50 protein-coding genes and 1 pseudogene are annotated in these 50360 nt (G+C 68.9%); 23 read left to right on the forward strand and 28 right to left on the reverse strand.

Annotated elements, in window-relative coordinates; all coding sequences use genetic code 11:
- Positions 1–111: 111 nt before the first annotated feature.
- Positions 112–1515 carry an NAD(P)H-quinone dehydrogenase gene (locus tag ACFU5V_RS21855; RefSeq protein WP_378701779.1) on the forward strand — a complete coding sequence of 468 codons (1404 nt, stop codon included), beginning with the start codon at positions 112–114 and terminating at the stop codon, positions 1513–1515.
- A gap of 167 nt (positions 1516–1682) precedes the next feature.
- On the forward strand, positions 1683–2867 hold the full coding sequence (locus ACFU5V_RS21860) for a PLP-dependent aminotransferase family protein (RefSeq protein WP_378701781.1): 1185 nt from the start codon (positions 1683–1685) through the stop codon (positions 2865–2867).
- On the opposite strand, the gene glpK is transcribed toward ACFU5V_RS21860, so the two are convergent.
- A complete protein-coding gene (gene glpK, locus ACFU5V_RS21865) occupies positions 2852–4345 on the reverse strand; it encodes a glycerol kinase GlpK (RefSeq protein ID WP_378701783.1) in 1494 nt (497 codons plus the stop codon). The genes ACFU5V_RS21860 and glpK overlap by 16 nt on opposite strands.
- Positions 4346–4395: 50 nt before the next feature.
- Between glpK and glpD the strand changes: the two genes are divergently transcribed.
- Complete coding sequence (glpD, locus tag ACFU5V_RS21870; RefSeq protein ID WP_378431595.1) at positions 4396–6138, forward strand: glycerol-3-phosphate dehydrogenase; 1743 nt, start codon at positions 4396–4398, stop codon at positions 6136–6138.
- Here glpD and ACFU5V_RS21875 read toward each other — a convergent pair.
- Positions 6116–6652: a hypothetical protein gene (locus ACFU5V_RS21875; protein ID WP_378431593.1), complete on the reverse strand. Its 537-nt coding sequence runs from the start codon at positions 6650–6652 to the stop codon at positions 6116–6118. The genes glpD and ACFU5V_RS21875 overlap by 23 nt on opposite strands.
- Positions 6653–6836: 184 nt before the next feature.
- Positions 6837–7796, reverse strand: coding sequence for an oxygenase MpaB family protein (locus tag ACFU5V_RS21880; protein ID WP_378701785.1), 960 nt, complete (start codon positions 7794–7796; stop codon positions 6837–6839).
- Between the two features lie 53 nt (positions 7797–7849).
- Here ACFU5V_RS21880 and ACFU5V_RS21885 point away from each other — a divergent pair, with 53 nt between their 5' ends.
- Both ACFU5V_RS21885 and ACFU5V_RS21890 read left to right on the forward strand, forming a co-directional pair.
- Positions 7850–8428: a TetR/AcrR family transcriptional regulator gene (locus tag ACFU5V_RS21885; protein WP_378701787.1), complete on the forward strand. Its 579-nt coding sequence runs from the start codon at positions 7850–7852 to the stop codon at positions 8426–8428.
- A gap of 7 nt (positions 8429–8435) precedes the next feature.
- The gene (locus ACFU5V_RS21890; RefSeq protein WP_378431587.1) at positions 8436–9167 is read left to right on the forward strand and encodes a DUF1353 domain-containing protein; all 732 of its coding nucleotides are present in this window, start codon (positions 8436–8438) and stop codon (positions 9165–9167) included.
- Here the strand turns inward: ACFU5V_RS21890 and ACFU5V_RS21895 are convergent.
- Positions 9164–9913 carry a DNA-formamidopyrimidine glycosylase family protein gene (locus ACFU5V_RS21895; protein ID WP_378431586.1) on the reverse strand — a complete coding sequence of 250 codons (750 nt, stop codon included), beginning with the start codon at positions 9911–9913 and terminating at the stop codon, positions 9164–9166. The genes ACFU5V_RS21890 and ACFU5V_RS21895 overlap by 4 nt on opposite strands.
- Before the next feature lies 1 nt (position 9914).
- Complete coding sequence (locus tag ACFU5V_RS21900; protein WP_378701789.1) at positions 9915–14423, reverse strand: ATP-dependent helicase; 4509 nt, start codon at positions 14421–14423, stop codon at positions 9915–9917.
- A gap of 227 nt (positions 14424–14650) precedes the next feature.
- On the opposite strand from ACFU5V_RS21900, the pseudogene ACFU5V_RS21905 reads away from it, so the two are divergent.
- Together ACFU5V_RS21905 and ACFU5V_RS21910 are read left to right on the forward strand one after the other, a co-directional pair.
- Positions 14651–15133 (forward strand): annotated as a pseudogene (locus ACFU5V_RS21905) (DUF222 domain-containing protein); the annotation flags it as partial.
- Positions 15134–15197: 64 nt separating this feature from the next.
- Positions 15198–15476: an HNH endonuclease gene (locus tag ACFU5V_RS21910; RefSeq protein ID WP_378701791.1), complete on the forward strand. Its 279-nt coding sequence runs from the start codon at positions 15198–15200 to the stop codon at positions 15474–15476.
- Positions 15477–15489: 13 nt separating this feature from the next.
- Here the strand turns inward: ACFU5V_RS21910 and ACFU5V_RS21915 are convergent, their stop codons facing one another.
- The 5 genes from ACFU5V_RS21915 to ACFU5V_RS21935 all read right to left on the reverse strand — a co-directional run bounded on the left by ACFU5V_RS21915 (position 15490) and on the right by ACFU5V_RS21935 (position 19903).
- A complete protein-coding gene (locus ACFU5V_RS21915; protein ID WP_378431580.1) occupies positions 15490–15630 on the reverse strand; it encodes a hypothetical protein in 141 nt (46 codons plus the stop codon).
- 151 nt (positions 15631–15781) lie between these two features.
- Complete coding sequence (locus tag ACFU5V_RS21920) at positions 15782–16162, reverse strand: VOC family protein (RefSeq protein WP_378701793.1); 381 nt, start codon at positions 16160–16162, stop codon at positions 15782–15784.
- A 52-nt stretch (positions 16163–16214) separates the two neighbouring features.
- The gene (locus ACFU5V_RS21925) at positions 16215–17219 is read right to left on the reverse strand and encodes an acyl-CoA dehydrogenase family protein (protein ID WP_378701795.1); all 1005 of its coding nucleotides are present in this window, start codon (positions 17217–17219) and stop codon (positions 16215–16217) included.
- Positions 17220–17249: 30 nt separating this feature from the next.
- Positions 17250–18767 carry an aldehyde dehydrogenase family protein gene (locus tag ACFU5V_RS21930; protein ID WP_378701797.1) on the reverse strand — a complete coding sequence of 506 codons (1518 nt, stop codon included), beginning with the start codon at positions 18765–18767 and terminating at the stop codon, positions 17250–17252.
- Positions 18764–19903, reverse strand: coding sequence for a 2-oxoadipate dioxygenase/decarboxylase family protein (locus ACFU5V_RS21935; protein ID WP_378701799.1), 1140 nt, complete (start codon positions 19901–19903; stop codon positions 18764–18766). Before ACFU5V_RS21935 ends, ACFU5V_RS21930 begins: the two co-directional genes overlap by 4 nt.
- A 30-nt stretch (positions 19904–19933) precedes the next feature.
- Between ACFU5V_RS21935 and ACFU5V_RS21940 the strand changes: the two genes are divergently transcribed.
- From ACFU5V_RS21940 to ACFU5V_RS21950, 3 genes are all read left to right on the forward strand, one after another.
- The gene (locus ACFU5V_RS21940; protein ID WP_378701801.1) at positions 19934–20398 is read left to right on the forward strand and encodes an Lrp/AsnC family transcriptional regulator; all 465 of its coding nucleotides are present in this window, start codon (positions 19934–19936) and stop codon (positions 20396–20398) included.
- 65 nt (positions 20399–20463) lie between these two features.
- Entirely contained in the window at positions 20464–21807 is a 1344-nt protein-coding gene (gene lat / locus ACFU5V_RS21945; protein ID WP_378701803.1) for an L-lysine 6-transaminase, read from the forward strand.
- Positions 21804–22592, forward strand: coding sequence for a tyrosine-protein phosphatase (locus ACFU5V_RS21950; RefSeq protein WP_378701805.1), 789 nt, complete (start codon positions 21804–21806; stop codon positions 22590–22592). The genes lat and ACFU5V_RS21950 overlap by 4 nt, the downstream gene beginning before the upstream one ends.
- Here the strand turns inward: ACFU5V_RS21950 and ACFU5V_RS21955 are convergent.
- The 7 genes from ACFU5V_RS21955 to ACFU5V_RS21985 form a co-directional block, all read right to left on the reverse strand.
- Positions 22556–22888: a VanZ family protein gene (locus ACFU5V_RS21955; RefSeq protein ID WP_378701857.1), complete on the reverse strand. Its 333-nt coding sequence runs from the start codon at positions 22886–22888 to the stop codon at positions 22556–22558. The two genes, ACFU5V_RS21950 and ACFU5V_RS21955, sit on opposite strands and share 37 nt — an antisense overlap.
- A gap of 2 nt (positions 22889–22890) precedes the next feature.
- The gene (locus tag ACFU5V_RS21960; protein WP_378701807.1) at positions 22891–23229 is read right to left on the reverse strand and encodes a hypothetical protein; all 339 of its coding nucleotides are present in this window, start codon (positions 23227–23229) and stop codon (positions 22891–22893) included.
- A 1-nt stretch (position 23230) separates the two neighbouring features.
- Entirely contained in the window at positions 23231–23641 is a 411-nt protein-coding gene (locus tag ACFU5V_RS21965; protein ID WP_378701809.1) for a DUF1707 domain-containing protein, read from the reverse strand.
- A 69-nt stretch (positions 23642–23710) separates the two neighbouring features.
- Entirely contained in the window at positions 23711–25501 is a 1791-nt protein-coding gene (locus ACFU5V_RS21970) for an acetyl/propionyl/methylcrotonyl-CoA carboxylase subunit alpha (protein WP_378701811.1), read from the reverse strand.
- Between the two features lie 132 nt (positions 25502–25633).
- Entirely contained in the window at positions 25634–27010 is a 1377-nt protein-coding gene (locus ACFU5V_RS21975; protein WP_378701813.1) for a condensation domain-containing protein, read from the reverse strand.
- A 21-nt stretch (positions 27011–27031) separates the two neighbouring features.
- Positions 27032–27448: a SufE family protein gene (locus ACFU5V_RS21980; RefSeq protein WP_124396532.1), complete on the reverse strand. Its 417-nt coding sequence runs from the start codon at positions 27446–27448 to the stop codon at positions 27032–27034.
- On the reverse strand, positions 27445–28344 hold the full coding sequence (locus ACFU5V_RS21985) for a sulfurtransferase (RefSeq protein WP_072951493.1): 900 nt from the start codon (positions 28342–28344) through the stop codon (positions 27445–27447). The genes ACFU5V_RS21980 and ACFU5V_RS21985 overlap by 4 nt, the downstream gene beginning before the upstream one ends.
- A gap of 147 nt (positions 28345–28491) precedes the next feature.
- Here ACFU5V_RS21985 and ACFU5V_RS21990 point away from each other — a divergent pair, with 147 nt between their 5' ends.
- Positions 28492–28908 (forward strand): group III truncated hemoglobin, encoded by a 417-nt coding sequence (locus ACFU5V_RS21990; protein ID WP_378701815.1) that lies wholly within the window; start codon positions 28492–28494, stop codon positions 28906–28908.
- Here the strand turns inward: ACFU5V_RS21990 and ACFU5V_RS21995 are convergent.
- A complete protein-coding gene (locus ACFU5V_RS21995; protein ID WP_378701817.1) occupies positions 28868–30310 on the reverse strand; it encodes a condensation domain-containing protein in 1443 nt (480 codons plus the stop codon). The two genes, ACFU5V_RS21990 and ACFU5V_RS21995, sit on opposite strands and share 41 nt — an antisense overlap.
- Positions 30310–31827 (reverse strand): condensation domain-containing protein, encoded by a 1518-nt coding sequence (locus tag ACFU5V_RS22000; protein ID WP_378701819.1) that lies wholly within the window; start codon positions 31825–31827, stop codon positions 30310–30312. The genes ACFU5V_RS21995 and ACFU5V_RS22000 overlap by 1 nt, the downstream gene beginning before the upstream one ends.
- Before the next feature lie 249 nt (positions 31828–32076).
- Between ACFU5V_RS22000 and ACFU5V_RS22005 the strand changes: the two genes are divergently transcribed.
- Entirely contained in the window at positions 32077–33795 is a 1719-nt protein-coding gene (locus tag ACFU5V_RS22005; protein WP_378701821.1) for an MFS transporter, read from the forward strand.
- Here ACFU5V_RS22005 and ACFU5V_RS22010 read toward each other — a convergent pair.
- From ACFU5V_RS22010 to ACFU5V_RS22020, 3 genes are read right to left on the reverse strand one after another with little or no spacing between them, the layout of a single operon-like run.
- Positions 33778–34422 carry a Maf family protein gene (locus tag ACFU5V_RS22010; protein ID WP_378701823.1) on the reverse strand — a complete coding sequence of 215 codons (645 nt, stop codon included), beginning with the start codon at positions 34420–34422 and terminating at the stop codon, positions 33778–33780. The genes ACFU5V_RS22005 and ACFU5V_RS22010 overlap by 18 nt on opposite strands.
- Positions 34423–34432: 10 nt before the next feature.
- Positions 34433–34789 carry an acyl-CoA carboxylase subunit epsilon gene (locus ACFU5V_RS22015; protein WP_378701825.1) on the reverse strand — a complete coding sequence of 119 codons (357 nt, stop codon included), beginning with the start codon at positions 34787–34789 and terminating at the stop codon, positions 34433–34435.
- A 23-nt stretch (positions 34790–34812) separates the two neighbouring features.
- Positions 34813–36453 carry an acyl-CoA carboxylase subunit beta gene (locus tag ACFU5V_RS22020; RefSeq protein WP_378701827.1) on the reverse strand — a complete coding sequence of 547 codons (1641 nt, stop codon included), beginning with the start codon at positions 36451–36453 and terminating at the stop codon, positions 34813–34815.
- A gap of 116 nt (positions 36454–36569) precedes the next feature.
- On the opposite strand from ACFU5V_RS22020, the gene ACFU5V_RS22025 reads away from it, so the two are divergent.
- The 5 genes from ACFU5V_RS22025 to ACFU5V_RS22045 are packed head-to-tail and all read left to right on the forward strand — an operon-like array spanning position 36570 to position 40628.
- Positions 36570–37418: a biotin--[acetyl-CoA-carboxylase] ligase gene (locus ACFU5V_RS22025; RefSeq protein WP_378437252.1), complete on the forward strand. Its 849-nt coding sequence runs from the start codon at positions 36570–36572 to the stop codon at positions 37416–37418.
- Between the two features lie 16 nt (positions 37419–37434).
- Complete coding sequence (locus ACFU5V_RS22030; RefSeq protein ID WP_378701829.1) at positions 37435–37992, forward strand: HdeD family acid-resistance protein; 558 nt, start codon at positions 37435–37437, stop codon at positions 37990–37992.
- A 15-nt stretch (positions 37993–38007) separates the two neighbouring features.
- Positions 38008–38565, forward strand: coding sequence for a PH domain-containing protein (locus ACFU5V_RS22035; RefSeq protein WP_378701831.1), 558 nt, complete (start codon positions 38008–38010; stop codon positions 38563–38565).
- Positions 38566–38604: 39 nt separating this feature from the next.
- On the forward strand, positions 38605–39285 hold the full coding sequence (locus ACFU5V_RS22040) for a response regulator transcription factor (RefSeq protein WP_025432276.1): 681 nt from the start codon (positions 38605–38607) through the stop codon (positions 39283–39285).
- 8 nt (positions 39286–39293) lie between these two features.
- A complete protein-coding gene (locus ACFU5V_RS22045) occupies positions 39294–40628 on the forward strand; it encodes an ATP-binding protein (RefSeq protein ID WP_378701833.1) in 1335 nt (444 codons plus the stop codon).
- 3 nt (positions 40629–40631) lie between these two features.
- On the opposite strand, the gene ACFU5V_RS22050 is transcribed toward ACFU5V_RS22045, so the two are convergent.
- Positions 40632–41177 carry a GtrA family protein gene (locus tag ACFU5V_RS22050; protein WP_378437260.1) on the reverse strand — a complete coding sequence of 182 codons (546 nt, stop codon included), beginning with the start codon at positions 41175–41177 and terminating at the stop codon, positions 40632–40634.
- Between the two features lie 131 nt (positions 41178–41308).
- Here ACFU5V_RS22050 and ACFU5V_RS22055 point away from each other — a divergent pair, with 131 nt between their 5' ends.
- Complete coding sequence (locus ACFU5V_RS22055) at positions 41309–42568, forward strand: 5-(carboxyamino)imidazole ribonucleotide synthase (protein ID WP_378437262.1); 1260 nt, start codon at positions 41309–41311, stop codon at positions 42566–42568.
- A complete protein-coding gene (gene purE, locus ACFU5V_RS22060) occupies positions 42552–43079 on the forward strand; it encodes a 5-(carboxyamino)imidazole ribonucleotide mutase (RefSeq protein WP_378437264.1) in 528 nt (175 codons plus the stop codon). The genes ACFU5V_RS22055 and purE overlap by 17 nt, the downstream gene beginning before the upstream one ends.
- A gap of 2 nt (positions 43080–43081) precedes the next feature.
- Here the strand turns inward: purE and ACFU5V_RS22065 are convergent, their stop codons facing one another.
- Entirely contained in the window at positions 43082–43219 is a 138-nt protein-coding gene (locus tag ACFU5V_RS22065; protein ID WP_378701835.1) for a DUF559 domain-containing protein, read from the reverse strand.
- A 125-nt stretch (positions 43220–43344) separates the two neighbouring features.
- Between ACFU5V_RS22065 and ACFU5V_RS22070 the strand changes: the two genes are divergently transcribed.
- A complete protein-coding gene (locus ACFU5V_RS22070; protein ID WP_378701837.1) occupies positions 43345–43725 on the forward strand; it encodes a hypothetical protein in 381 nt (126 codons plus the stop codon).
- On the opposite strand, the gene ACFU5V_RS22075 is transcribed toward ACFU5V_RS22070, so the two are convergent.
- Positions 43710–44429, reverse strand: a complete 720-nt coding sequence (locus tag ACFU5V_RS22075) for a TIGR03089 family protein (RefSeq protein WP_378701839.1) — start codon at positions 44427–44429, stop codon at positions 43710–43712. The genes ACFU5V_RS22070 and ACFU5V_RS22075 overlap by 16 nt on opposite strands.
- A 23-nt stretch (positions 44430–44452) precedes the next feature.
- On the reverse strand, positions 44453–45931 hold the full coding sequence (locus ACFU5V_RS22080; RefSeq protein WP_378701858.1) for an LCP family protein: 1479 nt from the start codon (positions 45929–45931) through the stop codon (positions 44453–44455).
- 122 nt (positions 45932–46053) lie between these two features.
- Here ACFU5V_RS22080 and rfbD point away from each other — a divergent pair, with 122 nt between their 5' ends.
- The 3 genes from rfbD to ACFU5V_RS22095 are packed head-to-tail and all read left to right on the forward strand — an operon-like array spanning position 46054 to position 48905.
- Positions 46054–46902 carry a dTDP-4-dehydrorhamnose reductase gene (rfbD, locus tag ACFU5V_RS22085; RefSeq protein ID WP_378701841.1) on the forward strand — a complete coding sequence of 283 codons (849 nt, stop codon included), beginning with the start codon at positions 46054–46056 and terminating at the stop codon, positions 46900–46902.
- A gap of 34 nt (positions 46903–46936) precedes the next feature.
- On the forward strand, positions 46937–47836 hold the full coding sequence (locus ACFU5V_RS22090) for a glycosyltransferase family 2 protein (protein ID WP_378437273.1): 900 nt from the start codon (positions 46937–46939) through the stop codon (positions 47834–47836).
- Complete coding sequence (locus tag ACFU5V_RS22095) at positions 47826–48905, forward strand: sugar phosphate nucleotidyltransferase (protein ID WP_378437275.1); 1080 nt, start codon at positions 47826–47828, stop codon at positions 48903–48905. Before ACFU5V_RS22090 ends, ACFU5V_RS22095 begins: the two co-directional genes overlap by 11 nt.
- Positions 48906–48919: 14 nt before the next feature.
- Here the strand turns inward: ACFU5V_RS22095 and ACFU5V_RS22100 are convergent, their stop codons facing one another.
- Positions 48920–49468 (reverse strand): NUDIX hydrolase, encoded by a 549-nt coding sequence (locus tag ACFU5V_RS22100; RefSeq protein WP_378701843.1) that lies wholly within the window; start codon positions 49466–49468, stop codon positions 48920–48922.
- Positions 49469–49478: 10 nt separating this feature from the next.
- A partial coding sequence (locus tag ACFU5V_RS22105) for a coenzyme F420-0:L-glutamate ligase (RefSeq protein WP_378701845.1) occupies positions 49479–50360 on the reverse strand: 882 nt, incomplete at its 5' end.

The raw sequence follows: 50360 nt of genomic DNA on the forward strand, positions 1-50360 counted from the left end.
CAAGCCTAAACGGTGCCTAGTAATCTGTTGCATGCAGTGCACGACACGCCGCGCTGCGATCGTAGGAAAAGCCGGCCGGAGACCCCGGTCGACAGGTGAATTGGAGGACAGATGACCCGAATCGTGATCATTGGTGGCGGGCCTGCCGGATACGAGGCAGCGTTGGTGGCCGCACAGCACGGCGCCTCCGTCTCCTTGATCGATTCGGACGGGGTGGGCGGCGCCTGCGTTCTGTTCGACTGCGTGCCGTCCAAGACCTTCATCGCCTCCACCGGAGTGCGCACCGACATGCGGCGCGCCACCGACCTGGGGATTGCGCTCGATCCCGAGCAGGCCACGGTCGCGCTGCCGAAGATCCACGCCCGGGTGAAGAGCCTCGCGCAGGCGCAGTCCTCCGACATCCGCACGCGGCTGCAGACGGTGGGTGTCGAACTGCTGTCGGGCACCGCCGAGCTCACCGACTCCCGGCTCGGCATGGCGTCGCATCAGGTGTGTGCGACTCTCGAGAACGGCGAGAAGAAGACGCTCGACGCCGACGTCGTCCTCATCGCGACCGGTGCGAGCCCCCGGGTGATCCCCGGGGCGGAGCCGGACGGCGAGCGGATCCTGACGTGGCGCGACCTCTACGACCTCGACGAGCTGCCTACGCATCTCGTCGTCGTCGGTTCCGGTGTGACCGGCGCCGAGTTCGTGTCCGCCTACACCGAGATGGGTGTCAAGGTCACCCTGGTGTCCAGCCGCGACCGCGTCCTGCCCGGTGAGGACGCCGACGCCGCCCTCGTGCTCGAGGACGTCCTCGCCGAACGCGGCGTCACCCTTGTCAAGCACGCCAGGGCCGATGCCGTGAAGCGCACCGAGGACGGCATCGTCGTCGTCCTCGCGGACGGCCGCACCGTCGAGGGAAGCCACGCCCTGATGACCGTCGGTTCGGTGCCCAACACGCAGAACCTCGGGCTGGAGAAGGTCGGCATCGAACTCGACAGGGGTGGCTACCTGCGGGTGGACCGGGTGTCGCGGACGCCGGTGTCCGGGATCTACGCGGCGGGCGACTGCACCGGTCTGCTGCCGCTGGCGTCGGTCGCCGCGATGCAGGGCCGCATCGCGATGTACCACGCGCTCGGTGAGGGCGTCAGCCCCATCAAGCTGAAGACGGTGGCGTCGGCCGTGTTCACCCGCCCCGAGATCGCGACCGTCGGCGTCAGCCAGGCCGCGATCGACGACGGCGAGGTCCCCGCCCGCACCGTCATGCTGCCGCTCAACACCAACCCGCGCGCGAAGATGTCCGGGCTGCGCCGTGGTTTCGTGAAGATCTTCTGCCGCCCGGCCACCGGTGTGGTGATCGGCGGGGTGGTGGTCGCCCCCAACGGGTCGGAGCTGATCCTGCCCATCGCGATCGCCGTGCAGAACAACCTCACCGTCAACGATCTCGCCGCGACGTTCTCGGTGTACCCGTCGCTGACGGGGTCGATCACCGAGGCCGCTCGCCAGCTGATGCGGCACGACGACCTGGACTGATCCCGAAATGTGAGAATCGCATTTCACATAGTGGCTCCAGCGGTGAGATAGTCGAGGCGCGGTCCGAAATCATCGGCCGTGCCTCGGCGCTCTCCCGCCCCGCAGACCCAGGACGGACAGGGTGTTCCTCACCTGATCTCCGCTTGACGTGCCTCCTGGGAGTCGACATGCCGCAATCACTTGCCCGCCGCATGGAGGGGCTGCACAGCTCCGCCATCCGTGACCTTCTCACCCTCACCGCCCGGCCCGACGTGGTCAGCCTCGCGGGCGGGTTGCCGGATCCCGAATTCATTCCGCGGGAACGGATCCGGAAGGAAGCCGAACTCGCGCTCGCGGACCCGGCGTCCGTCCAGTACGGCGAGACCACCGGGCTGCGCAAGCTCCGCGACGTGCTCGCCGCCCGCGAGGGCGCCAAGATCGGCCGCGCGCTCGACGCCGCGGACGTCGTCGTCACCCATGGCTCGCAGCAGGCGCTGAGCCTGCTGGCGCAGGTGCTGCTCGACCCCGGCGACGTCGTGATCGTCGAGGAACCCGCCTACACCGGCGCGCTGCAGGTGTTCCGTGCCGCGGAGGCCGACGTCCGGTCCGTCCCACTGGATGCCGACGGCATGGACACCGCCGCCCTGCAGGGCCTGCTCGAGTCCGGACTGCGGCCCGCGGTCGTCCACACGGTGAGCAATTTCCACAACCCGCGCGGCGTCGTCCTGTCGGCCGGCCGCCGGGAACACCTCGCCGCACTGGCCGATCGCTACGGCTTCTGGGTGATCGAGGACGACCCGTACGGCGAACTCTTCTTCGACGGACCGCCGCCCGCGCCCGTCGCGGCCCTGTCGGACCGGGTGATCCGGCTGTCGAGCGCCTCGAAGATCCTGGCACCGGCGCTGCGGGTCGGGTGGCTGCACGGCGACCGGCGGGTGTGCGAGGCCGTCGAACTGCTCAAACAGGGTGCGGACCTCTGCGGTTCGTCTCTGACCCACCGGATCGCCGCCGGACTGCTGTCGGACGAGCCGTGGCTGGATCTGCACCTGGAGATGCTGCGCGCCCGCTACGGGTCCCGGGCAAGGGCGCTTGCCGACGGTGTCGCCTCGACGTTCGGCGACCGCGCCGGCGTGTCCTCGGCCGTGGGCGGAATGTTCTGCTGGACCGAGTTTGCCGACTCGGGCCTGGACACAGCCGCGCTGCTGCAGACCGCCGTCGAGCACGGTGTGGCCTTCGTCCCAGGATCGGCGTTCGGCGTCGCCGCGGAACACCGGAGCGCTCTGCGGCTGTGCTTCGCGACCTGTTCGGAAGACGTGCTGACGGGCGCGGCGGCGAGGCTCGGCGACGCGTACGCCGATCACGCCCAGTCGTAGGTCCGCTCGACCGCCTTGTTCCACTCGGCGTACAGCCGGGTGGACTCGGCCTCGTCCATCCCGGGTTCCCAGGTCTTGTCGACGGCCCAGTTCGCGCGGATGTCGTCCTCGCTCTCCCAGAATCCGACGGCCAGGCCCGCGGCGTACGCGGCGCCCAACGCCGTCGTCTCGTTGACGACGGGCCGGATGACCGGCACCGCGAGGATGTCGGACTGGAACTGCATGAGCGTCTCGTTGACGACCATGCCGCCGTCCACCTTGAGGGAGGCGAGTTCGACGCCCGAATCGGCGCGCATCGCCTCGATCACCTCACGGGTCTGATACGCGGTGGCCTCGAGGGCGGCCCTGGCGAGGTGGCCCTTGTTCACGAACCGGGTGAGCCCCACGATCGCGCCGCGGGCGTCCGGTCGCCAGCGGGGTGCGAACAACCCGGAGAACGCGGGCACGAAGTAGGCGCCGCCGTTGTCGTCGACGGACTTCGCCAGATCCTCGATGTCCTTGGCAGAACTGATGATTCCCAGGTTGTCGCGCAGCCACTGCACCAGCGAACCGGTGACGGCCACGGACCCCTCGAGCGCGTAGACGGCAGGTGCGTCGCCGATCTTGTAGCAGACGGTGGTGAGGAGGCCGTGTTTGCTGTGCACGGGTGTGGTTCCCGTGTTCAGCAGCAGGAAGTTCCCCGTCCCGTACGTGTTCTTCGCTTCGCCTTCGGACAGGCAGGCCTGCCCGAACGTCGCGGCCTGCTGATCGCCGAGGATTCCCGCGACGGGCACACCCGCCAGCGTTCCCCGTTCGCGTCCGACACCGTAGATCTCCGACGAACTGCGGATCTCCGGCAGCATCGACATCGGGATGCCGAGATCGGCACAGATCTCCGGATCCCAGTCGAGGGTCTCGAGATTCATCAGCAGCGTGCGGGAGGCATTGGTGACATCGGTCACGTGGGTGCCCTCCGTGATGTGCCACAGAATCCAGCTGTCGATCGTGCCGAAGCAGAGTTCGCCCGCCTCCGCCCTCTCGCGGGCACCGTCGACGTTGTCGAGAATCCAGCGGACCTTCGGCCCCGAGAAATACGTGGACAGCGGCAGACCGGTGCGCTTCTGGTAGCGGCCCGGGCCCTCGTCGCCGCCGAACTGCGTGCACAGCTCGTCGGTGCGCGTGTCCTGCCAGACGATGGCGTTGTACACCGGTTCTCCGGTGTTCCGGTCCCACACGACCGCCGTCTCGCGCTGATTGGTGATCCCGATCGCGGCGATGTCGCGTTTGGTGAGGTCGGCCTTCGCGAGCGCGGACGCCACCACTTCACGGGTGTTGATCCACAGCTGCTTCGCGTCGTGCTCCACCCAGCCTGCGCGCGGAAAGAACTGCTCGTGCTCCTTCTGGGCGACGCTCACCACGGCGCCGTCGTGATCGAAGATCATGCAGCGGCTGGAGGTGGTGCCCTGGTCTATCGCGGCGATGTACTGAATCACACGCATGAAGCTACTAGCCTGGGCATGAATCCGTCGTCATCTCACAGGAGCCCGAGTTGAGTAGTCAGCCTGGTGTGCAGTTCCTCGGTCCCCGGCAGCGCGATGCCGCCTGGGACGAGCTGCAGACCGAACAGTTCGACGTCGTCGTGATCGGCGGTGGTGTGGTCGGGGCCGGTGCGGCCCTGGACGCGGCCACCCGCGGGCTGAAGGTGGCGTTGGTGGAGGCGCGCGATTACGCGTCCGGAACGTCGAGCCGCTCGTCGAAGATGTTCCACGGCGGGCTGCGCTACCTCGAGCAGCTCGAGTTCGGACTGGTGCGGGAGGCGCTCCGGGAGCGTGAGCTGTCGCTGACCACCCTCGCGCCGCACCTGGTCAAGCCGCTCGAGTTCCTGTTCCCGATCACCCACCGGCTGTGGGAGCGGCCCTACATGGCGGCAGGAATCTTCCTCTACGACCGGATGGGCGGCGCCAAATCGGTTCCGCCGCAGAAGCATCTGACCCGCGCGGGTGCGCTGCGGATGGCGCCGGGGCTCAAGCGCAACTCGCTGACCGGCGGCATCCGGTACTACGACACCGTCGTCGACGACGCCCGGCACACCATGACCGTCGCCCGCACCGCCGCCCACTACGGTGCGGTCGTGCGGACGTCGACGCAGGTCGTCGGTTTCCTGCGGGAGGCGGACCGGGTGTCCGGGGTACGCATCCGGGACTGCGAGGACGGGCGGACCGCCGACGTGAAGGCGCACGTCGTCATCAACGCAACCGGGGTGTGGACCGACGAGATCCAGGCGCTGTCGCGGCAACGCGGCCGATTCCGGGTCCGCGCGTCCAAGGGTGTTCACATCGTGGTGCCCCGTGACCGCATCGTCAGCGACGCCGCGATCATTCTCCGCACCGAGAAGTCGGTGCTGTTCGTCATCCCGTGGGGCAGCCACTGGATCATCGGCACCACCGACACGGACTGGAACCTCGATCTCGCGCATCCGGCGGCCACCAAAGCCGACATCGACTACATCCTCGGTCACGTCAACAAGGTGCTGGTGACGTCGCTGACCCACGAGGACATCGACGGTGTCTACGCCGGTCTGCGTCCGCTGCTCGCCGGGGAGAGCGACGAGACGTCGAAGCTGTCACGCGAGCACGCCGTCGCGCGCGTGGCGCCGGGCCTCGTCGCCATCGCGGGCGGCAAGTACACCACCTACCGCGTGATGGCCGAGGACGCCGTGGATCTCGCGGCCGAGGACATTCCGGCGCGGATGGCGCCGTCCATCACCGAGAAGGTGCCGCTCGTCGGGGCGGACGGCTATTTCGCGCTGGTCAACCAGACCGTGCACCTCGGCCAGCTGTACGGGCTGCACCCGTACCGGGTGAAGCACCTGCTGGACCGGTACGGCTCGCTGATCGGCGAGGTGCTCGACCTGGCGGCCGACAAACCGGAACTTCTCCAGCCCCTCACCGACGCGCCGGCCTACCTGCAGGTCGAGGTCGTGTACGCGGCGGCGGCGGAGGGCGCGTTGCATCTCGACGACATCCTCGCCCGGCGCACCCGCATCGCGATCGAGTACTCGCATCGGGGTGTGAACTGCGCCGAGCAGGTGGCGCAACTGGTGGCGCCGGTCCTCGGCTGGGACGCCGACGACGTCGACCGCGAGGTGAAGACGTACCAGGCGCGGGTGGAGGCGGAGGTGCAGTCGCAGGCGCAGCCGGACGACCTGTCCGCCGACGCGTTGCGGGCGGCGGCACCGGAATCGCGGATCGAACTGCTCGAACCGCCTGTCAGTGTGTCAGAAATACCTTGATCACCACGATGGCCGCTGCGATGGCGGCGAGGCCGATCGCCGCCCAGTGGGTGCCGGATGTGACCTTCTCGCGGCGGAGTCGGCTGATCACGTAACTGATCGACGCGATCCGGGTGATCATCACCACCTCGGCGATCAACTGCGCCGTCCGCGGTTCCAGCCAGCCGATCAGCGCGGTGCACAGGATGACGCTGGGGACGACGGCCGACGTGAGGATGGGCAGGCCGTCACGGAGTTCGCCGCTGCGTTCGGCCCGGGTGAGGGTGCGGTCGAGACGCAGTGTCTGGCCGACGGACTCGGCGAACAGATGCGCGAGGAAGGTGGACAGCGCGGCTCCGACGACGATCGCGATGCCGAGGGTTTCCTGGGCCTTGGTGACGGGGATCAGCGCGGCGAGGACGAGGATGTTGCCGTAGATGTAGGCGCTGATGCGCCGGGCGGCGCGCTCGGTGTCGATCGGGGCGTCGGCCAGCTGCGCGGGGCGGTTGAAGAGTTTCGGAAGGTCCCACTCCATGGCCCCGAGCATTCCACGCGCACGCGGTCAGCGAGTGTGGACGAGCGATTTCGGTGCGTGTGCGGCGACGACCCCGGAGAGCGCCATGACGACGAGGGCTGTAACAGCGATGAATTCCATGTGATTCAGCGTCGTCCCGGATCCCGTGAGCAGTGTGGGCGTTGCCTGTGAGCTCCCTGGGAACTCAGACTTTCGGGCTGTAGTGCTGGGGGTCGTCGCGCCGGTCGACCGGGGGAAGGTTCCGTCGCGGCGTGTGCACGAGCGGGGCGTGCGCGGGGGCGCGCCCGGTCTCGCGGTCCCAGCCGGCGCGGGCACGCGGGTGATAGCGGTACCGCCGGGGGACGAGACGGAAGACCGCGTTCACGGCGCGGCCGACGAGTGTGTGCAGGCGCTCGTCGCGGCTGGTCCAGCGGTAGCCGAGGAGGTCGCGGACCGGCGGGTCGTACATGCCGACCGTCAGCCACACGAAACCCCTCGCCACCGGGAAGCGGAGGATCGTCCAGATCGGGGCGGGCAGCCACGACAGGAACGGGGGAGCGCCGAGGCCGGACAGGTCGAGGACGTCGCGGGTGGCCTTGTTGTCCTCGAGTACGTTGCGGCACATGTGATCCCAGTACTCACAGAACGCCTCCCAGGTTTCCGGGACGGGGCGCATGCTCATCCCGTACAGGCGGTACCACTGGATGTGTTCGGTGAAGAGGCGGCGTTTCTGGACCTCGGTGAGGCCACCCATGAAATTGTCGCCGGTGAGGATGGTGCCCATGAAGAACGTGGCGTGCGCCCAGTAGAACGTGTCGGGGTCGAGGGCGTGGTACTTGCGGCCGTGTTTGTCGATTCCCTTGATCGTGTCGTGGTATCCCCGGACCTGCTCCGCGGTCTGCTGGGCGCGGTCGCCGTCGAAGACGACGCCGCCGATCGGGTACAGCGACCGGTAGAGCCGCTCCCACCGCTCGTCGAAGAAGCGGGAGTGTTCCTCGACGCCGGCGCCGAGACCGGGATGCATGTTCTGCATCGACCCGGCCCACACGCCCTGCAGCATTCCGCGCCAGTCGCCGAAATACTTCCAGGTCAGCGAATCGGGGCCGAGGGGGACGGGGGCGGAGGCCGGGACGGGCGTACCGTCCGCGTTCAGGTGACTACGCACGTTGTCAGACTAGGATCTGACAACACGCGTAGTCAAGGATTGGGGCGAGAAGAGTGACGCTGGAGGACCGGCGGGAAGCACGGCGGAATGCGCTGCTGCGGGCGGGCGTCGCGCTGCTCGGTGCGGCGGACGGGCCCGCCGTGAACGTGCGCGCGGTGTGCCGCGCGGCATCGTTGACCGAACGGTACTTCTACGAGTCGTTCCGGGACCGGGACGAATTCGTGCGCGCCGTCTACACCGCGGTCGGGGACGAGGCGCAGGCCGCCCTCGTGGCGGCCGTGGCGTCCACCGAGACCGCACGCGAGCGCGCCGAGGCGGCCGTGGACGCGTTCGTGAAACTGATGGTCGACGATCCCGACATGGGGCGGGTGCTGCTGCTCGCGCCGTTGTCCGAACCCGCGCTGAGCAGGCGGGGCATCGACCTGATGCCCGGCTTCGTCGCACTCGTGCACGACCAGCTCTCCGCCGTCGACGACGAGGTGGAGAAACAACTCGTCGCCGTCGGAGTGGTGGGCGCCCTCACGACCCTGTTCATCGGATATCTCGACGGAACTGTGGCCGCGTCGCGCGAGCAATTCGTCGCGCATTGCGTCACTCTGGTGGTGGAGGCAAACAAGGCCGGCCACGAGTGAGGTGCGCATGCCGTTCCAGGTGTCCGTGGACGATCCGACTCGCCCGCAACCCGAGCTCCGGGTACTCGACCGCAAGTTCTTCCAACTCGTCGGCGAATTCGTCTACGTCCACGGCGACACGGTGGTGACGGTGCCCGGCTGCGCCCCGATGCCGTGCCTGCTCCGCACGGATCTCGCATCGATTCCCGCGCCGCTGCAGGGCCTGCTCACCCCGTACGGCCGGCAACTGCTGCCCGCGATCATGCACGACGACCTCTGCAAACGTGCGAGCGCGCAGGGGCAGGAGGGGAACACGCTGCGACGCCGCGCGGACGAGCTGTTCCGGCTCGCCCTGCTCGACGAGGGCGTCGGACCGTTCCGCAGCCGCATCTTCTGGGTCGGCGTCGAGGTCGGCCGGTTCTGGACGTTCACCGACGTCGCCCGGTTCCTGCTGATCACCCACCAGGTGCTCGGGATGCTGTGCTGGGTGGTGGGCGTGCCGTGGGCCGTGGCGACCTCGCACTTCGGCCTGGCCGCCCTCCTGCTCGCGCTGCCGGTGCTGCTGTCGCTGCTGTGGCGCAGAGATTTTCCCGTCGCACTGCTCGGGTGCATCCTGCTGCCCCTGATCGCGCCCACATATCTGCTGACGATCGGCACCGCCGCGGTGCTGTGGGTGCCGGACGGTGCCGCCTGGTTGCTCGGCCGCAGGCGAACGCGCCGACCTCCGCCGCTCGGGCCGCCGACGACGGTCCTGCGCTAATCCACCCTCGGCGGTTGGCAGTACGTGCAGAAGAAGATCTCCTGGCGGCCGAGGTCGTGGCCTTCGATCACCGTCCCGCAGCGGCGGCACCGTTGTCCGGCCCGCCCGTACACCCACGGCCGGTGACGGATCGAGTTGTTCTTGTCGGCGTGGATCATGCGGTGCGCGAGCGTGACCATTGCGGGCAGGTCGGTCACTTCGCCCGCCGGAGTGTACGGGTGGACGCCGCGGAGAAAGCAGACTTCGTTGCGGTACACGTTGCCGAGACCGGCCAGATTGCGTTGATCGGTGAGGGCGAGACCGATGGGCTGCTCGCCGGCCGCCCGCAGATTGCGGACCGCCGTGCCGGCATCCCAGTCCGGCCCCAGCAGATCGGGGCCGAGGTGGCCGACCGCGGACTCTTCGTCGTCCCGCTGGAGTATCTCGGTGATGCCCAGCGAGAATCCGACCGCCACCCGGTCTTCGGTGGCCAGCACGATGCGCGCCTGGTGCGCGGGACGCCGCCACCTCGAGTCGGGCGCGTAGATGTGCCACGCGCCCTCCATTTTCAGGTGCGTGTGGATGGAGTGGTCGCCGACCCGGATGAGGAGGTGCTTCCCCCGGCTGACCACCTCGTCGACGACCTGCCCGGACAGGTCGACGGTGGCGTAGCGGGGCACCCGCACGTCGCACCGGGTCAGGACCTTGCCTTCGAGGGCGTCGCGCAGCGAGTTGGCGGTGCGCCAGACGGTGTCGCCTTCGGGCATGTCAGGCCCGCAACCGGAAACCGCGTGGAGTGGGCGAGAACCCCGCCTCGGTCAGGATCGGCGCGAAGTCGCTGCCGTGGATGGTGTCGCCGTCCACCTTCTCGACCACGATCCTGTCGATCCCACCGCGCTTGACGACCCCGGCGAGCGTGACGGCCGCGGTGCGGAGCACACCGGGGTCGTCGGTGAACGTGAGGACGGTGCGCCCGCCGCGTTCGACGAACAGGATCAGCTCACCCTCCACCAGCACCACCAGTCCACCGGCCTTGCGTCCCGGCCGGTGCGCGGGCGCGTCGTCGCCGCGCCGCGGCCACGGCAGGGCCGCACCGTACGGGTTGGCGGGATCGCTGGCGGCGAGCGTCACGGCAGGCAGCGTGGTGTGCCTGCCCTCGAGCGAATCGCCGTAGCTCCGGAGCCGGTCCACCACGGGGGGAGTGGAGAACTGCGCACCGCCGAGCGACTCGACGAAGTGTCCCCGCCGGCAGCGGCCGTTGTCCTCGAACGTGCCCAGCACCTTGTACATCAGCGCGAAACCGCCCGGGACGTTCTCGGTCATCACGGACCCGCGGGTCACCACCCCGTACCGCTCCAGCAACAATTCGGCGGTCGCGCTGGCCCGCAGCGTGGCATCGGATTCGGCGGCGGGCAGAATCGACCATCGTCCCCCGACCGTCGGCGGTGCGGTGCGCACCGGCACCGTCAGGCTGCGGTACGCCCGGGCGCGCGGGGGACGCCGCGGCGACCGGTGGCTCGTGGTGGTCCTGGACGTGTCCGACAGCAGGGCGCGCACCGGGGCGAGGGTGTCGTTGCCGATGTGGCCCAGCCACACCAGATCCCACAGAGCGGTGGCCAGCGCGGTGTCGTCGGACATCTCGAGGGTGTCCGCGAGTTGCCGGAAGAAGTACGCGCCGCCGCCGGACAGCGTGTCGAGTATCCGGCCCTGCACGTCGGTCAGGTCCGATTCGGTGGGCGTGGTCAGCGTGAGCGGTGCGGTATCGGCGGGGTGCAGGCACACCCACCCGTCCTTGCCGGAGATGCTGCCCGCGCCCGACCACAACACCTCACCGGTGGACGTCAGTTCGTCGAGCATGGCGGGGGAGTAGCCGGCCACCCGGGACGGCAGGATCAGTGATTCGAGTGCCGACGCGGGAACCGGAACGCCCGCAAGCTGTTCCACGACGGTCGCGACACCGTCGATACCGCGCAGTGTGCCCCCGACGTGCTGCCAGGCCGGGAGAAAGCGGCCGAGCGTCGCCGTGCTGACCGGCTCGACCTCCTGACGCGCCGCGGCCAGCGAGCGCCTGCGCAGACGGCGCAGGACCTCGGCATCGCACCATTCGCTGCCCGTCGCGCCGGGGCGGAACTCGCCCTCGACCACCCGCTTGGCCTGCGCGAGCCGCTGCAGGACGTCGCGGGCCACCGCCGAACCGAGACCGAAACGGGCCGCGGCGTCGGTGATCGTGAACGGGCCGTGGGTGCGGGCGTACCGGCTGATCAGGTCGGCCAGCGGATCGTCGACGGGTTCGATGAACGCGGCGGGAACACCGATGGGCAGCGGCACCCCGAGCCCGTCACGCAGGCGTGCCGCATCCTCGATGGCCGTCCACCATTCGCGACCGGCGAACGACACGCCGAGCGCCCGCTTCGCACGCACGAGTTCGTCGAGCCAGGGGGCCGGATCGGCGGTCGCCCGTGCGGCGACCTCGTCGGAGGTCAGCGGCCCCAGCAGGCGCAGGAGGTCGGCGACGCCCTCGAGGTCCTTCGCCTTGCGGTCGGGGAGCAGTCGCTGGAGTTCGAGTTCGGCGCGGGCGATGACGTCGGCGTCGAGCAGTTCCCGCAGTTCCACCCGGCCGAGCAGTTCCGCCAGCAGCGTCGAATCCAGGGACAGGGCAGCGGCCCGGCGTTCGGCGAGCGGGCTGTCGCCCTCGTACATGAATTCGCCGACGTAGTTGAACAGCAGGGCGCCGGCGAACGGTGACGGCGACTGCGTCTCCACCTCGACGATCCGGATCTGCCGTCGTGCGAGCCTGCGCAGCAGGTCTTTCAGCGCCGGCAGGTCGTACACGTCCTGCAGACACTCGCGGACGGTCTCGAGCAGGACCGGGAACGTCGGATACCGGCGGGCCACGTCGAGCAACTGGGCGGACCGCTGCCGCTGCTGCCACAGCGGTGCGCGCTTTCCCGGGGTTCGTCGGGGCAGCAGCAGCGCCCGGGCCGCACACTCACGGAACCGGGACGCGAACAGCGCCGACCCGCCGACCTGTTCGGTGACGATGTCCTCGATCTCGTCGGTGTCGAAGACGAAGAGGTCGGCTCCGGGAGGGGTGTCCTCGGTGTCGGGGAGGCGCACGATGATGCCGTCGTCGGATGCCGTGGCGTTCGAGTCGAGGCCGTGACGCTCGCTCAACCGGGCACTGACCGCCAGCGCCCACGGCGCGTGAACGCGCTGGCCGTACGGCGAGTGCAGGATGAGGCGCCAGTCGCCGAGTTCGTCGCGGAACCGTTCGACCACCAGGGTGCGGTCGGTGGGGACCTGCCCGGTGGCTGCCTTCTGCTCGGTAACGAGTTGCACGAGATTGTTCGCGGCGTTCTCGTCGAGCCCACCGGTCCGGCAGCGCTCCTGCACCTCGGTCTCGTGCCCGAGCGAGATCTCCCGCAGGAACTGGCCCAGCGCCTCGCCCAGCTCCGCAGGCCTGCCCAGACCGTCGCCGTGCCAGAACGGCAACCGCCCCGGCTGTCCGTAGGCGGGGCTGACCAGCACCCGGTCGAAGGTGATCTCCTCGATCCGCCAGCTGGTGGCGCCGAGCGCGAAGACGTCGCCGACCCGCGACTCGTACACCATCTCCTCGTCGAGTTCGCCGACGCGGGACGCCTTCTCACCAACCATGTAGACCGTGAACAGGCCGCGGTCGGGGATGGCGCCGCCCGACGTGACGGCCAGCCGCTGCGCGCCGGGGCGTCCGGTGAGCGTGTTGGCCTCGCGGTCCCAGACGAGGCGGGGCCGGAGTTCGGCGAACTCGTCGGAGGGGTAGAGGCCCGCGAGAAGGTCGAGGGTGGATTCGTACGCCGAGCGCGGCAGCGTCGCGAAGGAGCCACTGCGCCGGACGGTCTCGAACCAGTCGTCCACGTCGAGCGGTTCGAGGGCGGTGGCCGCCACCGTGTGCTGGGCGAGGATGTCGAGCGGGTTGGTGGGTACGGCGAGTGCCTCGATCTTGCCGGTGACCATCCGCTCGACGGTGACGGCGCAGTGCACGAGATCGGTGCGGTGCTTCGGGAACACCACACCCCGGGAGATCTCCCCGACCTGGTGTCCGGCACGGCCGACGCGCTGCAGACCGTTCGCCACGGACGGGGGCGCCTCCACCTGGATCACCAGATCGACGGCACCCATGTCGATTCCGAGTTCGAGGCTGCTCGTCGCGACCACGCACCGCAGCCGCCCCGACTTCAGGTCGTCCTCGATCAGGGCCCGCTGGTCCTTGCTGACCGACCCGTGGTGGGCGCGGGCGAGCAGCGGGTCCGCACCGAAGTTGACCTCGGACGGGGTGCCGATCTGCGAGGCCGGTTTCGGGTTCTTGTCGACCGCGGTCCCGGCGCGTTCGGCGTAGATCTCGTTGAGTCGTGCGGTCAGGCGCTCGGCGAGCCGCCGCGAGTTCGCGAACACGATGGACGATCGATGCGCCAGGACGAGATCGACGATCTGCTCCTCGACGTGCGGCCAGATCGACCCCGCCTGCGGGGTCGCCGAGGCCGAGCCTTCGGCGGGTTCGGCGAGACCGAGTTCGGTCATGTCCTCCACCGGGACCTGCACGGTGAGGTCGAACGTCTTCGGTGACGGCGGTGCCACGATCCGGATCGGCGCCGAACCGGACAGGAAGCGGCCCACCTCCTCGTGGGGCCGCACCGTCGCCGACAGTCCGATGCGCTGCGCCGGAGTGTCGAGGAGCCGGTCGAGGCGTTCGAGCGACAACGCGAGGTGCGCGCCGCGCTTCGTGCCCGCCACCGCGTGGACCTCGTCGACGATGATCGTGTCGACCTGCGTCAGCGTCTCGCGCGCGGCGGACGTGAGCATGAGGAAAAGCGACTCGGGGGTGGTGATGAGGATGTCGGGCGGATTCTTGATCAACGCGCGCCGGTCGCCGGCCGGTGTGTCGCCGGAGCGGACACCCACCGAGATCTCCGGCGGCGTGAGCCCGAGCCGCTTGGCCGTCTGCGTGATCCCGACGAGCGGGGCCCGCAGGTTGCGTTCGACGTCGACCCCGAGCGCCTTGAGTGGGGAGATGTAGAGAACCTTGGTCTTGCGGTCCTTCCCGTCCGTTGCGGCGAGTTGGTCGAGGGACCACAGGAACGCGGACAGCGTCTTGCCTGAACCGGTCGGCGCGACGACGAGCGTGTGCGCTCGGCTGGCGATCGACTCCCACGCACCGAGCTGCGCGGCCGTCGGCGCGGGAAACGCACCGTCGAACCACTCGCGGGTGGCAGCGGAGAACCTGCCCAGGACGTCGGTCACCGTTCCATACTGCACCGGGGGTCCGACAGGCGGCGGGCACATGCTGTGGATCTCCACTGCGGTCCACGGAACTTGTCGGTGGGGCGCAGTATGATTCGAACATGAGTTCGAACGGGGGGTTGGCGGCGGATCAGGTGACGGAACACCTGACTGCGCTGGCTGCTGCCGTCACGGGACTGCTCGACGCCGATCTCACGGGTGTGTCGGATTCGGACGTGATGCTGATGATGCAGCAACTCGAGAAGTCCCTCCGCCGCGCAGGCGCGGTCTCGCAGCGGCTTATCGTCGAGAGTGTCGAACGCTCGCTGCCCGCGGCGCTCGGCTACAACTCGCCGAACACACTCCTGGTCGACGTGCTGCGCGTGTCGGCGTCGGATGCGTCGGCGCGGGTGTCGGCTGCCCGCAACCTCGGCGCCTGGCACACGCTGTCGGGCGACGACCTGCCGGCGGCACTGCCGGAAACGGCGGCTGCGCAACGCGACGGTGCCATCGGCCCCGATCACGCCCGGGCGGTCTCGAAGATCATGCGCAAGATCCCGCACGCCGTCTCGAATGCGGACGTCGCCGCAGCCGAAGCGATCCTGGCCGAATGCGCGCGTGGCGGCACCCCGGAGGACGTCGAGAGTGCCGGTCACCGACTGCTCGCCTACCTCGATCCAGACGGTCGTCTCACGGACGATCGCGATCGGGCACGCCGACGCGGCATCTCACTCGGTCGACAGGACGCCGAACTGATGTCGAAGATCTCCGGTGAACTCGACCCCACCGCGCCACGTGCAGGAGTGGCGCCACGGCGGACAGACCGACATCGACTCGCTGACACTCGTGTGCGATGCCTGCCATGCTCGGGTGCACGACGGGCCTGCCGGCTGGGCGACCACCAGCGCGCCACCCGGCGACGTGTACGCGGGACGCACCGAATGGATACCGCCACCGCACATCGACCCGGAGAGGAAACCGCGAATCAATCACCGGCACCACGCCGGTGAGCTGATCGATCGTGCTCGCCGGAGGATCCGTGACCGGGTGCGCGCCGAGGACCGAGTGCCCTAGCCCAGGCCTGTGCTCACACCGTCGCGAGATCCGCGGCGGGTACTGCTGCCGGCGCGAACGACGGCAATGGCGCCTCGACGGTCGACGGCTCGTGCTCGGAGAACACCACGTACGCGCCGACAGCGAGTAGCGCCAGCGCAACTGCGCGGATCATCCTGAGCACGTTGTCTCGCTTCGGTCGAAGGGCGGTGCGCCACAAGTGGAGCCGTCAGACAGTAGACGACGGCACCGACAGATACGCACGCCAAGCTCCGGCGGCCACGAACTCGACGCCGGTGCACGGGATCCCGCACCGGCCAGGAACGTCAGAGGGGAGCGAGGCGGGCCCGGAGCAGGCAGAATTCGTTGCCTTCGGGATCGGCGAGGACGTGCCAGGGCTCGTCCCCGGTCTGGCCGATGTCGGCGGGGCGTGCTCCGAGTTCCAGCAGGCGTTCGAGTTCGGCGTCCTGATCGCGGTCGGTGGCGTTGACGTCGATGTGCAGCCGGGGTTTCCCGGGCTCCGGGACGTCTCGGCGGCTGAGGATGATCGTCGGCTGTGGGCCGCCGAACCCTTCGCGTGGCCCGATCTCGATGCTTCCGTCGCCCTCGCGGTCGAGCACCACGAAGTCCAGGACCTCGCACCAGAATCGGGCCAGCACCTCGGGGTCGCGGCAACCGAGCACGAGTTCACTGATACGGCATGCCATGGACGAAACCTACTCTCGGCGTCGGAACTGTCAGGGTGTAGCGAGCGACGCGCTAGTCGCGGCCGAGGCGCTGCAGCAACGCGGACTTGATCGCCGGACGTCCCGCGGCGACGAGTGTGAAGGTGGCTTCACGCATCAGTCGTTCCGCCGTGTTTCCCGCGAGCAGGGCGGAACTGCCCTTCGCGGTGACGAGGGCGGTGGCGGTGCGGATGGCGAGTTCCGAAGCGCGGGCCCGCGCTTCGGCGATCTCCGCGCGGCCCTCGAGTGTCGCGTTCAGGTCGAGGCGTGCCCGGGCGGCCTGCTCCTCGAACGGGTCCGCGTCGACGCCGAGGGCCTCCAGTTCGCTGATCGCCCGTCGGGTGATCCCCATCGCCATGCACCCGTTGATCCACGACCCGAACAGCTGGCTCTTCGCGAAATCCTCGGGGGAGACGACGGCGCTCACCAGATCGCGTGGCACGGCGAGCCCGTCGAATTTCAGCCGGACCGTGTTCGACCCCCGCGCCGCGATCAGCGGGAGTTCCTCGGCGGTGAGGCCGCGCAGCGGTTGTGCGGGAATGATGACGTGCACGATGGAGTCGTCGAATTCGTCGCGCGCCGATACCTGGAGCAGATCGACGATGCCCCAGCCGGTGACGAACGGCGACACCCCGTCGAGCACGTAGCCGTCGTCGACACTGCGCGCCCACAAGGTGGGTGGGACGGGAATCGCTCCGGCCAGAGCGACGCCGGCCCGCACCGTGCCGTCGACGAGTCCGTCGAGGTACCGATCCTGCAGGGTCGTGTTCGGTGAACCGGCGAGACCGGCGACGACACCGTGATGCTGCATCCACGTGAACGCCGTCGCGAGGCAACCGCCGCACAACGTCTCCATCACGTCGACCAGCACCGACGGCGTCACTCCCTCTTCGCCGGGTGCCGCGAGTCCGTAGAAGCCGTCGGCGGCGAGAGTCTCGAAGTGACTATCGGGAATCTCGCCGTCGGCATCGACGCTGTCGGCCACCGGGAACAGCACGTCCTCGGCGATCTCACGCGCCATTTCGGTCCAGTTGCTCACGCCCCGAGAGTAGCCGGTCGACACCGCCCGTCAGGTGAACTCGACCCCCTGCGCGAGCGGAAGTCGATCGGAGTAGTTGACGGTGTTGGTCGCACGGCGCATGTAGGCCTTCCACGCGTCGGATCCGGACTCGCGTCCCCCTCCGGTCTCCTTCTCCCCGCCGAACGCCCCGCCGATCTCGGCCCCCGACGTGCCGATGTTGACGTTCGCGATGCCGCAGTCGGAACCGTCTGCCGCCAGGAACCTCTCGGCCTCGCGCTGATCGGTGGTGAAGATCGACGACGAGAGTCCCTGGGGCACTTCGTTGTGCAACGCGATCGCCTGGTCGAAGCCTTCGTAGGTGAGTACATACAGGATCGGTGCGAACGTCTCCTCCTGCACCACCGACGTCTGCGCGGGCATTCGGACGAGGGCGGGCGAGACGTAATAGGCGGAGTCGCTGCCATCGCTGCGTTCGCCGCCGCAGACGACGGTCCCGCCGTCGGCGCGGGCCTTGCCCAGCGCCGTCTGCATGGCCTCGAACGCGGAGCGGTTCACCAGCGGGCCGACGAGAACGCCGTCGTCGAACGGGTTTCCGACCTTCAACTGGCCGTACGCCGAGGAGATGCGCTCCACCAGTTCGTCGGCGACGGACGAGTGCACGATCAGCCGTCGTAGCGACGTACAGCGTTGTCCCGCGGTGCCCGCGGCGGAGAACACGACGCCACGCACGGTCAGGTCCAGATCGGCGGACGGTGTCACCACCGCCGCGTTGTTGCCGCCCAGTTCGAGCAGGCACTTGCCGAAGCGCGCGGCGACGCGAGGACCCACGGCGCGACCCATCCGGACCGAACCGGTGGCGCTGACCAAGGCGACGCGTGCGTCGTCGACGAGCCGTTCGCCGACGTCCCCCGCACCCTGGATCAGGGCGTGGATCCCGGCGGGTGCGCCGACGTCCCGGGCGGCGCGCGCCAGCAGGGCGTCGCAGGCGATCGCCGTGAGCGGCGTCCGGTCCGACGGCTTCCACACCACCGTGTCGCCGCAGACCAGCGCGACCGCGGTGTTCCACGACCACACGGCCACCGGGAAGTTGAACGCGGAGATCACCCCGACGACTCCCAGCGGGTGCCACGTCTCCATCAGCCGATGCCCCGGTCGTTCCGACGCCATCGTTCTGCCGTACAACTGGCGGGACAGACCGACCGCGAATTCGCAGATGTCGATCATCTCCTGCACTTCACCCTGCGCCTCGGACGGAATCTTGCCTGCCTCGAGAGTGACCAGTTCCGCCAGATCGGCCTTGTGTTCCGTGAGAAGCTCGCCCAGACGGCGCACCACGGCGCCGCGCTGGGGGGCGGGGACGGAACGCCATTCGAGGAAGGTCTCGTGGGCCGCAGCGATCGCCCGGTCCACGTCCTCCGGGGTGCTCGCCGTCACCGTGCGCAGTTCGGTCCCGGTGATCGGTGTGCGCGCGACGAGCGGTCCCCCGCCGTCGGTGATCTCGGCGCCGCATCTGATCAGTGCGTCCTCGGCGCGTCGGCACAATTCCTCGGGGGCGGGAAGGTTCACGATGCTGTCCTCTCTCGGGAATGGTCCTGCTGCTGTCGGTAGAGCGTGAACGGGTCGTGCACGGCCCGGCCGAGTGTCTCGGAGAGCCACGGTAGGGGGTCGGGGCCGGAGTCGACCGGCATCGGCGGGAAGTCCTCGTAGAGGATCGGCTCCGCGACGTCGCCGTCACCGGTGCGGCGGTGGGTGAAGTACGCCAGCCCACGGGCCTCCAGTTCCGCTTCCGTCAGTGGGAACTCGCCCTCGCCGCGGGAAGGGTCGTCGTACAGTTCCTGTCCCTCGGGTGTCAGTGCGATGCCCCGTGATTCCGCCACGAGGACGCCGCCGGGTGTGCCGGCGGCGCCGAACGACACCCACCGCACGAGGACGTCCGGGCCACCCGGGGCGTGCGGACGGTCGGTGCCGTCGATCCTCCGCAGGCCGTGCCGCGCCGACCGACGGCACAGCTCGTCGATGTCGAAGACTCGCGGTGCGAGGTGCACGACCCGCACGCCCGTGCGCCCGCCGACGTCGGCGGCGACGGGTGCGACGCGTTCGAGCGCGGAGAGCCAGGATCGGTCGGCCGCGGTGTCCGACGGCGCGAACGCCGCGGCCGCGAGCGCGACGAACCGTTCCGCCGTCGGTGCGGTCAGCCCGCCCTCCTCGGTCGCGAGCGCGGCCAGGTGCAGCAGTTCGGTGGGAAACACGGTGCGGGCGGCGAGGACATTCTCGAGGCGGTGCTGCAGTTCGCCGTCGAAGAACCGGCGATCCGCGGTGGTGAGCATCGATGCGAGCATCCCGAACGGGTTGCGGGCCAGTTCGATCGGGTCGACGGGACGAAAGACCGTCGAGACGACGGGCTCCGGCTCGGGTGCACCGCGCCGGTCGTAGCAGCCGACGGGGTGCATCCCGAAACCCGAGAACAGGATGGCGGCCTGACGAAGCTCCGTCGGCCCACCGAGGCGGATCGCGCCGTGGCGCTCCACGATGATCCGGGCGAGGCCACCCCGGCGTTCGGCGTCGGCCGGGTTTCTTGCCGAGAAGTCCGCGTTGACCTCGTCGGCCACCTCGGCCAGCGTGTCGTAGGCGGGCACCGTCCGGCTGTACGCCGCGCCCAGTGCGCGGGCGAAGCGGGCGCGGAGCTCCCACGTTTCAACCATGATGCACCTCCGCTGGGCTAGCCTGCGCTGGTGGTGGAATCTTTCCGTAGCGACGCACCCCATACTCCTCTCGACGACATCGATCGGGTACTGATGCAGGAGCTGGTGGCCGACGGCCGGGCGACTCTGGCGACCCTCGCCGAGAAGGCCGGGTTGTCGATCTCCGCGGTGCAGTCGAGGGTGCGCAGGCTCGAGGCCCGCAAGGTGATCCGCGGGTACACCGCGAAGATCGATCCGGATGCGCTCGGGCACGGTCTGTCCGCATTCGTCGCGATCACCCCTCTCGATCCGTCGCAGCCCGACGACGCGCCCGCCCGGTTGCGGAACCTCTCCGCGATCGAGGCGTGTCACTCGGTCGCGGGGGAGGAGAGCTACGTGCTGCTGGTGCGCGTCGCCTCGCCGCGGGAGCTGGAACACCTGCTGCAGGAGATCCGCGCCACCGCCAATGTGCATACGCGCAGCACCATCATCTTGCAAACATTTTACGACAGGTGAGCCCCGTACCGGATATGTTGCCGAATCGTCGCCGATAGACAGGAATTTTGACGTAATCTCTCGGTATGAGCACAGCGATTCGTTTTACCGGAGATGGGGGCGAGCTGCCGGCGAGCCAGGTGCACGACGTGCTGCGCGAGCGCATTCTGGTCGACGGGTTCGACCTGGTACTCGACCTGGACCGCTCCCGCGGCACCCATCTCGTCGATCTGCGGGACGGCACCAGCTATCTGGACATGTTCGGATTCTTCGCGTCGTCGGCCCTGGGGATGAACCACCCCGCACTGGCGGACGACGACGCGTTTCGCCGGGAACTGGCGGCGGCGGCGATCAACAAACCGAGCAACTCCGACGTCTACACCGTCCCGATGGCACGGTTCGTCGAGACGTTCGCCCGGGTGCTGGGCGATCCCGCACTACCGCACCTCTTCTTCATCGACGGTGGCGCGCTCGCCGTCGAGAACGCGCTGAAGGTGGCGTTCGACTGGAAGAGCAGGCTCAACGAGAGCCGGGGCCTCGACCCGGCACTCGGCACGAAGGTGCTCCATCTGACCGAGGCCTTCCACGGACGCAGCGGATACACCATGTCGCTCACCAACACCGAGCCCGGCAAGGTGGCGCGATACCCCAAGTTCGACTGGCCGCGCATCGACTCCCCGTACCTCGCGGACGGACGGGACGTCGAGGAAGCCGAACGGCACGCACTGGATCAGGCGCGTTGCGCGTTCGCCGAGAACCCCTCGGACGTGGCCTGTTTCATCGCCGAGCCGATCCAGGGTGAGGGCGGCGACCACCACATCCGCCCGGAATTCTTCCAGGCGATGGAGGCGCTCTGCCGGGAGAACGACGCCCTCGTCGTCTTCGACGAGGTGCAGACCGGCTGCGGTCTCACCGGAACCGCCTGGGCGTACCAGCAACTGGGGGTGCACCCCGACGTCGTCGCGTTCGGCAAGAAGACCCAGGTCTGCGGAATCATGGCCGGCGGCAGGGTGGACGAAGTCCCCGACAACGTGTTCGCCGTCAGCTCGCGGATCAACTCGACCTGGGGCGGCAACCTCACCGACATGGTGCGGTCCCGCCGGATCCTCGAGATCGTCGAGGAGGACAGGCTCGTCGACCGGGCCCGCATGACGGGGGCGCACCTTCTCGGACGGCTCCGGGAACTCGCGCGGGCGAACGCCGACGTGACCGAGCCGCGGGGGCGTGGCCTGATGTGCGCGATCACGCTTCCCACTCCGCAGCGGCGGGACCGGGTCGTCGCGGACCTGAGGGACCGGGAGCGGGTGCTGATCCTGCCCACCGGTACGCGTGGGATCCGGTTCCGTCCACCGCTGACGGTGACGACCGCGGAACTCGACGCCGCCGTGGATGCACTGGCCCGGGTGCTGGGCGGTACCGTCGACGCATGACGCCGATTCCGCTCACGTCCGTACCCAATCTGCGAGACGTCGGCGGCTACCGAACCGGGGACGGCGCGAAGGTGCGCACCGGGGTGTTCTACCGTTCGACCGATCTCAGCCGGGTCGCGGACACGGACATGCCGGTGCTCGACGGCCTCGGGATCCGGACGGTGTACGACCTGCGGACCGCTGACGAGCGCGCCGCGGCCCCCGACATCCTCCCGAACGGGGCCCGCGCGGTCGCATTGGACGTGCTCGCCGACAAGGGGATCCGGTCGATCCCCGCGCAGATGCTGCAGGTGATCGCCGATCCGATGATCGCCGAACGTGAACTCGGCGGCGGACGCGCGATCGAGTACTTCGAGGGCAGCTACCGCGATTTCGTCGTGATGCCCAGCGCGGTGTCCTCGTACCGGGAATTGTTCCGCGGACTGGCGGCGAACGGCAACACGCCCACCCTCGTGCACTGCACCACCGGGAAGGACCGGACGGGGTGGGCGACAGCGGCGCTGCTGTTGCTCCTCGGCGTCGGCGAGGACGACGTGTTCCACGACTACCTGCTGACCAACGAGTTCCTTCTGCCGGCGTTCGCGGGCGTGTTCGAGAAATTCGTCGACGCGGGTGGAGATCCGGCGCTGCTCGAGCCCGTGCTCGGGGTCCGCGAGCAGTATCTGCAGGTGTCGCTCGCCGCCATGCGCGAGCGGTACGGGACGGTCGAGCGGTACTTCTCGGACGGACTCGGCCTCGACGCGGCAGTTCAGACTCTACTGCGGGAGCGCATGATCGCGGACTGAGCGGACAGCCCGATCGCCACACCCACCATGTCCGCGCAGAGGTCCCAGACCGAACCGTGCCTGCCGATCGGCAGTACGCCCTGCAGTATCTCGGTGATCACCGCGAACGCCGCGAGCCAGAGCACCGTGATCCGTGGCGTCAGAAGGGCATACCGGGACGCGACCGCCAGCGCTGCGAACAGCAGCGCGTGCACCACCTTGTCGGCATGTTCGGGACCCGACGGCGTCGCGGACGCGGGGGACAGCAACATGACCAGCGCCAGCACGGTGAGCGCCGCCACCGGAACGGATCGCATACTCACCGCTGAACCGTGAACCCCAGTGCGCCCTCCGCAAACCGCTGCACCGCATCCGATCCGCTCGCGAGCGCGTCCTCGTGACCGGCGCGGGCCCACCCGGTGAGGGTCGCGGATTCACCGGACGGAGTGAGCCCCACCTCGGCGAGCAGCTCGCCCGTGTTGGGCTGGCAGATCGCCCAGGAATAGTGCTCGTCGCTCAGCCACTGCGCCGCGCGGCGGGCGATGTAGCCGGGTTCGGTGATTCCACCGTCCGCGAGCGCCGGACGGTCGTCGACCCGCTCGTCCTCGCGCAGCGCGCGCAGGTACCAGCCGCCTGCGTTGACCTCGACCGGTTCCACGTCAGCGGCCCCGGTCGCGGCGACGATCTCGACCGTGACGGTCGTCGCGGGTGCCGAACAGGATGGCGCCGGCGGCAGGGATCATCAGGAAGAACAGCCAGCTGTTGTCGACGGGGACGACGAAGAACAGCACGAGGGCGATGAGCGGGATCACCGACATCACGATCCGGCGCCAGTTCTGGTCGTGGTCGGTGTCCGTTGCCTCGGCCTTGGCGGGCGCGGCGGCCGTGGTCGCGGGGAGGTCGGTGAACACTCGATCGAGTTCGCCGCGGGTGGTGGCATTCGTGACCGCGAGACTGCGCTCGTCGAACTCGGGGACCGTCAGACGGCCCGCGGCGAAGTGTTCGCTCAACGAGTTCAGGGCCTGCTCACGTTCGGCTGTGCCGATACGGATCTCGGGAACGTCAGACATGCGTACAGTGTGGCACGGCCACCCGTGAGTACTTGTTAACCGCGGGCGGTTAACAAGTACTCACGGGAGCTACTTGAGCTCGGCGAGGACGGTGCCCTGGGTGATGGCGGAGCCGGGTTCGACGGCGAGGCCGGTGACGGTGCCGGCCTTGTGGGCGTTGACGGGGTTTTCCATCTTCATGGCCTCGAGGACGGCGATGAGGTCGCCCTCGGCGACTTGTTGTCCTTCTTCGACGGCGACCTTGACGACGGTGCCCTGCATGGGGGCGGTGACGGCGTCACCGGAGGCGGCGCCGCCGTGGGCGCCGCCGCGGGTGCGGGCCTTGGGCTTCTTCCGGACCGCCCCGGCCGGGGCACCGTTGCCGGTGCCGAGGGTGAACTGGCCGGGCAGCGACACCTCGACGCGGCGGCCGCCGACCTCGACGACGACGTTCTGCCGGGGCAGATTCTCTTCGTCGTCGAGGGGGGCTGCGCCGGTGAAGGGTTCGATCTGGTTGTCCCATTCGGTTTCGATCCACTTGGTGTAGACATCGAAGCCGCTGCCGTCGCCGATGAAGGCGGGGTCGGAGACGATGGCCCGGTGGAACGGGATGACCGTGGCCAGGCCTTCGACCTGGAATTCGGCGAGGGCGCGGCGGGCCCGGGCGAGGGCCTCGTCGCGGGTGGCGCCGGTGACGATCAGCTTGGCGAGCATGGAGTCGAACTGGCCGCCGATCACGGAGCCGGTTTCGACGCCGGAGTCCATCCGCACGCCGGGGCCGGTGGGGGGCACGAACTTGGTGACCGGGCCGGGGGCGGGCAGGAAGCCGCGGCCGGCGTCCTCGCCGTTGATGCGGAATTCGAAGGCGTGCCCGCGGGGGGTGGGGTCCTCGAGGATGTCGAGTGCCTCGCCGTTGGCGATCTTGAACTGTTGCAGCACCAGGTCGATGCCGGCGGTTTCCTCGGTGACGGGGTGTTCGACCTGCAGGCGGGTGTTGACCTCGAGGAAGGAGACGGTGTCGCCCTGGACGAGGTATTCGACGGTGCCGGCGCCGTAGTAGCCGGCCTCCTTGCAGATGGCCTTGGCGGAGGAGTGGATGCGGTTGCGTTGGTCGTCGGTGAGGAACGGGGCCGGGGCCTCCTCGACGAGCTTCTGGAAGCGGCGCTGCAGGGAGCAGTCGCGGGTGCCGGCGACGATGACGTTGCCGTGCTGGTCGGCGATGACCTGCGCTTCGACGTGCCGGGCCTTGTCCAGATACTGTTCGACGAAGCATTCGCCGCGGCCGAACGCGGCGACGGCCTCGCGGGTGGCGGAGTCGAACAGTTCGGGGATTTCCTCGATGGTGTGGGCGACCTTCATGCCGCGGCCGCCGCCGCCGAACGCGGCCTTGATGGCGACGGGGACACCGTATTCCTTGGCGAAGGCGACGACCTCGTCGGCGTTCTTGACGGGGTCCTTGGTGCCGGCGGCCATCGGGGCGTTGGCTTTTTCGGCGATGTGGCGGGCGGTGACCTTGTCGCCGAGGTCGCGGATCGATTGCGGGGAGGGGCCGATCCAGATCAGGCCGGCGTCGAGCACGGCCTGGGCGAAGTCGGCGTTTTCGGAGAGGAAGCCGTAGCCGGGGTGGATGGCGTCGGCACCGGACTTGGTGGCGGCGTCGAGGATTTTGTCGAACACCAGGTAGGACTCGGCGGAGGTCTGTCCGCCGAGGGCGAAGGCTTCGTCGGCCAGGCGCACGAACGGGGCGTCGGCGTCGGGTTCGGCGTAGACGGCGACGCTGGCCAGGCCGGCGTCGGCGGCGGCCCGGATCACCCGCACTGCGATCTCACCGCGGTTCGCGACGAGCACCTTCGTGATGTGCGCGCTGGCATGACTGGGCACTGAGCCTCCTGTGGTTCGCATGGTCTGTCTCCGCGGTGGTCCCCGGGGGTGTTCACCGGCGGTGGGTTACGGCATCACTTCGGAGTCTAGGCACCGAACGGATCGGTGTTGCCACCGGACCGAATATTGCCGTCAGGCCTGTCCGACGCTGCGCAACCCTACCGAAGGGTAGCTGGTTGAAACCTGTTCCAGTTGCCGGCGGAGGCTCGCGACCCACGTGTGGACGCTCGCGGCAGCGATGTCGTTGCCCGGATACCGGACCGCCAGATTGACGCCGCGGGGGGTGCGATTGATCCATGCGTACACGTCGTGGGTGTACTGCCGGCTCCGCAACGCCCGGGCGTTGCGTTCGTGCCAGCGGCCCGCTTCGGGCACGAACCGGACGTCCATGTAGGAGACGACGAAGCGCGGCCGGATGGGGATGTCGAGTTCCTTCTCGATCTGGTCGAACGGGACCACCGAGATCGGTTTCGTCCGCGCCACGCTGTCGGCGGCCTCGCGCGCGACGGCGGCGAAATCGTCCGAGGTCACCTCGAAGTCGATCGGGCTCAGACCGACGAACCAGCCCAGCGCGGACGCCCACTGCGGGGAGTGCCGGGTATGGACCGGAGTGACCGTCCGGAAGCGGTCGTCGCCCGCCACCTCGGCACCGGCCAGGCCGAGGCACGCGAGCAGGCCGGGGAAGAACCCCACATCCGCCTCGCGGCACGCCGAGTTGAACGCGGCAGCCTGGTCGGCGTCGAGGATCCACGCGGACAGGTTCTGCTGGGCGTATGACGTGCGCGGGCCGACTTCCAGGGGGAACTCTGGGAGTCCCGGCCCCTCGAGTGCGGACCGCCACACGTCGAGCGCCTCCCGCTTGACCTCGGCGTCGGTGGAGTTCTCGCGCTCCTCGCGGCCGAAGTCGATGTAGCTGCCGACGGGGAACAGGTTGGCCGTGCGACCGGACAGCGCCTCCTCGTAGAGCGCGGTCAACTCGTGGGCGACGAGCACGATGGAGAACCCGTCGATGATCGAGTGATCCGCCGCGAAGAACACGGTGAACCGGTCGCGCTGCACGGTCTCGAGCGTCGCGAAGACGTACGACGGCCAACTGTGCGGCGAGGCGTACTCGTCGAACAGTTGCTGCAGGTGCGCGAAGTTGTCGCCACCGGCGGCGTCGTAACCGTGGCTGACGACCCCCACGTGCAGCCCGCCCTGCGGCACGGTCCGCCTGCATACCCGCTCGGTCTCCGTGTCGAACGTCGTGTGCGAGCGCAGCACCTCGTGGCGATCGGTCCACTTCTCCAGCGCGGTCCGGAACGCGGTGACGTTCAGCGTTCCGTGGATCTCGAATGCGGTGCCCAGCCAGGATTCGCGACCGTCGGCGTCGGCGCACCGGCGCAGATGTGCCTCGTGGATGTACGACGCAGGACGGGGATCGTCCACCCACTCCGAGCGGGCGCACGGCAGCCATTCGGTGAGCGCACCCACCGGAACGGGGTAGTCGGCAAGTTCGGTGAATTCCATCGGTATGTGATCAGACCCTGCCTAGCCGCGGAGATGCCGCTTGATTCGCGCGAGCATCGCCGACATGCCGCGCAGCCGCAGCGGACTGACGGCGTCGGCGAGCCCGAGCGCGGAGTAGAAATCGTCCGGAATGCCGAGGATGGTGACGGCACTGTGCCCATCGAGGCCCTGGTGCAGGATCGACGCGAAACCCCGCGTCGTCGGTGCCTCCGCGGGCGCGCTGAAGTGCAGTCGCACGTGCTCCGGATCGGAGTCGTCGACCGACAGGAACAGCGGCGACTGGCACTCGGGCACCGGTTCCATCGCGTCCTGCTCGAGTTCGGCAGGCAAGGGCGCCAGTTCGCGGCTGAACTCCAGCAGCAACTGCAGCTTGTCCGAGCCGTCGACGGCGGCGAAGTCGTCGACGATCTCGGCAAGCGAATCGGGCAGTTCGGTCATGACGTTGCGCCGGGAACGTCTCCCGGCTCTTCACCCCTGACGATCGGAACGCGAACCATGTTGCCCCATTCCGTCCACGAACCGTCGTAGTTGCGGACATTGGGGTAACCGAGCAGGTGGGTGAGGACGAACCAGGTGTGGCTGGAACGCTCACCGATCCGGCAGTACGCGACGATGTCGTCGTCGGCGGACACCCCGCCGTAGATCTCGTTCAGTTCACCGCGCGAACGGAAACGGCTGTCGGGTGCCGCGGCCTTGGCCCACGGAATGCTCTGCGCGCTCGGGATGTGGCCGCCGCGGAGTGCGCCCTCTTCCGGGTAGTCGGGCATGTGGGTGCGCTCGCCGGTGTACTCCTGCGGCGAACGGACGTCGATCAGCGGTCCCTTGCCGAGATGATCGAGCACGTCGTCCTTGAACGCGCGGATCGGGGCGTCGTTGCGCTCGACCACCGGGTAGTCGGTGGGGGAGGTCTCGGGGACGTCGAACGCGGTGTCCCGGTTCTCGGCGATCCACGCGTCGCGGCCGCCGTCGAGGAGACGGACGTCCTCGTGCCCGAACAGCGTGAACACCCACAGGGCGTACGCCGCCCACCAGTTGCTCTTGTCGCCGTAGATCACGACGGTGTCGTCGCGGCTGATGCCCTTGCGGCTCATCAGCTCGGCGAACTGTTCCCCGTTGATGTAGTCACGCGTCACCGGATCGTTGAGATCGAGGTGCCAATCGACCTTGACGGCGCCGGGGATGTGACCGACGTCGTAGAGGAGCACGTCCTCGTCCGATTCCACGACCTTGAGGCCGGGTGTGCCCAGATTCGCGGACAGCCACTCCGTCGACACGAGCCGACCGGGATTGGCGTACTCGGCGAAGGACTGGGTGGGATCTGGCGCTACGGGCACGGGTGGGCTCCTGGGGCAGATGCGACGGGGACGGATCAATTCTAGGCGGACGCCGAAGGTTCTTCCGACCGGCGTTCACACTTACCTTCCGCACACGGTGAGGACGGTGACAGCGGGCGCGTAGATTCGCACCCGAACGGAGGCCCCATGCCCGACATCGCGACGCGCGCCGACCTGGAATTGCTGCTCCGGCACTTCTACGGCCGGGCATTCGCCGACCCGGTCCTCGAACCGGTATTCGAGACGCTCATGGTGATCGGCCTCGACGACCACCTGCCCGTCATGTGCGACTTCTGGGAGACGATCCTGCTGCGCACCGGCGTCTACCGCGGCAGCGTCGGCGCCGTGCACAGGGCGCTGCACGGCAGGCACGGATTCACCGACCGGCACTTCGACCGCTGGGTCGAGCTGTGGACGTCCAGCGTCGACGAGTTGTTCCTCGGCGACGTGGCGCAGCAGGCCAAGAGCGAGGCGGCCGGGATCGCCGTCGGGATGCAGCGGCGACTGCTCGAGCCCTCCCGCGTCAGACGACCGGAGTGCCCTCCAGGTTCAGCTGACTGGTGAGCTCCGCGATGGGAGTGACACCGTTCTCGCAGATGTCCTGCATGATCTCCCGCAGCCGTACCACGAACTCCGTGACCGCACGCCGTGCCGTCGGCGTCTCGGGGAACCGCGACCGCAGCGCGAGACCGCGATGGGTGCGTGAGATCCAGAACTGGGCATCGTCCGCGACCGTCACGTTGCTGATGTGATGGGCGTTCAGTTCGTCGTGGTCGTCGGTGCCCGGCAGCTTGCGGTAGTCGATGTAGGAGACCATGAACACATCGGTGCGGGTCCGGCGATATCCGTCACCGAGTGCCTCCCGCACCTGGGCCATCGTCACGCCCTCGAGCGTGAGTGCCGTGCGGAACGAGGCGTGGGTGTGCGCCAGCGAGGCTTGGAAATCGCAGTCGGGGGTCAGTTCGACCGTCAGCGGCGCGCTCGTCGTGAGCCACCCGATCGCGTTGGCCCACTGCGGGTCCCGGCGGATGTGCAGCGGAAACTGCAACGGCATCCGGTCGGTGCCGTTGATCGACTGCACGGCCAGGCCCATCGCGGTGAGCGTCCCCGTGAACAGGCTTCCCCCGGAGTCCAGGCAGATCTCCTCGAACCGGTCGGTGCCCGAGGCGTCGAGGAGGGGACGCACGTCGGCGCCCTGCGGGGCGGGCCTGCCGGCCTCGACACCCAGATCGAGCGGGAAACTGGGCGCGGTACCGCCGCAGCGCTCGTAGAAGCGGGCCCATTCCCGCACCCGGGGGTCGCCCATCTCGGTGACCGGCGCCTCGGCTTCGAGTTCGCAGTACCGCAGGAAGCTCCCCGGATCGCCCAGTTCCTCCGTCAACTGCGCCTCGGTGAGCACATCCGAGCGCCCGAGCCCGATGATGCGCTGATAGATCTGCCGGAGTTCGCCCAGCGCGATGACGAGTGAATACCCGTCGACGAGTGTGTGATCGAACGCACTGACCACGGTGTAGTGCGAATCACGCTCGATGGTCGCGAACAGGTAGGCGGGGAACGTCAGCGGATCGCACGCCTCGGTGAACCGGTACCGCAGATGGTCGCGGAGCTCGTGCGGTGACGTCGTCACCGAGGACTCGGACGCGACGACGGTGATGTCGTCGGGGTCGAGATCCACCCGGGCCATTGCATCCGGGCTCACGTCGAAGCCGGTCTGCAGCGTGTCGTGACGCCGGATGAAGTGCACCAGCGCCTGCGCGAGCGCGTCCCGGTCGAGTCGGCCGGGGAGGTCGAAAGCCGCTGCCATCCAGACGCTTCGGCCGACACCGTGCGTGCGTGCGGTGTCGAGATGGAACTGCTGGTTGTACGACGGCGGCACCGCCGAGGCCGACACTTCGCCCGGCGCGACGGACCACTCCGTCACCAGGCCGGGTTCGAGCATGTACCGGTCGATGGACGTGACGTGCACTACTCCGCCCCTGTGGCAGTCGCGAATTCCGCGGCCGCCGGCGCGAAGGGCGTCACCGTGTAATCGCCGTCGCGCGCCACGGTTTTCATGATGGTCGACAATCGTTCGGCATACGCGCTCACCGACCGGTGCGCCTCCTCGGTGTCCGGATGCGAGACAGCCATCCACGTGCCCTCGAGAATACGGTTGATCCAGATCGACGCGATCTGGGTGGCCTTGCCACCCACGATGCCGGTCGCGCGGGTCGACGTGAAATCCTCGGTCTGCGGCAACCGCCGCCCGTCGATGTACGACACGATCGGCGGCGGTGCGAGCGTGGTGTGATGCGACGTCGCCTCGGGGCCGGCCTGAGCGAGCACGGTGTCGATCACCTGCTGCACGGACACCTCACCGAGAGCCTTGCCCGAACGGTAGGCGTCCTGCGCGCGTCCGGCGAGCCCGGTGAACGTCGCGGCATCCTCCAGGGCGAACCCGACCGGAACGAGGTTGATGAACCACCCCTGGGACCAGTAGAACTGCGGATCGTTGCGAGTGGTGAGGGGGGACAGCGCCATGTAGCGGTCGCGCCCGACCAACTCGTGTTCGGTGATGGCAAGGGCCGCGAACACGCCGCCGATGAAGTTGGAACCGTGGGCCTTGCACACCGCGCCGAACCGCTCGCATTCGTCGGCGTCGGCGAGGTCGAACCGGCTGCCGATGGCCGGTTTGGGTGCGTCGGAGGCGCCGAGGTCGAGGGGAAAGCTCGGGAAGGTTCCGCCGTTGCGGGTGAGGTGGCCGATCCAGCCGTGGACCTCGGGGGAGGCGAGGGTCAGCGTCGCAGCCTTCTCCCGTTCCCGCCGGCTGTACTCCACGTAGCTTCCCGGATCCGGCAGTTCGGGCTCCGCGCCGTCGAGTTCGGCCTGATAGAGGATCCGGGTCTCGGCAAACGTGAGGATCATCGACTGCATGTCGGTGTGCGCGTGATCGACGGCGTGGAACAGGGTGAAGCTGTCCTCGGTTCCGGGTGCCCCCGTGTCGTAGTGCTCCACCACACCGAACACGAATGCAGGCCAGGCCAGCGCGCTCGTGTCGTTCGCGAAGCGCGCGGCGATGTGGTCACGCACCTGTTCGGGGGTGGTGAGAGTCTCGCCCTCGTGTGCGGTGAGCGCGATGGAGTCGGCAGGCACGACGTGCCGCCGGACCGCGTTGCCGGCGTCCGTGGGGTCCGCGTCCGCATCCTCGAACGAGAACCAGCTGTGCAGCGTGTCGTGCCGCAGGACGTAGCGCTCGAGGGTGCGGGTCATCGCCGCGCGATCGAGCCTGCCCGGAAAGTCGAACGCGATGCCGATCCACGGTGACTGGGTCTCGCCGTTGTTCGCCGCCTGCCGGGCCCGCCGCAGATGCCGTTCCTGCATCGTCGTCGGCAGCGCCGGATCCACCGGCGCCTCGGCAGCCGCACGTGCACTCGCGTCCGTGACTTTCCACTCGACTACCCGCCCAGGTTCCGGCTTCCAGTGGGTGATCAAGTTCAAGTCCATCGAGCGGCTCCTGGTGTCGAATCGAGATTGCGAGATCGGTCGGGTGTGGCACGGCCTTCTCGCAACAGGATGCGGCACCGAGTGCCTTACCGCGAGAGGTAAAGAAGTATGAGACTGATTACAGGCCGGTCCCAGTTTAGTCAAGTGTCAGCCAAAGGGGTTCTACGCTGCAAGTTCTTCGCGTACCATCCAGCAACTTCGGAACAACCTCACAGCAACCTGTGAGGTTCGAGCCGCTAGCCTGTCCGGATGCCTGTGACCCAGCGTGACGCACTCTATCGGGGCGAACTCGGTCGGTGGGTCCCCTGGCTGGGTTTGGCCACCAGTCTCGCCGCCGTGTTCATGCAACTCCTGGACGCGACCATCGTCAACGTCGCGCTGCCGAGCATCGCGGTCGACCTCGGCGCCTCGGTGTCGGCGCAGTTGCTGATGGTGAGCGTCTACACCCTGTCCTTCGCATGTTCCCTGATCACGGCGGCGCGACTGGGGGATCTGCTCGGCCGGCGACGCGTCTTCCTCACCGCACTGGCCGTCTTCATCGTGGCCTCACTGCTCTGCGGGCTCGCCCAGACGCCGACCGCTCTCGTCGTGTCGCGGGCGCTGCAGGGGCTCGCGGCGGGGTCGATGTCGGCGCAGACGTTCGCCATCATCTCGGGACTCTTCCCGAAACGCGCCCACCCGCGGGTGTTCGGGATCTACGGCGCGACCATCGGGCTCGCCACGATCTGCGGTCCCCTCGTCGGCGGACTTCTCATCCAGTGGGACCTCTTCGGCTGGGGCTGGCGGCTCATCTTCTTCGTCAACCTCCCGCTCGGTCTCGCCGCCCTGGTCCTCGGCTACTTCTACCTCGTCGACGCGAAGCCGGACGGTGCTCGCCAACTCGACCCGGGAGGTGCCGTGCTGTCGGCAGTCGGGCTGTTCCTCCTGATCTTTCCGCTCGCGGAAGGACGTGAACGCGGCTGGCCGACGTCGATCGTGGTGATGCTGCTGTGCTCGGTGCCGGTGCTGATCGCCTTCGTCGTCTACGAGTGGCGGCTCGGGCGCCGCGGCGGCGACCCCGTCCTGCGCCTGGAACTGTTCACCGACCGCGCGTTCTCGCTGGGCGCCGCCATCGCGTTCGTATTCTTCGGCACTCTCACGTCGCTGATCTTCACCATCTCGCTCACCCTGCAGTTCGGGTTCGGGTTCTCCCCGCTGCGGGCCGGGATGACGACGCTGCCGTGGGCGCTCGGCACCGGTCTCGCCGCGCTGGCCTCCGCCGCCGTCTACCGGCGCATCGGCAACCTCGTCCTGCCGTCGGGGATGGTGCTCTTCGCGGGCTCCCTCGTCGTGCTGGCAGCGCAACTGCAGCACGAGGGCACCGATCCGAGGTGGTCGGCGCTGGCCGGGCCCCTGTTCATCGGGGGAGCCGGGCTCGGATTGTTCGTGGCGCCGCTCCAGACGGCGATCCTCGCGACCGTGCGACCGCAGAACGCGGGCTCGGTGTCCGGGCTGCTGCCGACGGTCCAGCAGGTGGGCAGTTCGATCGGGCTCGCGGTGGTCGGCGTGGTGTTCTTCAACCTCGTCGCGACACAGTCGGCGGACGCGGTGCAGGCCGAGCGGCCGGCGCTGACCGCTCAGCTCGCCGAGGTCGGGGTGCCGCCGGGGCTGATCCCGCGCGCGGAGGAGACGTTCGTGCGGTGCGCGTCGGAACAGCTCGGGTCCACGTCTCCGATGACGGTGCCCGGCGAGTGCCGCTCACCGGTATCGGGAGGAACCCCCCTCGGTGCTGCCCAGCAGCAGATCGCCGACTCCGCGGTGGTCGCGGCGCGGGAATCGACCCGCAATGCGGCAGGTGAGGCGTTTCTGCAGGCGGAACGCCGCATCCTCTGGATCATCGCGGCGGTCGCCGCTGCCATCGGGGTGGCGTCGCTGACCCTGCCGCGCCGGAACCAGCCGGTCGACGACGGGTCAGTCGCCGCGGCCTGACGTCGCCCACAACTCGGCGACGCCGACCCCGACGTCCGCGAGCAACCTCCGGACGAGTGGCAGACCGATCCCGATCACGCTGGACGGGTCGCCCTCGATGCGGTCCACGAACCATCCGCCGAGGCTGTCGAGGGTGAACGCACCCGCGACCTGGAGTGGTTCTCCGGTCGCCAGGTAGGCCTCCAGATCGGCGTCCGGTGGGCTCGCGAAATGGACCACGGTGGCGCTGTGGTCGTGAGCGTCGCCCACCACCGCGCCCTCGGCGATCCGCAGGACGCTGTGCCCGGTGAGCAGGGTCGCGCTGCGGCCGGCCATCGACGACCAGCGCTCGCGCGCGACGTCGACGGTCCCGGGCTTGCCCTGCAGCGAGCCGTCGATCAGCAGCATGGAGTCGCATCCGACGATCACCGCGTCCGCGATCCCGTCGCGCGCGAGAACGGGGAGGACGTCCTTGGCCTTGGCGCGGGCCAATTCGGTGACGACGTGCTCGGGGGCGGCGTCGGCACCGAGTGCCGCGATGAGCGCATCCTCGTCGACCCCGGAGACTCGCACCACCGGTTCCACGCCGGCACTGCGCAGCACCGCCAGCCGCGCCGGGGACGCCGAGGCGAGAACGAAGGACGTCACGAGGCCCGGATCAACGCTGGTACGCCGATACGTTCGGGAACGCGTACGGCGAGAACGGGGCGACACTCCGGTGCATCCGGGTGGGGGCACCCCAGGACTCGGGCGGGATACCCGAATCCGGATCACCGCTGCCTGCGGCCGCGACCGCGGACAACACCGCGACGAGTGTCGCGATCTCCTCGTCGGAGGGCGAACCCTTGACCACCTTCAAGAACGGCTCGCGGGCCGCATCGGCTGCGGCACCGTCGGCGGGGAGGTCGGTGACTGCGCCCTCCTCGAGCGTGGTGCCCGCTGCGGAACCGTTGACTGGCGACGTCGCATCCGGACCGGTCTCGGTGCCCATGTCGTCCTCGGGGAGATCCGTCACTCTGTCCAATGATTCGCCGACACTCATAGCGGGATGTTCCCATGCTTCTTGGGCGGGAGGGTGACCATTTTGCGTTCGAGCAGGCGCAGGGCGGCCACGATCTGTCCGCGGGTGTGGGACGGGGGGATGACGGCGTCGACGTAGCCGCGTTCGGCGGCGACGTACGGGTTGACGAGGGTGTCCTCGTATTCCTGCTGCAGTTGCAGGCGCAGCGCGTCGACGTCGTCCCCGTTTTTGGCGGCCTCGAGCAGGCGTTTGCGGTAGACGAACCCGACGGCGCCGGAGGCGCCCATGACGGCGATCTGGGCGGTGGGCCAGGCCAGGTTGACGTCGGCGCCCATGTGCTTGGAGCCCATCACGTCGTAGGCGCCGCCGTAGGCCTTGCGGGTGATGACGGTGATCTTGCCGACGGTGGCCTCGCCGTAGGCGTAGAGCAGTTTCGCGCCGCGGCGGATGATGCCGTTGTATTCCTGGTCGGTGCCGGGCAGGAAGCCGGGGACGTCGACGAGGGTGATGATGGGGACGTTGAACGCGTCGCAGGTGCGCACGAAGCGGGCGGCTTTTTCGGAGGCGTCGATGTCGAGGCAGCCGGCGAAGACGGTGGGCTGGTTGGCGACGATGCCGACGGAGCGGCCGTCGACGCGGCCGAAGCCGACGACGATGTTGCCGGCGCGTTCGGCCTGGACCTCGAGGAATTCGTCGTCGTCGAGGATGCGGCGGATGACCTCGTGCATGTCGTAGGGCTGGTTCGCCGAGTCCGGGATCAGGGTGTCGAGTTCGAGGTCCTCGGCGGTGAGGGAGTCCTCGATGGCGCCGGTGATCGGGTCGGTGGGCAGCATCCGGGGGGCGGCGGCCTGATTGTTCGACGGCAGGTAGGAGAGCAGGTCCTTGACGTAGTCGAGGGCGTCCTGTTCGCCGGAGGCGACGTAGTGGGCGACGCCGGACTTGACCATGTGGGTGTGCGCGCCACCCAAATCTTCCATGGTGACGTCTTCGCCGGTGACGGTCTTGATGACGTCGGGGCCGGTGACGAACATCTGGGAGGTCTGGTCGACCATGACGACGAAGTCGGTCAGGGCGGGGGAGTAGACGTGGCCGCCGGCGGCGGGGCCCATGATCAGGGAGATCTGGGGGATGACGCCCGACGCCTGGACGTTGCGGTGGAAGATTTCGCCGTAGAGGCCGAGGGAGACGACGCCTTCCTGGATGCGGGCGCCGGCGCCTTCGTTGATGCCGATCAGGGGGCGCCCGGTTTTGAGGGCGAGGTCCATGACCTTGACGATTTTTTCGCCGTAGATTTCGCCGAGGGAGCCGCCGAAGACGGTGGCGTCCTGCGAGAACACGCACACGTCGCGGCCGTCGACGGTGCCGTAGCCGGTGACGACGCCGTCGCCGACGGGGCGGTTGTCGGCGAGGCCGAAGTTCACCGAGCGGTGCCGGGCGAGGGCGTCGAGTTCGACGAAGGAGCCCTCGTCCAACAACGCGGTGATGCGTTCGCGGGCGGTGAGCTTGCCCTTGGCGTGCACTTTTTCGACCGCGGCTTCACCGCTCGGGTGCTGCGCCTCGGCCTGACGATTACGCAGGTCGGCGAGCTTTCCCGCCGTCGTGTGAATATCGGGCGTACTCGCCGACTCCGCCGCGCTCGGCTCCTGAACAGTGGTCATGACAGGTCAGCTTAACGAGCGCCGGCGAGCTTCCGCCAAGGGAGGTGGTCACGCGGCGGGTTGCCCGGACCCGGCTACTGACCAGTACCTTTTCCTGCTCGTCCTAGGCTGTGGTGATGTGGACCGACCTGAACCGACCCCCTCTCAACGCCGACAATCTGCGGGCGGCGCTCGTCCGCGGTGACGACGACAGCGACCCCCGCAAGTTCTGGTCGCGGCTCGACGTGGTGCAGGAGACCGGGTCCACCAACGCGGACCTTCTCGCGCGCGCCGCGACGTCGGACTGCGACCGGCACGTGCTGCTCGCCGAATTCCAGGGCAGCGGCCGGGGCCGCCACTCGCGCGCCTGGGTGAGTCCGCCGCAGGCACAGATCGCCGTCTCGGCGTTGCTGACGATGCCGGGGATGAGCCTCCAGGACATGGGGTGGCTGCCGCTGCTGACCGGCGTCGCCGTCGTCGACGCGCTGCGCGCCACCGCCGAGGTCCCCGCGGAACTGAAGTGGCCCAACGATGTGCTCATCGACGGACGCAAGGTCGCCGGGATCCTCGCCGAGGTGTCCGCCACGGCACCGGATCCCGCAGTCGTCGTGGGGATCGGACTCAACGTGAGCCTCACGAGAGACGAACTGCCCGTCGAGCACGCGACGTCGCTCGTCCTCGAGGGCGCCGAGGTCAGTGACCGCGACACCCTGGTGCGGGCGGTGCTGCGCGCCATCGCCGACCGCTGGCGGCAGTGGCACGACTCGAACTGGGACGTCACGGAACTCGCCGCGGCCTACCGTGAGCGCTGCGGCACACTCGGCCAGCGGGTGCGCGCCGAACTGCCCGGCGGGCGCGAACTGATCGGCATCGCAACGGACGTCGACGCGGAGGGCCGGGTCGTGATCGCCCCCGACGGACAGCCCGGCACGGTCGCCGTCGCCGCAGGTGACATCACACATTTACGCCCGGTGCGCACCGAGTAGTGCCACACTGTGGTACATGAGTACCTCAATTCCGGAGTCCTCCGTCACCGCAGCCCGGCGCACGTTGACCGGTCTCACGGTGGTGCTCGGTCTGCTCACCCTGGGCCTGGGCATCGCCGTGCTCGTGTGGCCGCACGTGACACTCACGGTGCTGGCCGTCCTGATCGCCATCCAGTTCTTCGGATTCGGGATCGTCCAGATCATCCGGGCGTTCGCCGACGTCGAGGCCGGTGGAGCCGCGCGCACCCTGATTGGCGTATCCGGCGCCCTGGCAATACTTCTCGCGTTCCTCGTGCTGAGGAGCCCGCTCCAGACCGTCGTCATCATCGCGCTCGTCGTCGGTGCGTGGTGGGTGTTCCGGGGTGTCCTCGACATCGTCGAGGGGGCCTCCGGTTCGGTCGCGAACCGTGGCCTGACCATCGTGCTCGGAGTGATCAGCGTCGTCGCCGGGGCGTTCGTGCTCCTGCAGCCCGAACTGTCGCTCGAGGTGTTCGTGATCGTGGTCGGAGTGTGGATGGTGCTGTACGGCATCATCATCGTGATCACCCCGATCGTGCTCAGCCGCATGCGATAGAGGCACACTCTTCGCATGGGATATCCGGAGGACGCGCTCGCCGAGGACGAGGAACTACTGCTTCACCGCCATCCGCACTGGAAGATGTTGCTGCTCCCCGCCGTCACCTTTCTGCTGGCGACGGCGGTCGCGGGTTTCGCGGCGGGTTTCGCCGAGAACAAGCTGGACGGCTCCACGCTGAACGTCGTGCTCGTCGTCGTCCTCGTGCTGTGGCTGGGACTCGTCGTATGGCGCTGCGTCGCGCCGTTTCTCAGCTGGAAGTTCACCCACTTCATCGTCACCGACCGACGCGTCCTCATCCGCCAGGGTGTGATGACCCACACGGGGATCGACATTCCGATGGGACGCATCAGCAACGTGCAGTTCCGGCACGGCCTCCTCGACCGGATGCTCCGCACCGGAACGCTCGTCATCGTGTCGTCCTCCGACGACCCGCTGGAATTCGACGACATCCCCGACGTTCAGCGCGTCCACTCGCTGCTCTACCACCAAGTGTTCGACGCGATGGATCTGCACCGCGAACGGGAGCGGGAAGACCCGCGCGGCGACGCCGACACCGGCAAAGGCTGGTAACCGGTCACGGCTGTCTCCGCACCTCCGTACGCTGTGGAGGTGACTGCTGTATTGCTTGCCGAAGATGACGAAGCCATCGCCGCCCCGCTGTCGCGGGCACTGGGCCGGGAAGGGTACGACGTCACCATCGAGCAGACCGGCCCGGCAGCGCTCGAGCAGGCGCTCGACGGTGCCTACGACCTACTGATCCTGGACCTCGGACTCCCGGGGATGGACGGGCTCGAGGTGTGCAGGCAGGTCCGTGCCCACAGTTCGGAGCTGGCGGTGCTCATGCTCACCGCGCGCACCGACGAGGTCGACTTCGTCGTCGGACTCGATGCGGGCGCCGACGACTACGTGGGCAAGCCGTTCCGGTTGGCGGAGTTGATGGCCCGGGTGCGTGCCCTGCTGCGCCGTCGCGGCGGCGGCGAGGATTCCGTCGTCGAGGTCGGAGGCATCCGGCTCGAGCCGGCGGCCCGCCGGGTGCTCGTGAACGGAACCGAGATCGCCCTCGCCAACAAGGAGTACGAGCTTCTGCGGGTGCTGCTCGAACATGCGGGGCAGGTGGTGTCGCGCGACACGATTCTCGCGGAAGTGTGGGGCGACGTGGAACTGCGCGGCTCGAAGACCCTCGACATGCACATGTCGTGGCTTCGCCGGAAGATCGGTGACGAGGGGCCCGCCGCCGAACGTCGCATCGCGACGGTCCGCGGCGTCGGTTTCCGCATCAACACCGACTAGGCGGGGTAGTGCGCCGCAGAATTCTCCAGTCGATCCTCGCAGTGGTGATCCTCACGGCGCTGCTGCTCGGCGTGCCGCTGATCTACACGGCCTGGTTGTGGGTCGAGGACTTCAACCGGAGCGACCTGCAGGTCCGGCTGGATCGGATGGCGGCGGAGATCATCACCCAGGAGGGCGTCAACGGCGTCGTCGAGGGCGACCTGGACACGAACTCTCTGCGACTGCTGACGCCCGCCGGGGGCCGTCTGGTCGTGGTGTACCCGACGACCGACGACGGCGCCGCACGCGTCGACATCGGCGAATCGTCCGTGCAGTCGCCACTGGTGGAGTCTCTCGCGATGGGCACGTCCGGTTCGCTCCGCCTCGAGGTGCCGTCCGACGAGATGCGCACCCAGCAACGCCAGGCCGTCGGTGCCGTCGCGCTGCTGGTGCTCGTGTCCATCGCCGCAGGCACCGTCGTGGCCTACGTCACGGCGAAGCGGCTCGCCGATCCGCTACGGGACGTCGCGAACCGGGCGGCCCGGCTCGCCGAGGGCGACTTCCGGCCGGACGTGCGACGCCACGGCATCCCCGAACTCGACCGCGTCTCCGACGTTCTCGACTCGGCGACCGTAGAGATCGCGGGACGGTTGCAGCGCGAACACGCGCTCGTCGCCGACGTCTCCCACCAGCTCCGCAGCCGGCTCACGGCTGTCCGTCTCCGGCTCGACGAACTGTCCGTGCACCCGGATCCGGCCGTCGTCGTCGAGGCCGACGAGGCCATGGCACAGGTGGACCGGCTGACCGTCGCGATCGACGAACTGGTCCGCTCGTCCCGCAGCAGCGGCACCGAGACCCAGGTGTCGGTGATCCGGGAGCTCGGTGTGGTCATCGCGGACTGGAAACGGCCGTTCGAGGACGCCGACCGCGAGTTGCTGCTGCGCGGAGACACGAACGTGATGGCGTCGACCACCGGTTCCCGGCTCCGGGAGGCGGTGGCCGTACTCGTCGACAACGCGCTCATGCACGGGGCGGGGACGTGCACCGTCTCGGTGCGCCTGATCCAGGGACAGAATCAGAGGGCGCCGGGCAAGGAACTGTCGCCGCGCGAGGCGATGGTGTGCGTGGAGGTGTCGGACGAGGGGGTCGGTGTCAGCAACGACCTTGCGCCGCACATCTTCGACCGCGGTTTCTCGGGGGCCGGTTCGACCGGTGTGGGCCTGGCACTGGCCCGCGCGCTCATCGAGGCGGACGGTGGCCGGCTGGAACTGCAACGTCGCCGTCCGGCCCTGTTCGCGATCTTCGTCCCCATCGCCCGCGAGCACGTGCCGACGCGCGTCACCGGTATCCGGGAACCGCGCTGAACGTCAGGGCTGGCCGATCTCTTCCTCGGCGGCCTCGTCGACGAGATCCGGATCGACGAGATGCACGTTCTCGTCGGGGAAGGCGAACCGGCGGAGGGCCCAGAAGCGGAACACCATCTGCAGCAGGTTTCCGATGATGTAGTTGAGCACGAAGTCGACGATCACGAGCGTGGTCAGGTTGTCCTGCGTCTCGCGGATGTCGAACACATTGTTGGCGATCCACAGGGGCGCGGCGGCGAGGAGAACACCGATCCCGCTGATCGTGAAGAACAGCAGGGCTTCGTGGTGACGTTCCCGTCCGCCGCGGTTCTTGAACGACCATTCGCGGTTGAGAATGTAACTCAGGACCGTCGCGAGAATTCCGGACAGAACCTTCGCGACCACCGGCTTCTCTTCGAGGATCGTGAGGCTCAGCGAATAGAAGATCGCGAGGTCGAAGACCATGGTGGTGCCGCCCACAATCGCGAACTTGATCAGTTCGTGATGCCGCAACGCGAGAGCCCGGAAAGGCTGGGGAACGCGTGCAAGGACGCCGTCGACAAATGACACAACGGATGAGTTTACGAAAGTCGGACCGGATACCACCAATTGGCGGCGAGATCATCAGGAGAATCACAGAAACCGGGGACCGGCGACCTCGGCGGTGGAACCCGCCGCCGGACGTGACAAACTAGTAACCCGTGACCGGCAACTCTGACTCCACACCGCGTCCCACGACTCCCCGCGATCTGACCGCCGGGCAACCCGTCGTGACGATGATCGGTGGCGGCCAACTCGCGCGAATGACCCACCAGGCCGCAATCGCGCTCGGCCAGACACTGCGGGTGCTCTCCGGCACCGCCGACGAACCCGCAGCGCAGGTGAGCCCCGACGTCGTCCTCGGGAGCCACACCGACCTCGACGCGCTCCGCAGGGCCGCCGTCGGGTCGCACGCGCTGACGTTCGACCACGAGCACGTGCCCACCGAGCACCTCGACGTCCTCGTCGCCGAGGGTGTCAACGTGCAGCCGCCGCCGACGGCGCTCATCTACGCGCAGGACAAACTCGCGATGCGCCGCAAGCTCGGCGAACTCGGCGCACCGGTTCCGGCGTTCGCCGAGGTGACCTGGGCCGAGGATGTCGTCAAGTTCGGCGCCGAACACGGCTGGCCCGTCGTCATCAAGGCCGTCCGCGGCGGGTACGACGGTCGCGGCGTGTGGATCACCGGCGATTCCGACGAGGCCGAGCGCATCGTCACCCAGCAACTCGACAAGGGTGTCTCGCTCCTCGTCGAGGAGAAGGTCGAGATGCGGCGTGAGCTGTCCGCGATGGTGGCACGGTCACCGTTCGGGCAGGGCGCCACGTGGCCGGTCGTCGAGACGGTGCAACGCCACGGACAGTGCGCCGTGGTCCTCGCCCCCGCCCCCGCACTGCCCGACGCGGTCGCGGAGGCGGCCGAGGAACTGGCGCTCCGCATCGCGTCCGAGCTCGGAGTGGTCGGCTCCATGGCCGTCGAACTGTTCGAGACCACCGACGGCACGCTCGTCGTCAACGAACTCGCGATGCGCCCGCACAACTCCGGTCACTGGACCATGGACGGCGCCCGCACCTCACAGTTCGAGCAGCACCTGCGCGCCGTCCTCGACTACCCGCTCGGCGACACCGCACCCCTCGCACCGATCACGGTGATGGCGAACGTGCTCGGCGCACCGACTGCGCCCGAGATGAGCATGGACGAACGCGTCCACCACCTCTTCGCGCGGATGCCCGACGCGAAGATCCACCTGTACGGCAAGGGTGAACGTGAGGACCGGAAGATCGGTCACGTGAACATCGTCGGCGGGCCCGGCTCGATCGACGACCCCGAATACGTGGCACGAATCCGTGAGCGGGCCGAACGTGCCGCACACTGGCTCTCGCACGCTGAATGGACCGACGGATGGGATGAACACGGTGAGTGACACGGCAGCACGGCACGGCGCACAGGTCGGGCTCATCATGGGCAGCGACTCGGACTGGCCCACCATGGAGGCCGCCGCCGAGGCGCTCGCCGAATTCGGGGTGCGTTTCGAGGTCGGTGTCGTCTCCGCACACCGCACACCGCAGCGCATGCTCGACTACGCGAAGGACGCCGCAGGCCGCGGCATCCAGGTGATCATCGCCGGCGCCGGTGGCGCCGCCCACCTGCCGGGCATGGTCGCGTCGGCCACGCCGCTGCCCGTCATCGGTGTGCCCGTCCCGCTGAAGTACCTCGACGGCATGGACTCGCTGCTCTCGATCGTGCAGATGCCCGCAGGCGTCCCCGTCGCGACCGTGTCCATCGGCGGAGCCCGCAACGCCGGCCTCCTCGCCGTCCGCATCCTCGCTGCCGCCGACCCCGCCCTGCAGCAGCAGATGGTCGCATTCCAGGACGGGCTCGAGAAGATGGTCCTGGGCAAGGATCAGGCCCTCCGCGACAAGCTGCTGGGCTGAGTTCACTTCCGGCGCACGGCGGCGATGATCTCGTCGGCAATCGCATCGGGATGGGCCAGCACGTCGTAGGCCGCGAAGCGAAGCACCATCCACCCCTCCCGGACGAGCCAATTCTGACGCCGGCGGTCTCCTCTGAACACGATGGGCTCAGCTCGGCATCGACGAGTGATGTGGCATCTCGCTCGGGCATGACGACGGCGCAGTCGAAGAGCGCCTGGGCGTGAGGTTGTGGATGAACGCTGCCGGGAGCGCTTATCCTGCGCACATGAAACGCAGCCGCGGGATGCCGACGATCCGGGCTTCGCGGGGGAATCCGCAGTCGGCGGCGATCACTCGACTGGCGCTGGCGTATGCCCGGCTGTGGGGTGCGCGCATCGCGTTCGACGACGAGTTCGGCCTCTTCGTGTGCAGCGGCATGCGCGGTGGGTACGCGCGAGGTGGGACGACGGTCGGCGGTGCGTTTCTCACCGGCAAGGAACCGGCGAGACCGCTCCTGCGACACGAAGCGGTCCACGCCGACCAGTGGGCGACGTACGGGTGGACGTTCGCGCTGCGGTACCTGTTCGAGGAGTCGAGGCGCCGCGGTGCCCGGAACAGGTTCGAGATCGCCGCGGGCCTCGCGGACGGCGGCTACCGGGACAGCTGACGGGTGATCTTCTCGGTGTCCACGCGCCGCGCCTGCGCTGCGGTGTCGGCGTGGGCGACCTGCACCAGTGACGCGCCGGCCGCGAACACGGCCACCAGCCCGTCGATCAGGGCGTCGGGGGAGTCCCACGCCTCGACGGACAGTACCCGGTCGGTGCCGGTGATCCCGTGCGACTCGGCGGACGCCACGGCCGCGGCGAGAACGTCGTCGACGCTCCTGCCTGCCAGCGCGGGTCCGGCGACCGTCGGCCGGAACTGGTCGCCGTGAACACGCACCGAGGTGGCGTAGTCGGTGATGCCGGCGGGGAGGTCGGGAACGGGGCGGCCGAACGCGTCCAGCGACAGCGCCGCCACCTCCGGGACGTCCTCGACGTCGCCCAGACGCGCAGCGGAGACGAGGGCGATCTCGGCGTCCGCGTCGGGTTCGAGGACGACCTCCGCGCCGGCCCACCAGGCGCCGAGGAGGACCGCGGCGGTCTGCCAGTGCGCGGGCAGGAGCACTGCGACGCGGGCGCCGGGTTCGACGGCGAATTCGTCGCGCAGCAGGTTGGCGGTCTTGGCCGCCCAGTTGGCGAGGGTGAGCGCCGAGAGTTCGACCCGTTCGCCCGTCGCGTCGTCGTAGAACGTGACGCGCGGTCCGGCCGGGTCGTTCTTCAGGATGGGGTCGAGCAGAGCATCGGTCAGCGTGCGGGACGCATGGTTCATGGACACAGTCCGTCTCTCGTTTTCTAGTTCACACAACGCGGGCCCGACGAGCCGGCATCGATGGGCGGGCCGGGCGGTGCCGGGGTGGGGGTCGTTCCTGCCGTGGACACGGGTTCGAGGCCCGTCTCCGAGGACTCGGACGACGAGGTGGTGCTGATGGTCTCCGCGGACGTCGGCCCCTGGTAGTCACCGGCCAGCACCACCCGGACCGAGCCTTCCGGCAGGGTCGAATCGGTGTCGGTCGGGAGCCCGCCGAGTGCGGCCGCGACCGCCTTGGCGCTGTCGTCGTCCGCGGAATGCGCGAAGACGGTGGTCTCGCTCACCGCTTTGCCGGTGTAGTTACCGATCTCACCCTGCCCGTAGCCGAGCGATGTGAGTGCGTCGGCCACACCGTTCGCGAGACCGCCGACGTCGCTCGCGTTCGCGACGTCGACGGTGACGGTCGAGGCGTCGATGTCGGGTGTCTCGGACTTGGTGGTCGTGTCCTCCGAGTCGGTGGGCTCCTCACCGACGAGACCGGCCACGTACTTCTTCACATCCTTCGGCTTGACCTCGACGATGGACTCGCCGTAGTCGGTCATACCGTTGAGGTCCGCCACCGGAATGGTCTCGAACTGCACCTTGCCGCCGGCGAGGTCCTGCAGCTGGGTGGCGAATTCGATGATGTCCCAGTCGTCGTCGAGCACGACCGAGCGTTGCACCGCCCCGCTGAGTTCGTTCAGTTTGCCGGGGTCGCTGAGAGTTTTCGCCGACAGCACCTTGCCGACGAGCGAGGCCATGAACACCTGCTGGCGCACGATGCGGTCGAGGTCGCCGCGGGGCAGGTCGTGGCGCTGGCGGACGAAGCTCAGTGCGTCCGCACCCTTCAGCGTCTGCTCCCCTGCGGGGAAGTGGGCGCCCGACATGTCCTCGTCCACCGGTTCGTTGAGGCAGACGTCGACGCCGCCGACCGCGTTGGTGAGGAGGACGAACCCGAGCAGCCCGACCTCGGCGTAGTGGTCGACGGTGATGCCGGTGAGGTCTGCCACCGATTCGATGAGGGCTTCGCGGCCTGCCTTCGTCGATTCCTCCTCGGCCTCCTTGTCGGTGGCTCCGTCCTCGACGAGTTTCAGCCGTTCGGTCTCCTTGGTGGCGCCGTAGGCGGCGTTGATCTTCGACATGCCGATCCCCGGCACGTCGACGTACGAGTCGCGGGGGATCGAGATGGCGGTGGCGGAACTGCCGTCGTTCGGCACGCGGATGAGGACGATGGTGTCGGTGTTGGACGCCACCTCCTCGCCGGCCCGCAGCGAGTCGAGTTCCTCCTGGGAGAGGGGGTTGCCGTGGGCGTCGGTGCGGCTGTCGGTGCCGACCATGAGGATGTCGACGGCGCCGTCGGCGCTTCCGCCGAGTCCGAGACCGCCCGCGGTTGCCAGATTGTTGCGCAGCGAGTCGATGCTCCGCCACGCGAATCCCGTGACGACGAGTGCGAGCACCGACAGCACCGCGACAGCGATGTGAATCGGCCGCCGAGCGGTGCTCGGGGGAGCGTCTGGTGCGGGTTGCTCGTGTGACACGGAAACCAGGCTACTGGTCGACGCGGCTGGAGCAGGGAGGCGTGGATCGGCGTGCCAGACTGGGCGCCGTGACGAACATCCTTGTGACCGGCGCCCGGGGGCAGCTGGGCGGACACCTTCTCCGACGCGCCGAGGCCGCCGGGATTCCGGCGCGGGGTGTGGGGTCGGGCGAGCTCGACATCACCGACCGCGACGCGGTGGATGCCCAGGTCGAAGCCGGCTCGGTGGTGATCAACTGCGCCGCGTACACCGCGGTCGACGCCGCGGAGTCGGACGAGGGCACCGCGCGGGCGGTGAACGAGGACGGTCCCGCGAACCTGGCGGCGGCGTGCGCCCGCGTGGGTGCCCGGCTGATCCACGTCTCCACGGACTACGTGTTCGCCGGGGACGGCGACACGCCGTACGAGGTGGACGCCCCGACCGGTCCCGCGACCGTCTACGGACGCACCAAGCTGGCGGGCGAGCGCGCCGTCCATGCTGCGCTTCCGTCCGCGCAGATCGTGCGCACGGCCTGGGTGTACAGCGGGGTGGGGTCCGACTTCGTCTCCACCATGCGCCGCCTCGAGCGCGAACGTGACACGGTCGACGTCGTGGACGACCAAGTGGGTTCGCCCACATTCGCCGGCGACCTGGCCGACGCGCTGCTCGAACTGGCCGGTCGCGGCGACATCGGCGCACCGGTACTGCACGCCACGAACTCGGGCCGGGCGAGCTGGTTCGACCTCGCGCGTGCCGTGTTCGAGGAGGCAGGTGCCGACCCGCAGCGCGTGCACCCGTGCACGAGTGCCCAGTTCGTGCGCCCCGCCCCGCGACCGGCGTTCTCGGTGCTGTCCGGCCGCGGGTGGGCCGACGCCGGGCTGACCCCGTTGCGGCCGTGGCGAGACGCGTTGCGCGCCGCTCTGCATGCCGCGGTGTGAGAGGGACCCCCGTTCAACGGCTACGCTTGCCCGCGTGAGTTCGAAGCTGGCCGTGGTGACGGTGACCTATTCGCCAGGTGAGCATCTGGAGCAATTCCTGGGCACTCTCGCCGAGGCGACGAAAGAAGATCCGCAGGTCGTGATGGCCGACAACGGTTCGACGGACGGCGCCCCCGAGGCCGCGGACGCGGCGCACGAGCATGTGCGCCTGCTGCGCACCGGCGGGAACATCGGCTACGGCGGTGCCATCAACAGGGCTGTGGCGGAGATCGACGACGACATCGAGTTCGTCGTCATCGCCAATCCGGATGTTCGCTGGGCGCCCGGATCGATCGACGTTCTCCTCGCGGCCGCCGAGCGCTGGCCGCGGGCGGGGGCGCTCGGACCTCTCGTTCTGGAACCCGACGGAAGCATCTACCCGTCGGCGCGTCAGGTCCCCGACCTGGTGTCGGGCGCCGGGCATGCGGTGCTGGGCACGGTGTGGCCGTCCAACCCGTGGACTGCCGGCTACCGCCAGGAGAACGAGACCGTCAGCGAGCGGTCCGTCGGGTGGTTGTCCGGTTCGTGCCTGCTGATGCGCCGCGTCGCGTTCGACTCGATCAACGGCTTCGACTCCCGCTACTTCATGTACATGGAGGACGTCGACCTCGGCGACCGCCTGGGCAAGGCCGGATGGCTCAACGTCTACGTGCCCTCCGCCGAGGTCACTCACGCGAAGGGGCACGCCGCGGGCAAGCATCCGGAACTGATGCTGCCCGCACACCATCAGAGCGCGTACCGGTTCCAGGCCGATCGCCATCCCCAGTGGTGGCAGGCGCCGCTGCGGTGGGCACTTCGGGGAGGATTGGCGGTGCGGTCGAAGATCGCCGTGGCCGCCGCGGTCCGCGAGCGACGCAGGAACCAGAACGAGGGGGGAACGACAGATGGCAATTGAGAAGACGACCGATGCCGTGGTGCTGGTCGGCGGCAAGGGGACGAGGCTGCGCCCGCTGACCTTGTCGGCGCCCAAGCCGATGCTGCCCACAGCGGGTCTGCCGTTCCTCCAGCATCTGCTGGCGCGGATCGAGGCTGCCGGGATCACGCACGTCGTGCTCGGCACGTCCTTCAAGGCGGAGGTCTTCGAGGAGTACTTCGGGGACGGTTCCAAGCTGGGACTCGAGATCGACTACGTCACCGAGACCGAACCGCTCGGCACCGGTGGCGGCATCCGCAACGTTCTGCCGAAGCTGCGCGGCGACCACGCGATGGTCTTCAACGGTGACGTCCTCGGCGGCACCGACCTGGGGGCGATCCTCGACACGCACCGCACCCGTGACGCCGACGTCACGCTGCACCTCGTGCGGGTGGGGGATCCGCGGGCGTTCGGCTGTGTGCCCACCGATGCGGACGGCCGGGTGACCGCCTTCCTCGAGAAGACCCAGGACCCGCCGACCGACCAGATCAACGCCGGCTGCTACGTCTTCAAGCGCGAGATCATCGAACAGATCCCCGAGGGCCGTCCCGTGTCGGTGGAGCGTGAGGTGTTCCCGTCGCTGCTCGCCGGTGACGCCCGCGTCTACGGACACGTGGACTCGTCGTACTGGCGGGACATGGGCACTCCCGAGGACTTCGTGCGCGGCTCGGCGGATCTGGTGCGCGGCATCGCTCCGTCGCCGGCGCTCGACGGACCCCGCGGCGAATCGCTCGTCCATCCGGGTGCGGGCGTCGCTCCGGGTGCGCTGCTGATCGGCGGCACCGTCGTCGGCCGCGGCGCCGAGGTGGGTGCGGGCGCACGACTCGACGGTGCGGTGCTGTTCGACGGCGCCGTCGTCGAGGCCGGTGCCACCGTGGAACGGTCCATCATCGGTTTCGGTGCGCGCATCGGTCCGCGGGCCCTCGTGCGGGACGCGGTGATCGGTGACGGAGCCGATGTCGGTGCCCGGTGCGAACTGCTGCGCGGAGCGCGGGTGTGGCCGGGCGTGACGCTGCCCGACGGCGGGGTGCGGTTCAGCACGGACGTGTGAAAGGAACAGCGCCCCTAGCGCAGTCCGGCGAGGTGCACGAGGTGGTCGATCGTGGACTTCTCCGCGTTCGGCGGCAGAGCGTCCACCGGCCACCAGCGCAGATCCGTCGATTCGGAGCTTCGCACGATGTGGGCGCCGGACCGCGCGCGGACGAGGAACCGGAGATCCAGGTGCCGGGTGGGCTGCCCGAGTGAGCACGTGATCGGGTGGGTGTGCGCCGACAGCAGTTCGGGGTCGATCCGGAGGTCGGGAATCCCCGATTCCTCGCACGCCTCCCGCAGTGCGGCGTCGACGACGGTGTCGTCGGAAGGCTCACAGTGCCCGCCCAATTGGATCCACCGGCCGACCCGGGGATGCAGGGTGAGCAGCACATGACACCCTCCCTCGTCCAGGACGAGGGAGGACGCCGTGATGTGTCCGGGCGCGTACTTACGCAGGCACCCCAGCGGCGCGGAGGCGAGGAACGCAAGCATGGTGTGCCGCAACGATTCGTCGTTCTCGTCGAGTGTCTTCCAGCCCTCGAGCGCGGCGGTCGCGGTGCGGTGCAGTGATTCGGCGCTCATGGCGTGCAGGTCATTTCTCGACGAGGGCGTCGCCGGGGTCGGTGGGCCGGCGGGGTGTGAGTGGTTCGAGGGGGTAGCCGACGGCGATCGCGCCGAGCGGTTGCCAGTCGTCGGGTAGTCCGAGGACACCGCGCACGGTGTCCGGGGCGAAGATCGTCGAACCGATCCAGCAGCTGCCGATTCCCTTGGTGGCCAACGACACCAGCAGTGCCTGCACGGCCGCGCCGACCGCGACGGTGAACATCGTCGCCTCCGCCGCCCGCCGACGCGGATCCGGGTAGGGGTGTGCGCCGTCGGGCACACAGAACGGGATGATCACCTCCGGCGCGTCGAACAGGATGTTCCCCCGCGCCACCCGCGCCGCCACCGCCGCCGGGTCCATGCCGTCGGTGGTCAGGTCGGCCTGCCACCGCTCCCGCATCGCGGTCAGCAATTCCTCGCGCACCGTGCGGGTGCGGATCCACACGAACCGCACCGGCCGGGTGTGGTGCGGCGCCGGGGCGGTCAGCGCCTCGGCGATGGACGCCCGCACCGCATCCGGGTCGACCGGGTCGTCGGCGAAGTCCCGGACCGAGCGGCGCAGCAGCACCGCCTCCGCCCGCCCCCGCTGCACCGATTCGGCGGTGCCGAGCCAGAACAGGTCCTCCTCGCCGCCGCGGATCAGGTCCCGTGCCCGCGACCCGTCGTCGGTCAGGCCCAGACCGCGGACCACCGCGACCGGCACCCCACCGAGCTTGCCCTTGACCAGATCCCCGGCCGCGGCGATCTCGTCGGCGACCGCGACCTCCGTCACCACGAGTTCGTTGCCCTGCGAGTCCCGGGCCCCGGCGTATCCGTGCAGCACCGGCAACCCGGCCGCACCGATCGCGGCGTCGATCTGCCCGTTGCGCCA

Source organism: Rhodococcus sp. NPDC057529, from assembly GCF_042802055.1.
Lineage (GTDB): Bacteria > Actinomycetota > Actinomycetes > Mycobacteriales > Mycobacteriaceae > Rhodococcus_F.

Coding starts and splice junctions, on each gene's coding strand:
- ACFU5V_RS21855 (WP_378701779.1), top strand. CDS start 112: ATGACCCGAATCGTGATCATTGGTGGCGGGCCTGCCGGATACGAGGCA.
- ACFU5V_RS21860 (WP_378701781.1), top strand. CDS start 1,683: ATGCCGCAATCACTTGCCCGCCGCATGGAGGGGCTGCACAGCTCCGCC.
- glpK (WP_378701783.1), bottom strand. CDS start 4,345: ATGCGTGTGATTCAGTACATCGCCGCGATAGACCAGGGCACCACCTCC.
- ACFU5V_RS21875 (WP_378431593.1), bottom strand. CDS start 6,652: ATGGAGTGGGACCTTCCGAAACTCTTCAACCGCCCCGCGCAGCTGGCC.
- ACFU5V_RS21890 (WP_378431587.1), top strand. CDS start 8,436: ATGCCGTTCCAGGTGTCCGTGGACGATCCGACTCGCCCGCAACCCGAG.
- ACFU5V_RS21895 (WP_378431586.1), bottom strand. CDS start 9,913: ATGCCCGAAGGCGACACCGTCTGGCGCACCGCCAACTCGCTGCGCGAC.
- ACFU5V_RS21915 (WP_378431580.1), bottom strand. CDS start 15,630: ATGATCCGCGCAGTTGCGCTGGCGCTACTCGCTGTCGGCGCGTACGTG.
- ACFU5V_RS21920 (WP_378701793.1), bottom strand. CDS start 16,162: ATGGCATGCCGTATCAGTGAACTCGTGCTCGGTTGCCGCGACCCCGAG.
- ACFU5V_RS21935 (WP_378701799.1), bottom strand. CDS start 19,903: ATGGTTGAAACGTGGGAGCTCCGCGCCCGCTTCGCCCGCGCACTGGGC.
- lat (WP_378701803.1), top strand. CDS start 20,464: ATGAGCACAGCGATTCGTTTTACCGGAGATGGGGGCGAGCTGCCGGCG.
- ACFU5V_RS21950 (WP_378701805.1), top strand. CDS start 21,804: ATGACGCCGATTCCGCTCACGTCCGTACCCAATCTGCGAGACGTCGGC.
- ACFU5V_RS21955 (WP_378701857.1), bottom strand. CDS start 22,888: ATGCGATCCGTTCCGGTGGCGGCGCTCACCGTGCTGGCGCTGGTCATG.
- ACFU5V_RS21965 (WP_378701809.1), bottom strand. CDS start 23,641: ATGTCTGACGTTCCCGAGATCCGTATCGGCACAGCCGAACGTGAGCAG.
- ACFU5V_RS21975 (WP_378701813.1), bottom strand. CDS start 27,010: ATGGAATTCACCGAACTTGCCGACTACCCCGTTCCGGTGGGTGCGCTC.
- ACFU5V_RS21980 (WP_124396532.1), bottom strand. CDS start 27,448: ATGACCGAACTGCCCGATTCGCTTGCCGAGATCGTCGACGACTTCGCC.
- ACFU5V_RS21990 (WP_378701815.1), top strand. CDS start 28,492: ATGCCCGACATCGCGACGCGCGCCGACCTGGAATTGCTGCTCCGGCAC.
- ACFU5V_RS22000 (WP_378701819.1), bottom strand. CDS start 31,827: ATGGACTTGAACTTGATCACCCACTGGAAGCCGGAACCTGGGCGGGTA.
- ACFU5V_RS22005 (WP_378701821.1), top strand. CDS start 32,077: ATGCCTGTGACCCAGCGTGACGCACTCTATCGGGGCGAACTCGGTCGG.
- ACFU5V_RS22020 (WP_378701827.1), bottom strand. CDS start 36,453: ATGACCACTGTTCAGGAGCCGAGCGCGGCGGAGTCGGCGAGTACGCCC.
- ACFU5V_RS22025 (WP_378437252.1), top strand. CDS start 36,570: ATGTGGACCGACCTGAACCGACCCCCTCTCAACGCCGACAATCTGCGG.
- ACFU5V_RS22030 (WP_378701829.1), top strand. CDS start 37,435: ATGAGTACCTCAATTCCGGAGTCCTCCGTCACCGCAGCCCGGCGCACG.
- ACFU5V_RS22035 (WP_378701831.1), top strand. CDS start 38,008: ATGGGATATCCGGAGGACGCGCTCGCCGAGGACGAGGAACTACTGCTT.
- purE (WP_378437264.1), top strand. CDS start 42,552: ATGAACACGGTGAGTGACACGGCAGCACGGCACGGCGCACAGGTCGGG.
- ACFU5V_RS22070 (WP_378701837.1), top strand. CDS start 43,345: ATGAAACGCAGCCGCGGGATGCCGACGATCCGGGCTTCGCGGGGGAAT.
- ACFU5V_RS22075 (WP_378701839.1), bottom strand. CDS start 44,429: ATGAACCATGCGTCCCGCACGCTGACCGATGCTCTGCTCGACCCCATC.
- ACFU5V_RS22095 (WP_378437275.1), top strand. CDS start 47,826: ATGGCAATTGAGAAGACGACCGATGCCGTGGTGCTGGTCGGCGGCAAG.
- ACFU5V_RS22100 (WP_378701843.1), bottom strand. CDS start 49,468: ATGAGCGCCGAATCACTGCACCGCACCGCGACCGCCGCGCTCGAGGGC.